The sequence below is a fragment of the Shewanella sp. BC20 genome, from assembly GCF_003129585.1.
Taxonomy (GTDB): Bacteria; Pseudomonadota; Gammaproteobacteria; order Enterobacterales; family Shewanellaceae; genus Shewanella; species Shewanella seohaensis.
In genome coordinates, this window is record NZ_NHRI01000015.1 from 1 (window position 1) to 57,671 (window position 57,671).

Consider the following 57,671-nt stretch of genomic DNA (forward strand, 5'->3'; position numbering starts at 1 on the left):
GTGAATGGCATACTGAAGCAGGAGTTTTTACTGCACCGATGTAGGACATTTGCGGAGCTGAAGATACTTGTTAGAGAATCGATAGCAATATACAACGATATGAGACCGCATCTGAGTTTGAATATGGCAACCCCTAATCAGGTGCACAATAGAAAAGGCCAGCTACTGGAGCTGGCCTAAAAACTGTCAACCTATCTTAGGACGGGACACAAACTCACAGTTTAAGGCGCCATCACCTGCTTAAAGCTGTTGAGCATAGAACGATCGGTGCGGGCCTTTTTCAACTTACGCAGGCTTTCTTTGAGCGACTCATCGGCCAAACGGGTAAATATCCCGTTGTATTCCTTCTCGTTAATCGCTTCGTCCGTATCCGCCTGCTCAGAAATCTCCTGTGCAACACGGCTGAGTTGCAACCAAGCGTTGGCAATATAGAAACCGTGAAACTCAGCCTGCGGCATTAAATTGCGCGCACTGGCGGGTAATGCTTCCCAAGCAGTGGCAAATTTGTCTTCGCGATCGAGTAACAACTCGGCACATAAACCTTGGTAAGCCGCTAACAGGCTCTCTGGCATTTTTGCCATAGGTAGCACTTTATTGGCAACATTGTGGGAAATCCGCTCGGCGGTTTCACGATACTCAACTGATACTTCAGCCATAATAACTCTCTTATCCTAAGCGGCTCAAAATTGGCCACTAATATATAAACCATAGACCCCATTATGGGCCAAAGGTGTCACTGTGATCCCTTTATAGGGCTCAGTAAAATACCAACCCGCCAGTGCGCCAATGGCTGCGCCTGCGAGCACATCTTCTAAATAGTGCTTATCACTCTCGACTCGGGTGTAGCCCACATAAGTTGCGGCAAGATAGGCAGGCAGACCATATTGCCAGCCATAACGCTGCTGAATAAACGTGGCCGCCATAAAGCTGTCCGAGGTGTGCCCTGACGGAAAAGAATCATCACCACTGCCATCGGGTCTATCCTTACTAACCCCCAATTTAAGCCCCTCGACTATGACTCGGCTCGAGACGGCAGCCTTAAGTAATTGCCACGATCCCTCATTCCCATCCTCATAGAATAGGGTCGCGCCCAAAGCCGTCGCTGGCAGGAGTAGATGAACCACATCGCCCGAGGTTTCGATATCATCCGAGTTTGCCCAACTCGCTCCCGTAAACAGCAACAGGACGGCACAGAGTAATTTTTTCAAGGGTTTTCCTTATTGGGCGAGATCCAAGGCGACGTTTATACCTTGATAGTGGAATGAATGCAAAAATTGCAAACTTTACATGTAAACAAGACGTAAAAAGTTTATGCTAAGATAATGATTAGCTATCTGTTTCAGCGCTAACGGGAAACCTCATACTTGCAACATTACCTTCGATATTTAGCCATTTGTCTTATGCTGCTGATAGGCACGCATAGAGTTGCTATTGCCGAGGGACAAGCACAGGTCGATCAGATTTTTGCATTATTCGATAGCGGTGAAGCCATGACCCGTGAATCTATCGAGCAAAACCTATTACTGCTGGAAAAGCTCATTTCGAGTGATGATGTTGAGCGCATCGAAAAACTGAATCTGCTTAAATGCTGGAATCTTCCCTCGGAGACCGAGGCAGACGTATCTCACTCACTCAATCATATTGAGCAAATTAAGATACAACTACCAGCTAACGCATCACCACATTTCATCACCGACTTAACCCTCTGCCATGCTTGGTTTTTACAGCAAAAGGGCGATATTAATGGCGCCATGTCGGGTTATACCAAAAGTATTCAGAGCGCCTATGAACACGAAGATATAAAACTTATTGCCGATGCTCGCAGTCTTCGGGGAGCCTTATATTCCTACATTGGAGATTTTTCTGAGGCGCTGGACGATTTAGTGACCGCGCAGGGGCTGTACGAGTCCTTGAACTTAACGGGCTGGGCAAATATCAATTTAGCGGATATTGCCACCAGCTTTAGGCGTTATGGCGACCCTGAGAGTGCGATTAAATACTACAATAAACTCAAAGAGTTTTACTCCCAAAAAGGCAATAAGGAACAAGTTGCCAACGTCACTTCCGACATCGGGATTGCCTTAGATGAAATGGGCGAACATGAGCGAGCGATTGAAAGCTTTCGTTTTAGCTATCAGTATTTTAAAGAACACAAATATCCTCTTATTGCCGCGATCAACGCGACCAATATTGCCTATAGCCTTATTCAGTTAAATCGCCTCAATGAAGCCGAAACCTATTTAAAGGAAGCGGCGCAGGAAATTACCGACAAAGAACCCAGCGCCTACAGCTTTATGAAGCTGTTTATGGCGAAAATTCGTTATCAACAGGGACGCTATCAAGAAGCGCTGGATGAACTCGCCGCCGCAGAAATTGCATTCCGTGTGATGCACAATGATCGCGGCCTCATCCAACTATTACAGCTTAAGAGTGATATCCATGCAGCTATGGGCGATCTACCTTCGGCCTACCAAGAGCTACAGCAATTTATCGCGTTGACGAAAAAGGTGGATGATAGCTCCTCTGCACACCAAACGACTGAGTTAAAAGTAAAGTTTGATACTAGTTGGATCGAATCTGAAAACAAACGCTTGCTCGATAATCAAAAATTAAAAGAACAAGAGTTAGCACTGCTCGAGAAAAATAAATCACTGCAACTGATTATCCTGCTGCTCACGGGCTGTATTTTGGCGATTGTGTCGCTGTTTGCCTACAAGCAAGTGCACCGTAACCGTCACCTACAGACCATAGCCTTAACCGATTCTCTGACCCAATTACCCAATCGCAGGCACATCTATGCCCAAGCTGAACTGTATTTTCAGCAGGCGATAAAACAAAAAACACCATTCTCTGTGATCATTTTCGATGCGGATCATTTTAAAAAGATTAACGATAATTTCGGTCATGAAATTGGTGACCAAGCCTTGCTGACCATAGCCCAAGCCAGCCAAGCATTAACCGCGGACCGCAATCTCATCGGCCGGATTGGCGGTGAGGAGTTTTTAATCCTCTTACCCAATACCAACGCAGAGCGCGTTTGGGAGCTGGCACACGAGTTACAAACCTTAATCACTCGTTATGGTGCCATTAATTTGCCCGTAGAGTTAAAGCTAACTGTAAGTGCCGGAGTGGCTACTTTAAATACCGAATTAGGCAAACAAGATGATAGCTTTGCGCGCTTGCTTAAGCGTGCGGACAACGCCCTTTACGACGCCAAAAACGCAGGAAGAAACTGCGTTAAAGCCGCTAAAATGGCCGACTAACCTACGGTTTTTCGGTGCCAAAAGATGTGATGCTCGAGGGGCGGCGGCAAGGCGCCAAACCATTTTTGATATAGCCGAGCAAAATCCCCCGATTCTTTGAGCTTTTCTAACTCAGCTTGCCAACGTTGCACAGTATCGGCAGAGGTTCCTTTTGAGAATGCCAGATAAAGATGGATTTCGGCGATGACATACACAGGTTTGATGTCCGACTCTTTAGCACCGATATCTTGTAGTATATGCTTGACCGCCAAATCGGCCTGACACCAGAATCGCACCCGTGAAAACAACAACTGCTTTGCCGATTGCTGCGGAAAACTCGCCACTAATAACGCATCGATACCCTGCTGTTGCAGCAGCTGCGCGCCGATAGACTCCCGATAAACACCGACAATCCCCGCCGCACTCACTTCAGATAATTGATTGATGCTAATAGGATCGTCAGCTCTGGTGTAAAGGGTAATTTTACTGGTCGCTATGGGACCAATAAAATCGAAATGGCTTTCCCGTTCATCACTGATGGAAGTGGCAAACAGCAACACATTCGGCGCAGAGCTCGCAATCGAGTATGCTCGCGCCCAAGGTAGCAGCTCGATTTTCTCCTGCTGTCCAAGGCGGGGCTGCAGCAGATTAACCAGTTCCACCCCAAAGCCTGTCGGCACCCCATCTTGCTCGAAGCTCATGGGAGGCCAAGCTTCTGTCACTAACCGCACCGTCTCGGTTGCAGCTTCTGTCGCCCCAAAGCTAAGCCCTGAATAGCCTAAGCTCATGCACAGTAGCAGGCAATAACAGTGTTTGCTGAGGGTGGACAACATAGGCAAGACCGAAGAGGAAACTTACTATCCATCATAGATCTAATTTACACACGGAAGAAAGCAAATTAAGGATTTGGCTAAATCCCCTTGGAACGGCACTCGTCCCTAGTGGCATAAAACTGCTATCATAGCGCCATCTTATTACGCCCAATGCCGCTTCCATGTCGATCACCACTCCTAGCAATATTCCCGATGCCGTCACCCTATCCCGTCTCGCTTTACAAATTAAGCATTGGGGAAAGGCGCTCGGATTTGCCCAAATAGGGATTTGCGACACCGACTTAACTGCAGAAGAAGCTAAGTTGCAAACCTGGTTAGATAAGGGGTATCACGGGGAAATGGGTTACATGGCTACACACGGTATGATGCGTGCCCGCCCCCACGAGTTGCACCCTGGCACAGTTCGAGTGATTTCGGCTCGGATGGATTATTTGCCGCCAGAGGCGGGGTTTGCCACTAACTTAGCCTCGCCGAATATGGGCTATATCTCGCGTTACGCAGGCGGCAGGGATTACCACAAACTCATCCGTGCCCGCTTAAAAAAGCTGGGCGATCAAATCAGTAGCGAACTTATCTCTCTCGGATTCGATGCCGCCGACTTTAGGCCCTTTGTCGATTCGGCCCCAGTGCTAGAGCGTCCACTCGCCGAAAAAGCCGGCATTGGTTGGACAGGTAAGCACTCACTTATCCTTAATCACGATGCGGGCAGTTGGTTCTTTCTTGGGGAATTGCTGATCAACCTGCCCTTACCCGTAGACATTCCAATCCAAGAAGACTGCAACACCTGCGTGGCCTGCATCACTTCCTGCCCGACAGGCGCCATAGTCGAGCCTTATACCGTGGATGCACGGCGCTGTATTTCTTATCTGACAATCGAATTGCAGGGTGCCATTCCCGAGGAGTTTCGCCCCTTAATGGGAAATCGCATTTACGGTTGTGACGATTGTCAGTTGGTGTGCCCGGTCAATCGCGAGGCGCCGCTGACTCAGGAGAGTGATTTTCACATTCGACCTAAACTCAAGCAGCCTGAACTGCTCACCTTGTTTGCGTGGAGCGAAACCGAGTTTCTTAAACAGACCGAAGGCAGCGCCATTCGCCGTATTGGTCATCAGCGCTGGCTACGCAATATCGCCGTCGCCCTAGGCAATGCGCCGAGTTCGCCACAAATCATCGCCGCCCTTGAGCAACGTAAAGCCCAAGCAGATGTCGATGAAATGGTGAAAGAACATATCGATTGGGCCCTAGCACAGCAACATGCGGGCGGCTCACAAGCCAATAACCGTAAAACGGAGCGACTGGTTCGGGTCATTCAAAAAGGCTTACCACGGGATGCCTAGCATTCTCGCTGCATGCTTTAATTCATACTGGCAACAATCACTTGTGTGGCATCAAAACAGGCAAAACAAGGCTCACCAACCTTGAGCGTTTGGATGTCGGCCAACGGCATTACCGAATAGATAATCTCTTTAGCGCCAATCTCTATCGCTAACTCAGCCTTATCGGCAAGTTCGGTCACACTCAGTAAGTGCCCACTGACGCAGTTTTGCCCCGCGCTCTGGCAAGCATCACAACTGGCCGTCACCGCTGGCGCCTTAAACAACAATAGAATCGATTGGTCCAAGGCTAACTGCAGACGCTCAAAACTAGCATGGGTCACTGAGATTTGGATCTGTTGCCCCCCCGCCAATGTCACCTTCAGGCTGTCATTCAAACCGAGTGGCTCAATGCTGTGGATACGCCCCGTTAATTGGTTGCGGGCACTGGTTTTAAGGGAGAAATGCGCCATCACATCTAACAAACTGTGCATATCGACCGAATCATCCAGCAACGCCGACAGCGCCATTTCCTGCACCTGCGAGGTGATGGAATACACCTTAAGTAAACGCTCACCAAACTCGGTCAGTTTGGCGCCACCACCGCCCTTACCCCCCTTTTCGCTACTGACGACGGGCTCGAGCATAGTGGTATTCATCTCATTTATCGCATCCCAGGCGGCCTTATAGCTGATCCCCGCCAACTTAGCGCCCTGGCTGATAGACCCAGTGTTAGCCACTTGGCGCAGCAAAGCTATCCGCCGAGGATTGGCGAAGGGTTTGTCCCCCAATGACAATGTCAGTAGTGCGTGTAAGTCCATGTTCCTGCGCGCCTTAGCTTAAGTGAATGCTATTGTCCCCGATCAATCTTGAGATACCAATACGTTCGGTCGGAATTCTCCGCCGAGGTATTAGCGTTTTCGCCAATAAACCGAGCCGAGATCACTAATTTACGCATCGGGACTTGAACGATCGATATATAGATTGGTATATAACGATCACTTTTTATCACGGAGGAACACCATGAGCTCGCTCAAAGACTTTATTCGTTTTACCACAGCCTCAGTCGTTGGCTTAGCCCTCAGTTGCAGCATCAGCTTTGCCGCAGACCAAGAACAAGTGACGGTTTTTGCCGCCGCATCCCTCACGAATGCGCTTAATGAGATTGGCCAGCAGTACGAAAAGGAACATCAAACGAAAGTGATTTTCTCCTTCGCCTCCTCCTCAACACTCGCCAAACAAATCGCTAATGGTGCGCCCGCGGATCTGTTTATCTCCGCCAACCAAAAATGGATGGATTACCTCGTTGAGGCCAAGGCGGTCAATGCCGATAGCCGCATTACCCTGTTAAAAAATACCTTAGTGCTGATTGCCGAAAAGAACAGCCCGGTAAACCAAGTCACCCTAAACAGCGATTGGGATATTAAGGCCGCGGTCAATGGCAGCCGTTTAGCGGTGGGCGACCCTGACCATGTTCCAGCCGGACAATATGCCAAGCAAGCGCTTGAAAACCTGAACCTTTGGAAAACCGCCGAGCCACTACTGGCGAGAGCAAACAATGTCCGCGCCGCTTTAGCATTAGTGGAACAGGGCGAAGCCCCGCTCGGTATCGTTTACTCGACCGATGCCAAAGTCGCGCAAAAGATTAAAATTGTGGCGACCTTCCCCGCGACCAGCTATAGCCCGATTGAATATCCCAGCGCCTTAACGAAGCAGGAATCCACCGCCAGCGCTAAAGACTTTAATCAATACCTTCAAGGACCAAGTGCCACAGCAGTATTTGAAAAATACGGCTTTGGAGTGAACTAGTGCTGAGTGATGTTCTAGTAAGTGGCTCGCTGTTTGACGGGCCACTCCTCAGCGAATACGAAACCGCCGCGCTGCTGCTGAGTCTCAAAGTCTCAGCGGTTGCCGTGCTGGCCAGCTTACCCTTAGGCATTTTATGCGCTTGGTTGCTGGCACGCGTGGAGTTTCCCGGTAAGGCTATCTTCGACAGTCTCCTACATCTCCCACTGGTGTTACCGCCGGTGGTGGTGGGTTACCTGCTACTCATCAGTATGGGGCGTCAGGGCGTCATCGGGCAGTGGCTATACAACTGGTTTGGGTTAAGTTTTAGCTTTAGCTGGCGCGGCGCAGCACTCGCCGCCGCAGTGGTCTCCTTTCCTTTAATGGTCAGAGCCATACGTCAATCCTTCGAAACCATCGATATTCGCCTCGAACAGGCGGCGCGCACCTTGGGAAGCAGCCGCTGGCGGGTATTTTTGACCATCACCCTGCCACTCACCTCGCCCGGCATAGTCTCAGGGATGATCATCGCCTTTGCCCGCAGCCTTGGGGAATTTGGCTCGACCATTACCTTCGTCTCCAATATTCCCGGCGAAACTCGCACCATTCCGCTGGCCATGTATTCCTTTATCGAAACACCGGGGGCGGAATATCAGGCAATGCGCCTGTGTATCATCTCGATAGTGATAGCGCTGGCCTCCCTACTCGCCTCCCAATGGCTCACTAAAAAGGCCCTCAAAAGAACGGCAAGTGTATGTTAAACATCAATATTGAAAAACAACTCGGCCAACTAGAACTCAAGGTGAACACCCAATTACCGTTACAGGGCGTCACCGCCGTATTCGGCCGCTCAGGAGCGGGCAAAACCTCCTTAGTGAATTTACTCGGCGGATTAACCACCCCAGACAAAGGCGAAATTAGCCTTGGTGATACGCTGTTGTTTAAACATAAAACCGTTAATCTGCCCCCTGAAAAACGCCGAATTGGCTATGTATTTCAAGAAGCGAGGTTATTTCCTCACTACAGTGTGAAGGGCAATCTCACCTATGGGATGCGCCATAAAGCACCTGAATTGTTCAACAAAGTGGTCTCGCTACTGGGCATAGAAAAACTTTTAAGCCGCTATCCCAGCACGCTCTCCGGCGGCGAAAAACAACGGGTCGCCATTGGCCGTGCCCTACTCACCTCACCACAAATGCTGCTGATGGATGAGCCCTTAGCCTCGCTCGATTTACCTCGAAAACGCGAATTGCTGCCTTACCTACAAACCCTAGCGCAGGAATTAAAGCTACCGATCGTCTATGTGAGCCACAGCTTGGATGAAATCCTACAACTCGCCGATCATATGTTGGTGTTGCATCAAGGAAAAATGATCTCCCAAGGACCGCTAACACAGGTATGGAATAGTGAACAAATGCGCCCCTGGGTGCCATTACAGGAACTGAGTTCTCTGCTGAGCGCCAGAATCGCCGACAGACATCCTGATTATCCAATGACAAGGCTGTTGATGGATGATGGCAATCAGCTCTGGGTCAGTGGCCAACTGCCGCCCACCCATAAGCAGTTAAAGGTGCGCATTCAAGCGAACCATGTATCGGTTTGCACAGAGGAACCTAAAGGCTCGAGTATTCGTAACTTACTCAGAGGAAAAATAAAAGAGCTCTACCCCAGCGATAATGGCGAGCAAATTCAACTTAAAATTGCCTTAGGTAAAGACGAGCTATGGGCCAACATCACCCCATGGGCTCGAGATGAGTTACAACTCATTCCAGGAAAGGCTATCTATGCCCAAATCAAAGGCGTGACGATGACGCAAATGGATATTGCCGAATCCCACTGAGTTGAATATTTGGAGCAAATTTCAGACACAAAAAAACCGACTCTAGGTCGGTTTGAGTCCCTTCGGAAGGGATGGTACCAGAGGACGGACTCGAACCGTCACGCTTTTAAGGGCGGCGGATTTTGAATCCGCTGTGTCTACCGATTTCACCACTCTGGCATTATCAAAATTAGAGCTAACAAAAACAAGCAGCTGGCTCTAATTGCTGGGAATTATACCTTTGCCTTTGACAATGGCAAGCCCTTTTCAAAGGCAGGGTGGCAAATTAGTTTTAACCGCTCAAAAATCCAACTCTGATACACCAAGGCCAGTTATTCGGCGCCATGGGCGAGTAAAAATTGGGTGTATTCCTTATCACTCTTTTGAATATGATTGACGAGCCAGGCTTTTAAAAATGCCATGAGTTCATCGGCCACATCTTCACCTCTAGCTACCCGCTTTTGAAAATCAAGCACTTGACCAACTAACTGGGCATGCTTTTCCTTGTGGGCCACGGTTTGGGGATAGCCAAAACGTGCAAACAATTCTTCTTCATAGGAGAAATGGTTCGCGGTGTAATCCACCAGCCCTTGGACGATACGCTTAATCGCCTCAAGCCCATATGCCTCACTTAACGTCCGGTGTAATTCATTGATTAATGAGACTAAGCGTTGGTGCTGACGGTTAATCTCTGGCATGCCAATATCAAGCTCAGGCCCCCATTTCACGAATAACTTACTTTGGGCTTGGCTCGAATTAAACATTTTGGCATCGACATGGAATCGATGCAGCAGGGAGCCAATTTCCTGCGACATGTTATACACCTTAAGACTGGATAAGTTGGTGTGGTTGGTATGGCGCGCATTTTTTAGGGCAAGATCGGCCATCACGCTGATATTTTTGTTAATTTCTTCGGCAACTGCATGTTGCTCTTCCGAAGCCGTTGCGATTTGGTGGGACATATCGGTAATGCTTTCAACCTGAGTCACTATGTCACCGAGGGCTTGATGGGCTTGCTCCACCATCACGGCGGTTTCGTCGGCGATGGTGACATTCTTAAGCATCACTTCTACGCTCTGCTGCGCGCCCTTTTGCAACGTGGTAATCTGCTGCTGAATTTCGGCGGTAGCCTCTGAGGTACGTTTAGCTAAGTTACGCACTTCATCGGCGACAACCGCAAAGCCACGGCCATGTTCACCGGCGCGCGCACTCTCAATCGCCGCATTGAGTGCCAATAGATTTGTTTGCTCCGCGACTTGGGAAATGGTTTCAATGATACTGCTAATGCTATTGGTATCGGCGGCAAGGTGCTCGATAACGCCTTTAGTTTGGTGAATTTGCGATTTCATATCGCTGATTTTATTAACGATAGTACCAATTAAATCATCACCGTGTTTCGCCGAGCCTTGGGCAATATCCGCCGCACGCGCCGTACTGGCGGCATTTTGTGAGACTTCTTGTACGGTGGAGACCATCTGCGTCATCGCCGTTGCGGCCAACTCGGTTTGACGCTCCTGCTCGAGCACGCCCTGTTTTGCCTGTTCGCTGATCGCTTTAATATCGGTCGCGACTTTCTTCATCCACTCACTCGTATCGACGAGGGAGAGAATAGTGCGACTAACATCTTCGCCCATGCGGTTGATACTGTGGACAACCGTGATAAACACACCCGCATCTTTCTCATCGAGCTGATAACTTAAATCCCCATCCCCTAAGTGATGGGCCGCACGCTCTAAGTGCCGTAAGTTACGGATCAACTTGTTAATATTTAAAAAGAGAATCACTGCAAGGGCAATTAAACACAGCGCCGCAATCCAGTGGGCACTGGTCGCTAAACAATAAAGTGGATATAAGAGTAAGACCATGGGCGCAAAGATAATACCGTAGCCCATGGTGCCTTTTTGGACACTGATGCCAGCCATTCTTGTCTCCTTCAAAAATGCTATTTCACTTGCTTGCGAGAACTAACTCGTTTGTAACCAACAGATCTTTGTATCATTTAATGATTTTTTCGTACTCGATACTCTTAAGACTAGTCCCGAATGAAACAAGAAACAAAGCCCGAAGGAATGACTTTAACAATATTTTACCAATGGCTAAATTTGAGCTAGATCACAGGGTTAATCTGTAGTTACAACATTGTTTTAAGATGTCGATTTTTTATTGATCGAGATCAGTATTTACAGCCGCTAAGGGCGCTAGTGTAAGGGGGACTTCACAGGAAAGAGGATTTCAATCATGGCATTTTGGTTAGATTTAATGTTCGGTAACCCAATTGGTTTACTCTCAATGATCGTTATCTTTAGCACTATAGGGATAATTTCTTATATCACTTGGATGTTCATTGTGAAGTCCGCGCAACAATCGTAGTTTTTGCTTCCAAATTGTTATTCTGTTCATTGTAAAAATTGCACGTTGTTATGGGGGTTAATCTAACCCCCATTTTTTGTGCCTGTGATTTCTGCTTTAGAACACAACCCGCATCACGCGGCATGTTTACGGCTTTGCACTACCCCATTTAAGAACTGCGGACGCGCTTTAATCAAGTGCTGCATTTCTTCCTGACTCGGCTCTCCCGCGGGTAAACGCAGTACTCCACGATTCAGATACATGCGTGCCTTCATCGAAATTTTATAATCCGCCGTAGGACCTTGGATCGCATAATGGCGCTCATTGCCTAAACATTCGAGGATGCAGGCATTCAGTAAGCTTTTTACTGCGGGTTCATTTTGCGGCAATGTCAAAATGGTGGCGCCCTGTAAAAAGAACTCCCGCAAGAGGGCTCGCTCAGCACGGTCCATCAGGTTGACCTTAGCTTCAATCGTTTCCGTCACGCGTTTATCACTTAAATGACGAATCGACTCATCTAAGCCAAGGTTTAATAACTGAGTTAAGAAATAAGCAATTGAAATGATTAGTCCTAGGCCAACGAAATGGGCATGCTCGGGGACGAATTTATCCAGCGCCAACAAGGCGAGCACATTCGATGGGATCGCCAATAACACAGCGCAGCTGACCATTAGCCATAACATGACTCGAAACATCATCTTTTTAGGGCTAAACAATTTCACTGAATCCAGTTTGAGTTTAATCATAATGTTATCCCAGCGACAAAAAATTGAACTTAGACGGCATCAAGCAAGTTTGATGCCACTGTATCAGTCAAAATTGCGGGATATTTCATGGGGATAAAATGCACAATCTAGATGCTTGAGTCTATGCTTATAAGCATCCAACTCGCTATCAGATAAAGACTATTTAGATGCTGACATTCTTTAGTCAATTTATTAAAAGCCCGATAGGCAGGCATCTTACCTTGTCTATCGTGCTGTTCAGCTCTCTGATTACCTTAATGACGACCGCCTACCAACTGATCAGCGACTACCGTGGCGATGTCACTCGCATCGACCGTGTATTCTCCAATATTGAAAAAGCTAACCTCGATGTCCTCGCCGCCAGCATTTGGGTTATCGATGAAAGACTGATTAATACTCAACTAAATGGCCTTATCCAACTACCTGATATCAATTACATTTCAATCAAAGATGACAGTGGTCAGTCGTGGAATTCTGGCGAGCAAAAGCAAAACCACACGCTCAGTAAAACCTTTCCTCTGGTGTATAAGTCGCCCACGGATAATATCAATGTCGGCAGTTTAGAAGTCCAAGTGGATATGGATGCTATCTATCAACGTCTCTACGATAAAGCGATCCTCATTCTGCTCTCCAATGGCATTAAAACCTTCTTAGTGGCGGGATTTATCCTGTTTCTCGTCTGGTACAACATCACTAAACATCTCGACAAACTGAGCAATTACTGCAAACGCATCGACTTAGATACCGACTTTGAACCGCTGCAATTTGAACGTAAAGACAAGGTCGATGAGTTTAAGCAAGTCGCCGATGCCATCAACAGCATGCAGGACCAGCTTCGCAGCTCCTTTGAGGCACTGAAAAGCTCTAAAGCCGAACTGCAAACCGCCTTAGAAGACAGAGAACGGTTGCTGAAACTCGAACGGAGTTATAAGGAAGAGCTCGCAAGACAGGTCAAAGAAAGAACCCAAGAATTAGAACAGTCATTAACGGCACTAAAACGGGCGCAGCAAGTATTAGTCGAGCAGGAAAAAATGGCCGCCTTGGGTGGGCTCGTCTCTGGGGTTGCCCATGAGATCAATACGCCGATCGGCATTTGTTTGACGGCGGCCAGCACTCAACTGAACCATATCGAAGAGCTGATTGACCTCATTCACAGCGAACACGCCACCCTCGACGAAATCAACGCCATTTTAGATGAGTATCAAGAAAGCTGTGAGCTAATCGTCCGTAATATCACCAAAGCCAGCAGCCTGATCCAAAAATTTAAAACGATCGCCATCGATCGTAGCCACGAAGAACATCAATGCATTAATCTGCAAAGCCAGCTTAAGGAGATCCTAGAATCGACCTTAATCATGTATCCCAAGGTCAGCGTACAAACCCAGCTACAGGTTACGCCAACACTCAATATCCAGACCAATGTCAGCCTGCTCAATCAAATTGTCAGTAATATTCTCTCCAACGCCTTCACCCATGCCTTCCAGGATAGACAGAATAACCAAATTCAGATCACAGCGAATTTAGAGCAAGACTATGTCAATATCAGCATTGAAAACAATGGTATCGCCATTCCCCCCGAGGTGGCAGAGCATATGTTTGAGCCCTTCTTTACCACCAACAGGAGTAAAGGTGGCACTGGCTTAGGCTTATCCGCCGCCTTTAATGCCGCCACACTGCTAAAGGGCACCATGAACTACCAAGCAGACTCGGCACTGGGAGGCGCTAAATTCAATATCCGTATTCCCCTTACCCAGTGTGATGCGCCTAAACTGACCACACACCATGACTTTACAATTTGATGGTGCGCTTGATTACGAGCTTAATAGCAAGTGGCACGAGTTGAAGGCGAGTAAAGCAAACACTGGTGCCACTAAACAAAAATCCACAGCAATGGCTGTGGATTTTTGTTGTTAAAGATGAGTATTTATCTTATTGATTCACCGCTTATTCGCTCGCAGTTGGTTCATTTGCAATTTGAGCGAGCCTAGCAAGTACCCGGCTGGCCGCCACAAAGCCAAAAGTCCCAGTCACCATAGTGACGGCGCCAAAGCCAGAGGCACAATCCATACGCATAGAACCATCGGCCGTCGCTTTACTGCTACACACAGAACCATCGGCTTGGGGATAAACTAATTGCTCGCTGGAAAACACTGCATCGACGGCAAAACGGCGCTGCACATTTTTGGAAAAGTTATATTCGCGGCGCAAAATATTACGCACTTTGGCCAGTAAAGGATCTTGGTAGGTTTTAGCCAGATCGGTAAGCTGGATCTGTGTTGGATCGGTTTGACCGCCCGCGCCGCCAACGGTCACAATCTTAATTTTTTGACGTTTACACCAAGCAATCAGCGCCGCCTTTTGCTTAACCGCATCAATACAATCCACTACATAATCAATATTGCCACCCGCCTTGGCCCCAAGCAAATATTCGCCAAGGTTATCGACCGTAATAAAGTCTTCCACTTCATTGACTTGACAATCGGGATTGATCGCACGGATCCGCTGCGCCATCACAGCCACTTTAGACTCGCCAATCGTCGATGACAGAGCATGAATTTGACGGTTGGTGTTTGTTACGCAGATATCATCCAAATCAATCAGGGTAATTTGGCCAATACCACTGCGTGCCAACGCCTCCGCCGCCCATGTGCCAACGCCGCCAATGCCAATCACCACCACATGGGAGGCGGCAAATTTAGCGAGCGCCTTTTGCCCGTACAAGCGGCCAATGCCACCAAAGCGATTCTGATAGGCTTCAGTCATCAATACTTACCTTATATCTAACTAACAATGGCCGCCCTTAGAGGATGTGAAAGACAATCTACAGCAGCGTAACGCAATAAAAATGCGCCGTGGATTTTATACGATTTGGACCAAAAACCGAAATCTATCTCGACCTAGGTTTGCCAAGTTGCACTCAGATACAAAAGTGCGGCAAATGTAGTCATTGGCACTTTCCTGAATCATAGGCTCATATATTAGGTAAACTCAGATTAAAAGTTCGTTTTAACCTTGTAAAACATAGTGTTAAAAACAGAGCTATTTCAACATCAAGTGATCAGGATCACATTTTTAATTCGTTTGCCTGTCACACTGCGCAGCACCAAAGCTCCACACTCCGCAGTAAAAAGAGATAACTCTTGCTGCATAAAATAATGATATAAGTACAGGAAAATGAAGATGAAAAAGAATCTGCTCACTACAGCGATTGCCGCTAGTCTCGCATTTTGCTCATTTAACTCCCTAGCCGATGGCCCAGAATTTTACGGCCATGTTGACCTGAGTATCACCGACTCAGAAAAAGGTTACGCCGCTCAAAATCAGAAAGATGGCACAGTACTCGAAAACAACTTTTCTTGGGTGGGTGTCAAAGGCTCTGAAAGCGTAAGCCCTTACTTTGATATCATCTATCAAATGGAATTTGGCGTAGAAAACTTTGATAACTCGAATAAAACCTTCAATGCACGTAATACCTTCCTCGGGGTGAGAAGCGTAGCGGGTACCGTTTTAGCGGGCCGTAACGATACGGTATTTAAAGCGTCTGAAGGCGGTTTTGATTTGTTCGGCAACACCAACGCCGACATCGACCTGTTATTGGCAGGCCAAACACGCTCAGCCGATGGCATTTCCTATTATTCCCCTAAGATCGCCGATCTTGTCACCCTTAACGCCACCTATCTGATGAGCGACAACTACGATCAACGCGATAGCCAAGGCAACGAAGTTTATAGCCAAGATCAAATGTATGCCTTAAGCGCCACTTTAGGCGACAAGACCTTTAAAACCCATAATTACTATGTTGCGGCGGCCTATAACGATGGCATCGAAAATATCGAAGCCTACCGTGGTGTTGCCCAAGCAAAATTTGGCGATTTCCTCTTTGGTGCCATTTATCAGCACAGCGAGCATATTGACGACAGATTCTCAAATCTCTCGGGTGAGACCTATTTTGTGAATGCTGCTTATCTAATGGATGATTTGAAATTCAAGCTGGTTTACGGTAAAGATGACTCTGGTTTAGGTAAATATGTCAGCCGTTTTGTCGGCAGCCAAGACAGCGGTAACCTCGAACAAGTGAGTGATGTCGACCTTCAACAGCTCACAGTAGGCGCAGATTACCGACTTAGCACTAAGACTATGGTCTATGGTCACTACACTCGCTTCGACGGCGACCTTATGCTAGCAGGTACAAAACAAGACCTAGACGACAATGTGTTTACTGTAGGTTTACGTATTGATTTTTAATAGTATTATTCTAATTCGAAACAGATAATATTTGATAAAAAAGCGGCTTTGGCCGCTTTTTTATTGTATCTCGTACTAAATAGCATTCTCCCGCCCCATTTATGACAAACTTGCGACAACATTAGTATATGCTACAGTTAGCCTCGCCGACTCACTTAAGCTACAGCGCTTTACCTACCTCTTTAGTAGTAAGTGAAAAATACTGTTTTACCACTTTCATTCCAATTTGCGGTTGAGATATAAGGAAATATCCTAAAAAACCCCGAATATGGACAAGGAGAGCCAAAAACATGATCTGCAACACAGCCTGCAAGTCGTAAAACTGTAAAAATCGGCGGCAACTTTGTTACCGATTCCAGTAACAAATGTGTTAAACCACACAAAAACCATGAAAAATGGATAAGAACTTAGGTTCGAGGGAGCACAAAACATGAAAAAGACATTCATCTCTGCATCAGTTGCATCAGTATTAGCGCTGGCTTCATTCGGTGCGCTAGCCGAAGGCCCAAGCTTCTACGGTCGTTTAGAGCTTGCTGTAACTAATACTGAAACAGGTGCAACTCTACAATCTGGCACAAACGGTGTTGATTTAGGTGAAAGCGGCACTTACTTAGAAAACAACTTCTCTTTATTAGGTGTTAAAGGTACTGAGAAGATTGCTGATGGCTATGACGTTGTTTATCAAATGGAATTCCAAGTTGAAAACACTTCTGGCTCAGGTGACGTGTTCAAAGCTCGTAACACTTACTTAGGTTTAAAAACCAATGCAGGTACTGTATTAGTCGGTCGTAACGACACAGTATTCAAGCAAGCTGAAGGCGGCGTAGATATTTTCGGTAACACCAACGCGGATATCGACCGTTTAGTTAGCGCTCAAACTCGTAGCGCTGACGGTGTTTGGTACTACTCTCCAAAAATCGCTAACTTAGTGACGTTAAACGCAACTTACCTGTTCGACGATAACGACACTACAGCTAAAACTAACGAAAGCTTATACGCTCTGAGCGCGACTCTGGGTGATAGCAAGTTCAAAGAACAAAACTACTACGTAGCTGTTGCTTACAACAAAGGTATCGATGCAGTTGATGCATACCGTGGTGTAGCTCAAGTTAAATTAGGTCAGTTCAAACTCGGTGGTTTATTCCAAAACTCTGAAAAAGTAACTGATAGCGCTATCGATGGTAACACTTACTTCGTGAACGTATCTTACGATCTGAACGGTGTGAATCTGAAAGCTGAATACGGCTACGATGAAGCTGGTTTCGGTAAATACTACAAAGCATTAGGTCAAGCTGGCGCCGATGATATCAGCGTACAAAACGTTAACCTTGGTGCTGACTACCGCTTATCTAAATCAACTATGGTGTATGGCCAGTACTCAATGTACAAAGGCGACTACAAAGACACTACTGGTGCTAAGTTTGACTTAGAAGACGACAACGTATTCTCTGTAGGTGTACGTTACGACTTCTAATATCCTTCTTAAAAGATATTAGCGAAAAAAACCTACCGCTTGCGGTAGGTTTTTTTATACCTCAAATTCAGTACAAAGTGCCGAGTGATTGTCATAAAAAAGCCACTCAAGTGACACTTGAGTGGCTTTGATTAACTTGTTACGACTAACTCTTACGCAAGCTCAAATGACCGTTAAATGCTAGGTAAAACCTCTGCACCTTCGCCTAATTCAACGCTATCAACACGTTGTAACCCGCGCGGTAACTTGGCGCCGCGGCGGCCACGTTCACCCCGATAATGCTCTAAATCGCTCGGTTTTAAGGTGAGTTTACGCTTACCTGCCCATAGGGTGACCGAAGTGTCAGCTGGCACAAGTTGTAAGTGGGTCATCAGCTCTTCACGATTCTTAGCGCGCTCACTCGGAATACCGATAATCTTGTTACCCTTACCCTTAGACAACTGTGGCAATGCTTCCAATGAAAACAGTAACATACGCCCTTCATTGGTGATGGCAAGAATCGACATCTCGCGATTGCGGTCAATCGCTCTCGGCGGCAAAGACTTGGCATTCGGCGGTAAGCTTAACAGGGCTTTACCCGCCTTGTTACGTGACACCATATCGTTGTAAGTACAGATAAAACCGTAACCTGCATCGGTGGCGAGCAGGAAACATTGCTCGTCTTCACCCAAAATCACATGCTGCATGGTTTCACCCGGCGCCATATTAAAGCGCGTGGTGATGGGCTCGCCTTGGCTTCTCGCCGATGGCAGGCTGTGACTGTCGGTCGCAAAGGCGCGGCCAGATGAATCAATAAATACCGCCGCCTGATTACTGCGTCCCATCGCACTGCATAGATATTGATCCCCCGCCTTATAGGACAAAGACTCGGCATCGATATCATGGCCCTTAGCGCAACGCACCCAGCCTTTTTCAGATAACACCACAGTCACTGGCTCGCTCGGCGTCAGCTCCTGCTCGGTTAAGGCGCGGGACTCATGGCGCTCAACAATCGGTGAGCGGCGATCGTCGCCATAGGTTTCGCCATCTTGAATTAATTCTTTCTTGATCAAGGTTTTTAAGCGGCGATCAGAGCTTAATAACTGCTCTAATTTGTCACGCTCGGCTTCAAGCTCATTCTGCTCAGCCTTGATTTTAAACTCTTCTAACTTGGCTAAATGACGTAATTTTAACTCGAGGATGGCTTCGGCTTGCCTATCCGTCAGGTTAAAGCGCGCCATTAACTCGGCCTTTGGCTCATCGTGGAAGCGAATGATTTCAATCACTTCATCGATATTGAGGAAAGCTATCATCAAGGCTTCGAGGATATGTAACCTTGCTAAGACTTTATCGAGGCGATACTCGAGACGACGCCTTACGGTATCGACACGGAACTCTAACCATTCGGTTAATAGCTCTTTTAATCCTTTGACGCGTGGACGACCATCTAGGCCTAAGACGTTCAGGTTTACCCTAAAGCTTTTCTCAAGATCGGTGGTCGCAAATAAGTGCGCCATCAGTTGATCGCAATCGACGCGATTTGAACGCGGCACCACCACCAGTCGCACAGGGTTTTCGTGGTCAGACTCATCACGTAAGTCCGCCACCATAGGCAGCTTTTTCGCCTGCATCTGGGCGGCGATTTGCTCTAAAATTTTGCCGCTACTGGCTTGGTGCGGCAGCGCGGTGATCACAATCTCACCGGCATCGACGCTATACACGGCGCGGGCTTTTAAGGAGCCGCGACCCGTTTCATAGACTTTGGCAATGTCGGCAGACGGGGTGATGATCTCAGCTTCAGTCGGATAATCAGGCCCTGGCACGTAGCCCATCAACTGCTCCAGCTCCAGTTTAGGCTCATCAAGCAAGGCCACGCAGGCATTGACTAACTCTCTAGCGTTATGGGGCGGAATATCCGTTGCCATACCGACAGCGATACCCGTGATGCCATTGAGTAAAATATGCGGTAAACGTGCGGGCAGCACTTTAGGTTCTTTCAAGGTGCCATCGAAGTTAGCGCCCCACTCGACCGTACCTTGTCCCAGCTCAGACAATAATACTTCGGAGAACTTAGACAGGCGCGCCTCGGTATAACGCATCGCGGCGAAGGACTTAGGATCGTCTGGCGCACCCCAGTTGCCTTGACCATCGACTAGCGGATAACGGTAAGAAAATGGCTGCGCCATCAGCACCATAGCCTCATAACACGCACTGTCGCCATGGGGATGGTACTTACCGAGTACGTCACCGACGGTACGGGCTGATTTTTTATGTTTTGACTGAGCCGATAACCCTAGCTCACTCATGGCATAAATAATCCGCCGCTGCACCGGCTTAAGCCCGTCACCGATATGGGGCAAGGCTCGGTCCATGATGACGTACATGGAATAGTTCAGATAAGCTTCTTCGGTAAAGCGCCGCAGGGGCATCTGCTCTACGCCATCTAAGCTTAACTTGATCGCGTCACTCATTTTCTTCTAGTTCCTGTGGTTCTTCAGTATTATCGCCATCCTTATAGAACAGCCGATACAGGTTACCTTTCAAATCATCCGAGATGTACATTGCGCCATCTTCCCCCGATAACAAAGCATAGGGACGGGCAACGGGAAACTCGCCATCAAGAAAACTCACGACGGTTTCGCGGCTGACAACTTGCTCATTCTCGAGTTTCAACATGACGATCTGATAACCCACTTTGCTTGAACGGTTCCAAGAACCATTTTCAGCAACAAACAATTGATTATGGTAGATCTCAGGGAATTGCTTACCGCGGTAAAACGCGAGGCCAGTCGGTGCAACATGGGCCGGCAGTTCATACACTGGGACGGTAATTTTTAAATTTTTAGGTTTTTCGTAGGCAGGCTCGACCACGGACGAAGCGTGCAAATACGGGAAACCATAATGGCTGCCAATCACATCGACTCGGTTGATTTCATCGGGTGGTAAATTATCCCCCATCCAATCACGACCTTGGTCGGCAAACCATAACTTGCCATCTTGGGGAGACCAGTCAAATCCGGTCGCATCACGCACACCGAGAGCGATCTGCTCACTTGCTCCAGTATCGACATTAATCGCAATTATGCTGCTGTAGGGCGCACTCGCCTCACACACGTTGCACGGGGCACCGATGGAAACATACAAGCGGCCATCGGGGCCAAAATTCATCGCGCGGGCACTTTTCTTATCAGATTCTGGCAGATCGCTGTAGATCTCTTTTGGACGAGTCGGACGGCGCAGGCGCTGCTCGATATCAATAAAACGTACGATACGGTTTTCGGTTGCAACAAAAAGATCGCCATTATGGAAGGCTATCGCGTCGGGGGATTCGAGCCCTTTCGCAATCACATAACGTTTATCCACACGACCATCTTGGTTGCTATCAACGAGCGCATGGACTGTGCCACTCTTATTGGAACCCACAAATAGCGTGCCATTTGAGCCCATGGCAATCTGTTTTGCATCCCCGAGATCGGAGGCATAAAGGGATAAACCAAATCCCTTCGACACGGTAATCATGATCGACTGAGACCCCGCTATCGCTGTCTGACTTGTTAATAACGCCAGACTCGCCAGTAGGGTCCCGAAGGCAGAGAACACCCTTAAATATTTATAATTATTAGTTTTTATATACAACATGGTAATTTTCTTTATGCCTAAGTTTTATTGTTATCGGCAATAGTGCACAACATTAAAGTACCGCCATGTCACCCTTATCCTCGAGCCAAGTTTTACGATCCGGCGAACGTTTCTTAGCCAGCAACATATCCATCAGTGAATCAGTTTCTTCTACATCATCAATGGTTAACTGAACTAAACGGCGAGTGTTTGGATCCATAGTCGTTTCACGCAATTGCAGCGGGTTCATCTCACCCAGACCTTTAAAGCGTGTAACTTGGACCTTACCCTTTTTATTCTCGGCAGTAATACGGTCGAGAATACCTTCTTTTTCAGCCTCATCTAAGGCGTAGTAAACATCCTTACCTATATCGATACGGAACAGCGGTGGCATAGCGATATATACATGGCCCTGTTCGACCAGCACTCGGTAATGTTTCAGAAACAGAGCGCAGAGTAAAGTTGCAATATGTAGCCCGTCGGAGTCCGCGTCGGCGAGAATACAAATCTTGCCGTATCTTAACTCGGAGATATCGTTGCTGTCGGGATCGCAACCAATCGCCACCGAGATATCATGCACTTCCTGCGAAGCCAACACCTGCGAGGCATCGACCTCCCAAGTGTTTAGGATTTTACCACGCAGCGGCATAATGGCTTGGAACTCACGGTCACGCGCCTGTTTGGCACTGCCGCCCGCAGAATCCCCTTCCACTAAGAAGAGTTCGCCGCGCATTGGATCTTGGCCGCTACAGTCGGTCAATTTACCCGGTAATGCCGGGCCAGAAGTGACTTTTTTACGGGCGACTTTTTTCGCGGCTTTTAAGCGGCGCTGGGCGTTGTTGATACACATTTCCGCCAGCGACTCGGCCAATTCGGTATTCGAGTTTAACCACAATGAAAACGCGTCACGCACAATGCCAGAAACAAAGGCCGAGCTTTGACGGCTCGAGAGTTTCTCTTTGGTTTGGCCAGCAAATTGCGGATCTTGCATCTTCACCGAGAGAATGAAGGCAGCGCGATCCCAAATATCCTCAGGCGACAACTTGATACCGCGGGGGATCAGATTGCGAAACTCGCAAAACTCGCGCATCGATTCCAGCAAACCTTGGCGGAATCCATTCACGTGGGTTCCACCCAATGGCGTTGGGATCAAGTTAACATAGCTTTCGTTAATCGCATCGCCACCTTCAGGCAGCCAAGTAATCGCCCAATCCGCGGCTTCAATTTGTCCTTTAAAGCTGCCGATAAAAGGCTCTTCTGGCAGCATGAGGTTATCGCCAACCGCCGCCTTGAGATAATCCGTTAAACCACTCTCGTAGTACCACTCATGGACTTCGTTGGTGTGTTTATTGGTAAATTTGATCCTCAGGCCCGGGCACAACACTGCCTTAGCGCGCAGCAAATAGATGAGTTTGGAGTTGGAGAAATTTGCCGAATCAAAATAGCTGGCGTCGGGCCAGAAATGTACTCGAGTACCAGTATTGCGACGACCACAAGTACCAGTGACTTTTAACTCTTCAACCTTAAAGCCATTTTCAAAAGCAATATCATACACTTGGCCATCACGGCGTACCGTCACTTCGACGCGACGAGACAGGGCGTTAACCACCGAAATCCCCACACCGTGCAAACCACCGGAGAATTGGTAATTCTTATTCGAAAATTTACCGCCCGCATGCAGTTTAGTGAGGATAAGCTCGACCCCAGGAATGCCTTCTTCAGGGTGAATATCTACCGGCATCCCCCGACCATCGTCGGTGACTTCCAGAGAGTTATCGGTATGGAGCACAACTTCGATTTTAGTGGCGTGGCCCGCTAAAGCCTCGTCCACACTGTTATCTATGACCTCTTGGCCTAAGTGGTTAGGTCGGGTGGTATCGGTATACATACCTGGACGGCGTTTAACTGGGTCGAGTCCGTTAAGAACTTCAATGGCGTCAGAGGTGTATTGATTCGTCATAGTGTACGCTATAAGTTGTTATATCCGGCCATGTTGCGGCTCTGGATGACTATTTGTCAAGGTAAGTGTAAAAATTGGCTTACAGTTTGCAGATATCGCTCATAACCCACAAAACTGTGATCGCCACCGGCTTCGATCCGTAATTGGCAATGGTGATACTTATGCAGTGTTTCACGATAATCCAGCACTTCATCGCCCGTTTGCAATAGTACCAAAAAACGATCGGGATTGCGGATAACAGCCGTATTAAATTCAGCCACTTCCTGCTTATGCTCCGGCAATACCTGATAATGCTCTTCGGTATAAGGGTTAAATTGCGGCCCCATAAACTCATCAAACAGCTCAAAGGGCTTGACGGCCGGATTAACCAACACAGCGCGGCCACCATAGTGTTCTGCCAAGTAACTCGCAAAATATCCCCCCAAGGATGAGCCAATATAGCTCAGTGGCTCGCCCGCTTGCTTGGCAGCCTCAACATATTGCAGTAGCAAGGCCATGGCGGCCTTGGGAGTATTGGGTAATTGCGGTTGATGGAATACTAAGGAAGGGTGATGCTCGGCCATATATTGCGCCGTCATCACCGCTTTATCGGAGAAAGGTGAACTGTTGAATCCGTGAATATAGAGCAGCATAGTTCCTCAAGCTGCGGTCACTCGCGTTAATAACCGCTGGAATCTTTATCGGGGGAAAACAGATTTCCCGGCACGCGATACACATTAGTGCAGATGCTACCATCGGCCTTCAGCTCCAGCAAACGATAACCGGGTTGCAGTCCATCGAGGGCAAAATAAGGCGATTGCGGTTTAAACTGAATACAAGTGGAAGGCGTTGCCATTAATTGCAGCGCGCCATGGGGACCATCGTAATCGGTATCCAACTGTTGATGCACATGTCCCCAGAGTAACCCTTTAACCTGCGGGTATTGGGCGACACGTCTGAGAAACTCAGTGCCATTATCCATGCAATGTTGGTCTAACCACGCGCAATTCACCAAAATAGGGTTGTGGTGCATCACCAGTAAGGTATGGCGGTCTGGATGTGCGGCTATGGCCTGTTCAATGAGTTCGAATTGACTCTCGGCCATATTGCCGCCGGGCTTTCCCCGAACGGTGGAGTCCAGCATCAAGATTTGCCATTTTCCGACCAAGATACGCTGCTGACCGAAAATCCGCTCACCCTGCATATGCAAAAACATAATCCGCGGATCATCATGATTACCCGGAAGATAATGGCAAGGTAAATTGAGTGGCGCCACAGCGGCCACGAATTGACGATAGGATTCGGGGGAATAATCTTGGCTTAAATCGCCCGTGGCTAACATCAGATGCGCTGGATAGTCGACAGCACGAATCGTATTAAGCACAGCAGCAAAACTTTTACTGGTGTTGACCCCTAATAACTGAGCCTCAGGATCGGCAAAAAGGTGCGGATCAGTGACTTGCACTATGCGCACACTTTCTTCTTCAGCTATGGAGTAAGAGACTGCCTCTTTCAGCACATTGAATACCCAATTCTAAGACTGACACACCAAACGTTGTTGGCTGCCAATCTTCAATAACTCCCCCAGGAATGCATTAACCTGGTACTTTTCATCGCTATGATACATGCGTAAATTGGGATAATCATACACTGGGCGCAATTGGTAAATCTGTTGACCAGTTAACACTTCTGCTAATTTAGCATCATGATAAATTCTAACTAACACCTTGGGAGTATTAATAAACTCCATGATTTTAACTGGTCGTGAGATCTCAACTAATTGAGTATATTTGGTATTTTCTAAAATACGGATTACTAATACACCCGCTTCACCTTCAAGTTGCCAAGACTGCCCCACCTCAATATCGAGCGGTAACCACTTCTGCATATAGCCGTAGTTACGCCCGCATAGCGCTAAAAAGTCGCTCACGTTAGGTTGGTAGCGCGGTTTTCGGTGCGATGTTGAAGTAGCCAAACCTTTATCCAACTTTAACCAGTTGCTGATAGTTTAATTGCAACCACTGCAATCCAATTACGGTCGAAGCATTGTCTATTGCCCCGTTGACGACCTCATTATAGGCATCCTCACGGTCTAACACATGCAATCGAATATCTTCGTGTTCGTCAGCTAATCCGTGCAGACCTTGCGCCTGGGATGAATCCACCTCGGCCCAATAGAAATAGAAACGTTCCGTACTGCCACCTGGACTTGCCAAATAACTATTCACAAAATGCATATTGCGAGCGGTTAAGCCTGTTTCTTCGAGCAGTTCGCGGTGTGCGACATCCTGTGGCGTTTCGTCGGGCGCAATCATACCCGCGACCAACTCCATTAGCCAAGGAGATTTAGAGGTCGCTAATGCAGGAAAACGAATTTGTTCAATCAAAACAATCTTGTCACGCGCGACATCATAGGGAAGAACCACCACGGCATGGCCGCGTTCAAACACTTCACGGGTCACAGGTTGGCTCCAACCACCGGCAAAAAGCTTATGCTTGAAAGTAAACTGCTCCAAGGCAAAAAAGCCCTGATACAGCGACTTTTTCTCAAGAATTTCAACATCTGTTTTCGAAAAACCAGCAGGCTTCATATTTCAATCCTTAACTGTTAAATTTTCGCCTATTATCAAGGCAATTTGGCGCATTTTTAAAATAAAATCTGTTACACTTCGCAGTTGACTTGAACGTGTGGGAGTTTTTAGACTCTACGACATTAAGTTTTAGCTGTATCGGGAAGCGTCGGGAAGCGCAAACCGCCTTGGTAAAGGCATTACTTAGTCTAAACGAAGTTACATATTTCTCCTTTTGGAGAATTTGTCTAATAAGGACAGCAAATGAAATTTAAGATCCGTTCTCTATGCGCAGCATTGACTCTCGCGGCTTCCGCTCAAGCGGTTCAAGCAGATGATTTACTGCAAATATATCAACAAGCACTGACGAGCGACCCGCTAGTATTACAAGCACAAGCTCAACGTAATGCCTTGTTTGAAAAGATCGAACAAAACCGTGCACCACTGTTACCGACAATCAGCGCTAACGTAGGTTATGACAAAGCATGGAATGATCCTAAGAGCGATACCAGTGGATTAACCGGTAGCCTAAAGCTGAACCAAGTGATCTATGATCACAGCGCTTGGGTTGGTTTAAGTCTGGCCGAAAAAGCCGCTTCTCAAGCCGATTCAAACTACGCTTCTGCCCTGCAAAATTTAATCACTCGTGTGACTAAAGCCTACTTTGATGTGTTAACGGCGAAAGATAACTACGAGTTCCAAGGCGCAGAGAAACGTGCGATTGAACGTCAACTCGAGCAGACTAAACAACGTTTTGCCGTAGGTTTAACTGCAATTACCGACGTACATGAAGCGCAAGCTCAGTATGACTTAGCCTCGGCTACTGAAATTTTGGCTGAAAACACGTTAGCCAACAGCTACGAAGCCCTGCGTGAAATCACAGGTATCGATCACAAGACCATTAACGTGCTCGACACCAACCGTTTCTCCGCGGTAACACCAGCACCTACCTCATCGAGCGAGTGGCTAAAGATTGCTGAAACCAACAGCGTCGATCTAATGACTCAACGCATCGGTAAAGATATCGCCCAAGAGACCATCAGCCTATACAAAGCGGGCCACATGCCATCTCTTAGCCTAAACGCTGGCTATAACAAAGGGTTAGAGCAAAAAACAGGTGACGTGAATGAGCCTGATTTTGACAATGTGAACGTTGGTGTGAACTTAAGCATTCCTATTTTCGAAGGCTTTAAAGTTACCTCACAGGTCAAAGAAGCACAATTCCAATACGTGGAAGCAAGCGAGAAGTTAGAGCAAACCTACCGTAGTGTGGTGAAAAACGTTCGTAACAACTACAACAACGTAGGCGCTTCTATCAGCTCAATCCGTGCTTATGAGCAGTCAGTGATTTCATCTGAAAGTGCGTTAAAGGCTACACAAGCGGGCTTCGAAGTCGGTACTCGTACTATTGTTGACGTACTGAACCGTACCCGTGACCTGTACGACTCAAAACGTAAATTGTCGGATGCCCGCTATAGCTACATCAACTCAATTATTGCGTTGAAACAAGCTGCAGGCACCTTAAATGAAGACGATGTTATCTCTATCAACAACGGTCTAAAAGCCGAATAAGATAGCGATACATCCCATAAAAAAACCGCCTAAATGGCGGTTTTTTTATGGCTGATTCATTAGCGTTAACGCTTAGAAATCAATTTCTACACCCGCGAAATAACCGTCAAACTTAGTATCGGCGCTGATGCCAGAGAAATTATTCACATCAAAGGCAAACTCACGGTAACCAACGCGCACACGGGTATCCACAGCCACACCGTCAAACTCCCAGCCTAAGCCGATGGCATAGTCATGTACGTTAGACTCGTTTACCCCAAGCATTAAATCCGCAAAACCGAATAAACCTAGGCCAGGCATGCTCACGTGTGTGCTGGCATAACCCATCACAATGCCGCTATCGACATCTTTCTCTTCAGGATGGCCAGCGTCTTGAACGCGCAGAGAGCCGTTCATCAGCTTGTAGGCGGCACCGAGATCCAAAGACAGAATGTCGTTATCCAGCAACTCGTAATACAGCACAAAATCGGTATTGCTCAGATCGGTATAGCTGGTCACATTGCCAGTAAAATCATGACCATTGAAGGTAAAGTCTGCATTCGTGAGACTGCCCTTCTGATCTAAGCTATTTTCACGAATTTTAAGATTCGGGATAAATGGCAGCGGATGCTCAACCGCAACCCAATAGCTACCTTGTGCCGATGAGCTGTAGTCAAAACCTTGTTGTGGTTGACCTTTGTCGGCAAAAGTACCGCTGGTATCGGCGCGCCAGTAATCACCACCAATTTTGAATCCAACCACAGTAGCCGCTTGGGCAGAAGTGGCCATTAAGCATCCTAATACCGCACTGGCGAGGAGTGTTTTTTTCATAATTAACCTTGAGATAGCAAGTTCGTTAAATCAATCACCGCGGCATTCGCACGGGACACATAGTTAGCCATAACCAATGAATGATTAGCGACTAGACCGAAACCACTGCCATTAAGTACCACAGGGCTCCAAACCGTTTGTTGAGTTGCCTCCAGCTCACGAATGATCTGTTTCAGGCTGACCTCAGCATTTTTCTTTTTCAATACGTCAGCAAAGTCGACCTCGACTGCACGCATAAAATTCAGCAGTGCCCACGAGGCACCACGGCTCTCATAGAACACATCATCGATTTTCCACCAGCTGGTTTTCACCTGATGGCTGGCTAAATTCGGAGTCGATTGGCGCGCAGCATTGTCGCCGGCTAAATCGGTATTTAATCGCTCCTGCCCAACACTCGCCGATAAACGTTGAGACATGCTACCTAAACGTTTTTGGACTTCTTTGAGCCACTCGTTGAGGTTGTCGGCACGGGCGTAAAACTGAGCATCCTGATTATTTGGATCCATCATACGCGCGCGATATAGCTTGAGCAGCTTAACGCCATCGCGGTACTCGCTCTCGGCGCTTGGCACTAACCAGCTGGTATGGTCGATGTTCAGCTTAGCCTGCGCTTCACTTAGATCCTTATCCGCAGCAGATTGAGACTGGGAGCGGCTAAACTCTTTACGCATAATCAGTGCTAAATCACGAACTTGCTCTAAAGCGCCGTACTCAAACGCGGGCATGTTATCCATAAAAATTGAAGGGGGCATCACATCGTTTGATAACCAACCACCCTGCTTATCCAGCAATGTTTCAACGGTCAGGATCAACGACGTGGTGGTGGCATAACCCACGACATTCTTCTCTGTGGCCGTCAGCTGTTGTGGAGTCAGGGTATCAGGTTCGATACTCCACCACACACTCACTAGATAACCAATTAAAACAACAAATAAACCAACTCCGGTGACCTTCTTCCATGTTATTTGCATCAAGTGACTCCTTAATGATGGTGATGATGCTCATGTTCAGCAGCATTCTCGGCCTGCTTAGCAACAGGTAATGTAATCGTTAGATTCTCGCCATCGTCAAACGCTAACTGCAGTTTAACTTGCTGATCTAGGGCTAATGGGGCTTTGAGTCCGATGAGCATCACATGCTCTCCAGACGGCGAGAGGGTTAATTTTCCGTGGGAGGGAATATCGAAACCTTCAACATGGCGCATCTTTACCATGCCTTGTTCTTCGATGATGGTATGTAATTGTGCTTCCTTCGCGACCTCAGTCGTCACTCCGGTGAGGCGAACCGTTTTATCGCTATGGTTCTCCAGCGTAAAGTAAGCGGCGGTATTTGGTACTGTATCAGGCATTGCACGGACATGACCTTCGGTCATCACTACGTTCGCGAAAACAGAAAATGAAGCACAGGATAATGCGACAAAATTAAACATCTGTTTGAATATCGGTTTCAATGTCTTAAACTCCATGTCTACCCAATGTCGTCGTAAAGGAAAACAACCCATGAGTCATATACAGGTTCGGGATGATCAGGGCGTTCGTATTATCAGCTTTAATCGCCCAGATAAACGCAATGCACTTGATCTTAATATGTATAAACAACTGACAGAATACCTGATCGAAGGTGAAGCAGACAACGACATTCGTGCCTTTATGCTCCATGGCGAAGATAATTGTTTCACCTCGGGCAATGATGTTGCTGACTTTTTGAAAAATAGTGACTTAGGTCCAAATCATCCTGCAGTGCGCTTCCTATTTTGCCTATTGGAACTCAAAAAACCGCTGGTTGCCGCCGTTTCTGGTGCCGCCGTTGGCATAGGCACAACGGTACTGCTTCACTGTGATTTGGTCTATGCCGACAACACGGCTAAATTTCAACTGCCCTTCGTGAATTTGGCCCTAGTGCCCGAGGCTGGCGCAAGCTTACTCTTACCCGAATTGGTGGGTTATCAAAAGGCGGCGGAGCTCTTGCTGCTCGGCGAAAGTTTTGATGCAAATACTGCACACAGACTGAATATCATTAACGATGTGATCGCCCAAGAAGAGTTACTCGGTTACGCCCTGAGTCAGGCCAAGAAATTGGCGAATCAGCCACCGCAAGCACTGCAAATCACCCGTCAGTTGATGCGACCACATAAAAACCGCGTGCAACACCAGATGCATCAAGAATTAGAACAATTTAGTGCAAGACTCAAAAGCGATGAAGCAAAAGCCAGATTTCAGGCTTTTCTTAAAAAGTGATGCTCACTTAAACAGTGTTCACTATTGGCATGAGGGTCGATGCGCCCTCTTGTTGATAGCATCCCGCTAAAGACTGTGTCCATAAACTTGCATCGGCAATTCCATTCACGTCCCCAAATTGGGGGAGTAAAAACGTGGGTTAAATTGGTCTTTTCCATTGGTTCACAAGTAAGGCCAACACAAAGTAAACCAGCAGGCTCACACCCGGCATAAACAGAATCGCACCGGCCCACACGACACGAGTCCAAAAACAGGACCAACCAAACTGCCACGCCATACCGGAGGCAACACCGCAGACTAAACGTTCTGAATTGTCCATTCGCATTTGCGCTCGTTTCATTTTGAACTCCAATCGATGAATAACTTATTTATCGCTGACACTGTGCCACTGAAACCAGCAGATAATTCCTGAAAACAACGCGAGGCTAATCACTGGTAGCAGTAGCAGAGTCATAAGAGGTGCTACAAACCACATAGGCAGCTCCTTACTTGTTTGCGCTGTATTCGCCTGAGGTGACAGACTCACCTTGGTTATCGGCGCTCAGTGTTAGCTGGCTATTGAAGTCATAGATACTTTCAGCTAATTGTGTTTGCAGTGATAACACCAGTTCACGCTTAGTGTTAACCAACAACTCCTGCGCTTGGGTGCTCAGCGTTTGCTCGATGGCGCCCACTACATCAGATACAGGTGCTGCTTCGGCGTGTACAGAAACACTCGCCATTAATGCACCAAATAACACACTCGCTTGAACTGATTTTTTAACGTTTGAAGTAAACATGATGTCGTCCCTTTCCGATTGATTAACTTGACATAGGGACTATTACAAAGGGCGTGCCAACTTGTTAAATTATACTTAACACACTAATTTAATTAGATTTAAAAATTTATTTTAAGCTAAAACGAGATAAGAGGGATATTTAGGAAAGGTAAAGTGGTGAAAAATACTACAAGCATTAGTCAATCTCACCACTTTTTAAATCGAGTGATTATTGAGCAATTATTTCACTCTGAATACTTTGGTAAGCCTGCTTGACCACCTCAATACCTGCACCATTTTTATGGGCGTTTTCGCTCAAATAACGACGCCACGCACGGGCACCCGGTAAGCCTTGGAATAAGCCAATCATATGGCGAGTGATATGATTTAAGCGCCCGCCCGCCTGCAAGTGAGCCTCGATATAGGGCAACATAGCCTCAATCACAGCTTCACGGCTAATTACCGCCTTCTGACTACCACAGAGCAGTTGGTCAACCTGCGCCAGAATATAGGGATTTTGGTAAGCCTCACGTCCTACCATCACACCATCTAAGTGCTGCAAGTGGTTTTTAGCCTGTTCAAGGCTAGTGATACCACCGTTAATGCTGATATTGAGCGTCGGGTAATCACGCTTAAGCTGATATACTCGGTCGTAGTCTAAGGGCGGGATCTCGCGATTTTCCTTCGGACTTAACCCCTGTAACCACGCCTTACGCGCATGGATAATAAACTCACCACAGCCTTTAGCCATGACAGTATCAATAAAGTGAGTCAAAAACTCATAGCTATCCTGCTCGTCAATGCCGATACGTGTTTTTACCGTCACAGGAATATCAACCACTTGCTTCATAGCATCGACACATTCAGCCACCAGCTCGGGTTCAGCCATCAAACAGGCACCAAAGCGACCGTTTTGCACGCGATCGGAAGGACAGCCCACATTGAGATTCACTTCATCATAACCGCGCTCGGCGGCAAGTTTGGCGCAGCGAGCAAGTTCAGCAGGATTCGAGCCCCCCAATTGTAATGCAAGGGGATGTTCTTGTTGGTTATAGGCAAGATAATCACCACGGCCATGCAAAATCGCCCCTGTCGTCACCATCTCGGTATACAACAAGGCATTTGCCGACATTAAGCGAGCAAAATAACGGTAATGACGATCCGTCCAATCCAACATCGGTGCAATGGAAAAGGTGCGGTCGAGCTGTAGACCATCATTAAGATTATTTTTCAACACGTGACTATCGACTCAAGTAATTAGAATTTGCCAGTAAGTTCCAGCTTTGAGGGATAAAGCGCCTTACTTTAAGCTGCAGAAGAGCCATGCAGCGCCAGCGTAAAAATACAAAAACAGTAAACGAGTTAACGTTTACTGTTTTGTTGCCCCTCAGAGCTGGCGGGATTATACCCTAAACCGCCCGCTTTGGGGAGATGAAGCAGGTAGAGAAGCCTAGCTTAGGATCACTACAACTCACTCCAACGTCTGAGCAAGTTATGGTAAACCCCAGTCAGATTAAACAACTCTTGTTCTGGCGCGGCCTGCGCCGTCAGTGCTTGAATCGATTGATCGAGTTGAAATAGCAAGCGGCGCTGCCCCTCATCGCGCACCATACTCTGCAGCCACATAAAAGCGGCGGTGCGTTCACCCGAGGTAACAGGCGTAACCTGATGCAGACTCGTTGACGGATATAACACCAAAGATCCCGCCGCGAGCTTTATGCTTTGCTGGCCATAGGTATCTTGGATCACCAGCTCACCACCTTGATAAGTGTCTGGTTCACTTAAAAATAAGGTGGCTGACAGGTCGGTGCGTACCATGCCTTCGCTCGTCGAGCGAATCGCGTTATCAATATGATAGCCAAAGGTTTCGCCGCCTTGATAACGATTAAACAAAGGAGGATAAAACTGTAATGGCAGCGCCGCCGACACAAATAAAGGGTGGGCCAACAAGCGTGCCATGATTAACTCGCCGATTTGCAGTGCGACAGGGTCATCTTTGTCTAACTGTTGATTACGTTTGCGGGTACTCGCCATCACGCCCGAGGTCTGATTGCCATCAATCCAAGTGCGGGCATCGAGCTCTTCCCTTAGCTGATTGACTTCTTCTTTAGAAAAAACATTCGGAATTTCAATAAGCATTTCAAAATCCTATTGGAATAGCATAAACATCAAAGGCAGCCCTAGGGCTGCCATTCAGAACTCGATTAATACGGCTTAGAAGTGCATATCCGCACTTAACATCACTAAGCGACCAGGGGCCATATTGGCAAAGTGCGCGGTGTACGCTTTATCGTAATAACGCTCATCCGTTAGATTTTGCACGTTCAGACGTAAGGTCAAGAATTCACTCATTTTATAAGATGAAGTCAAATCAAAACGCCAGTAGGATGGAATTGACAGCGTGTTGGCCGTATTACCATAAACTTTACCCATGTAGTACGCGCCCATACCAACAGTAAAATCCTCAGTTACATCGTAAGTCGTGAATAAACTTAAGCTATTTTTAGCGGTATTAGGGAAGCGGTTACCATTTTGTGCTTGGTTATAACCATTGCTTTCCAAGGTCGCATCCAAATAGGTGTAACCGCCAAAACCGTGCCAATGCTCAGTAAAGTCACCGGAGAAGCCAAGTTCGAAACCTTTCACCTTTTGCTCGCCGACGTTTTCCTGCGGCGAATTACGATCGCCAGAGGTCGCGACCCGAGCGTTGTTTTTCTCAATTTGGAATACCGAACCATTCAGAGATAAACGTCCGGCAAAGAAGTCCCACTTAGTGCCTAACTCATAGCTTTCAGTATCTTCTGGCTCTAGATCGGCGTTGGTACTGCCGAGACGATCCGCGCCATCACCATTTGAGGTCCCCGGAGGGTTAGAAGAAGTGCCCCACGCAGCATAAATACTGCCGTTTTCAGCGGGCTTATAAAGTACCGATAATTGATAGTTAAAGAAGTCAGTATCATTGCTAAATTGAGAAGTCGAGTTCTCAGCACTGGTGCTGTAATCATCCCAACGGATCCCGGCGTTCACCATCCACGCTTCGGTTAACTCAATGGTGTTAAAGGCATAAAGTGAGCGAGTATCGGTTTCTGTAACTGTCGCATCGGTGCCGAGGGTGATAGTACCAACCCAAGGATCGTGCGGATTTGGATTATCCAGCAGCGTACAGTTGTAGTTGTCCAGCATCGCCTGATCACAACCCGCGTTGCGGCCATTACCCGTATCGACGGTGTAACTTAAATTACTAGTACGTTCGTTACTGAGTTCAGTACCGACGGCAAAACGGTTAGTCATCCCCGCGAGTTTTGCTTCACCCGAGAGTTGTAATTGAGTGGCTAGAGTCTTTGTGACCGAATGGCGCGACTTAGTGTTTCGCCAGACATAACCATTAGCCACGTTGCCCGTAGTGTCGTCCGGGTTGGTCACAATATAATAATTGCTGTTACGGCTATAGATGGAGGTCGAAGTGAACTGCATGTCGTTATTAAAATCATGGCTTATCAACACTGACGCCGTATCATCCATAGTGTCGCGAAAATCCCGCGACAACAGACCATAGAAGTTGTCAGGGTCGACACCCGCAGGCTCGCCCGTAGCCTGATCGTAAGGAATACCATAATCAGGAATGTCATGATTTTCAAAGTGATAATATTCGAGCGTCACTTTTGTTGGCGTGGTTAAACCAAAGGTCACCGAAGGCGCTACGCCCCAACGGTTACCCGTGACTTCATCGCGACCAGGGGTATCGGCATCGTGGGCCATCATGTTGATACGGACCGCAGCCTCATCGGCAATCACACGATTAACATCGACGCTGGCGCGTTTAAGGGAATCCGTTCCAACGGCAACGTCGGCATTAATAAAGTCTTCGGATTGCGCTTTTTTAGTCACAATATTGATGCTACCACCAACGGCGCCACGGCCGTTGTATACAGAGCTTGGGCCTTTCAGGACTTCAATTTGTTCAATGTTAAAGGTTTCGCGGCTTTGTGAGCCCACATTACGCATACCATTGATAAAGGTTGAAGATTGGGCATCGTAACCACGGATGAAAGGTCTATCACCGTAGGGGTTGCCACCCTCACCTGTACCTAAGGTAATACCAGGAGTTGCACGTAGCGCATCGGTAAAACTTTGGGCGCCCATGTCTTTGATTAAATCTTGATTGATAACGGTAACGGTTTTAGCGGTATTGAGCAGGTCTTCGGTAAATTTACCCGATTGCACTTTACGGGTGTTGTAACCTAAGTACTCACCGTTTACTTCAATATGCTCGACTTTTTTATCAACGACTTGCGTTTGCCCTTCCGTTGCCATTGCGGGAATTGCCGAAACCGCCATCCCAATCGTTAACGAACCTAAAACATGAGCACCGAGTGTGACTCGGCCATTACGACGTTTTGCAAATTTCATCAAAAACATTCCTGTTGCGGACTAAACCTGTAACAGATGTCCCCCACCTGTTAATCGCCGCTAATATATTCAAAACACAATTTGCAATCAATAATTATTATCATTTACATTACAATTTAATCTTTGTCACATTATCAACAGCGATTGAGTGCTAGGTCTCAATTAGCAAGATATGAGCAAAAACATTTGCACGACTTGAATTTAACAATATGAAAATAATAGAAATTTAGCCTTTAATGGGAAATGCAGCGCTTACAAAGCGCTGAATAATCAAGCTTCTCTCGAAAACTGATGGATAAATCATTTTATAGGCTTGAGAAGCCGAATGGACGACCTTTGCGCGCAACAGATGGATTCAGAAGCGTAAGATTAAAGGACAGTGTCTTGAGCCTCTGCACGGATAAACAACAATAAAATCGTGAAATTAACCTCACATTTCCATTTGTGTCATCTAAGCTGATAGAGTGTGATTAAGATTGCTGTGGTTCAGCCACTTTTCGTCTAACCTTAATGACATGGTGACCATAAGGCTTAAGTTCATAAGAGGAAACACTGAAGCATGAACGTCAATTTTATTAACCCTTTTCTGCAATCCCTGCTCAATGTCATTTCGACGATGGCAAGCATGGATCTCACTCCGGGCAAGCCCCAAATTAAAACCGACAACTTAGCCAAGGGGGATGTGTCGGGGTTAATTGGTATGGTTGGGCCGCAGACTAAGGGATCGTTATCTATTACCTTTGAACAAAAGCTGGCACTGCAGATCATGCAAAACATGCTTGGGGAAAACCCCGGTAAGATAAACGAAGAAGTCACCGATCTCGTGGGTGAAATCACCAACATGGTCACTGGTGGGGCAAAAAATCTTTTAGGACAAAAGGGTTACGAGTTCGAAATGGCAACCCCTATGGTGGTCTCGGGTAAAGGGCATACTATTTCCCATAAAGCAAACGGCACCAAAATTATCATGCCCTTCAGCAGCCCATTCGGTAACGCCTTTATTGAAATCTGCTTCGAGAATTAATTCATATCGTTCATGTCGCTCTGCAAGATTGATTATCGCTTCAAAGACGCAATAACCAAGTGTAGAACGGCTGGCAAAAGGCCACTCAATCTCCCGCTTCTTAGGGCATAAAAAAACGGCGCAAATGCGCCGTTTTTTATTTCTACTCTGATGGCTTATGCAAGACACACAGCCACCCTTGGAGTGAGTTTAGTCACTAACTCATAGGCGATGGTGCCAATATGTTCGGCCACTTCCTCAACGGGCAAGGCGGCGCCCCAAAGCAGGGCTTCATCGCCAACTTGGTCTGTCGCATCGGCGCCTAAATCAACGGTTAACATATCCATAGATACACGACCAACAATCGGCACTCGGCGACCATTAACCCATACAGGCGTACCTTCTGGCGCATTGCGCGGATAACCATCGCCGTAACCAATCGCCACGACGCCAAGGCGAGTATCTTGTTTCGCCGTCCAATAACAACCATAGCCAACGGGTTGTCCCGCCTTGTGATCGCGCACTGCAATCAAACGCGAGACTAAGTTCATCGCCGGGATCAAACCATGATTGGCACCGCAATCCCCCGTTACAGGTGAGACACCATAAAGTGCAATCCCGGGACGGATCCAATCCCCTTGGCTCTTAGGCCAATAGAGGGCACCCGCAGAATTAGCTAAGGTTCTAAATCCAGGCAAATCCGCGGTTAACTGGTTAAAGGTTTGCATTTGCACTTGGGTGTAATGATTTTCAGGCTCATCGGCACAGGCAAAGTGAGTCATCAAATGTATGGGCTTGGCAACATTGTCACAGGCGGTCAAACGCGCATACACCTGCGTAAATTGCTCAGGCGTCACGCCTAACCGATGCATGCCAGAATCCACTTTCAACCATACGGTGACAGGCTTTGATAGCGTCGCCTGTTCTAACATCTCAATTTGCGACTCGTGGTGCACCACAGTATCGATATCGTGGGCCACCAACAGAGGTAAATCAGTGCTGCGAAAGAAGCCCTCAAGCAATAACAAGCGCGCCTTCACGCCACCGGCGCGCAATTCTAAGGCCTCTTCTAAACGGGCCAAACCAAAGCCATCGGCAGTGTGTAAACAGTTGGCGACATTTAATAATCCATGACCATAACCATTGGCTTTCACCACCGCCATCACTTGGCTGCGACTCGCCTGTTGACGCAAGACGGCGAGATTGTTTTGCAGTGCACTACTGCTAATTTCTGCTCGGGGAAAAGGTTTCAAAATTTGCCTTGTCTATTTGGAAAGTCAGGAAATAAAAAAGAATACATAAGCAGTGCTTAGCTTCTAACACCAGAAATTAATCTTCTTCAAACTGTGGGCCAGCGTAGTTATCAAAACGGGAAAACTGGCCTTGGAAGGTCAAGCGCACACGTCCAATGGGGCCGTTACGCTGCTTACCTATGATGATTTCCGCCGTGCCCTTATCGGGAGAATCGTTGTTATACACCTCATCACGGTAAATAAACATGATGAGGTCCGCATCCTGCTCAATAGAACCCGATTCACGTAAGTCCGAGTTCACTGGGCGCTTATCGGCACGTTGTTCGAGCGAGCGGTTAAGCTGGGAAAGTGCAATCACGGGGATCTCTAACTCTTTAGCCAATGCCTTGAGAGAGCGAGAAATTTCGGCGATTTCTAGGGTACGGTTGTCCGATAACGCAGGTACTTGCATCAGCTGCAAGTAGTCGACCATGATCATCGATAAGCCGCCATGTTCACGGGCGATACGGCGGGCACGGCTGCGCACTTCGGTCGGGGTTAAACCTGAACCATCGTCGATATACATCTTGCCCTGCTCGAGCATTATCCCCATGGTCGAGGATACCCGTGCCCAATCCTCATCATCCAGTTGTCCGGTACGGATTTTAGTTTGGTCGACGCGGCCCAAGGAGGCCAACATACGCATCATGATCTGTTCCGAGGGCATCTCGAGACTGAAAATCAGCACAGGCTTGTCTTCATTCATCGCCGCCTGCTCGCAGAGGTTCATCGCGAAGGTGGTTTTACCCATAGAAGGACGCGCTGCGACGATGATCAAGTCGCCGGATTGGAAGCCCGCAGTCATACGGTCGAGATCGCTAAAACCACTCGACACCCCTGTCACACCGTTGTGTGGGTTGTTATATAGCTGCTCAATCTTATCGACGGTTTTTTCGAGAATGGTTTTAATGCCTTCGGGACCTTCGTTGGCATTGGTGCGCTGCTCGGCAATCTTAAAGACTTTACTCTCGGCTAAATCGAGCAAGGCGCTGGAGTCACGTCCCTCGGGATTGTAACCCGCATCGGCAATCTCATGGGCGACACGGATCATCTCCCGCACCACGGCACGCTCGCGCACAATCTCGGCATAGGAAACAATGTTACCCGCGCTCGGAGTGTTTTTGGCAATCTCACCTAAATAGGCAAAGCCGCCCGCTTCTTCGAGTTGATTTTCAAGTTCAAGCTGTTCAGAAACCGTGATTAAGTCGATAGGTTGACCCGTTTCAACTAAACGGTGCATGGCCGCAAAAATCATCCTGTGTGAGCGGGAATAAAAATCCTCTTTCACTACGGTCTCGGCCACTTTATCCCAAGCGTCGGCGTCTAACATTAGGCCACCTAAGACCGATTGTTCAGCCTCAATCGAATGCGGCGGCAGCTTGAGGCTATCGACCTGCAAATCCCTCGGCTTACTCTTAGGCTTAAAAGCACCTTGTTGTGACATTAACACTCCTGATTTCCAACAACTTAACAAAATATGATATAAAACCCGCGTCGAGCAAACAGGCCGTTTACATTCGCCTGTTATCTCATTTCAACGGACACTCTAACTAAAAATAAGGAAAGAACATGCGTATTGCATTGGTTGCAGCCTTAGTACTGACCTCTGGCGTAGCAACAGCCGATGAAGGACAATGGCAACCTTATCAAATGCCTTCAATTGCCGACAAACTCAGCGCGCGTGGAATCGATATTCCCGCTGACAAATTAGCCGATCTCACCAGTTATCCAATGAATGCCGTTGTTGGGCTGGGCTATTGTACCGCCAGTTTTGTCTCGCCCCAAGGGCTAGTTGTGACAAACCATCATTGTGCCTACAAGGCGATACAATATAACACTAAGAAAGAACATAACTATCTCGAACAGGGCTTTTTAGCCACCTCGATGGATAAAGAACCGTCGGCTGGTCCTAACGAGCGTTTATACATCACCGAAGCCGTGACCAATGTCACCAGCGATGTCACCAAAGACTTAAGTCAAGATCCACTTAAACGCTACGAAGACATCGAAAACCACAGCAAAGCCTTAATCAAAAGCTGTGAGGCCGATGATAACTACCGCTGTAACGTGCGCAGCTTCCACAATGGCTTGGAATATTACCTCATCAAGCAATTGATGATCCGCGATGTGCGCCTAGTGTACGCGCCACCAGAAAGCGTTGGCGCTTACGGCGGTGATATTGATAACTACGAGTATCCACGCCACTCGGGCGATTTTGCCTTCCTGCGCGCCTATGTAGGTAAAGATGGCAAGCCTGCGGCCTACAGTGAAGATAACATTCCTTACACGCCAAAGAGTTACCTGAAAGTAAACGCCGATGGTGTGAAAGCGGGCGACGGCGTGTTTGTGGCGGGTTACCCTGGCACCACCAGCCGTTACAATCTCACCAGCGAGCTTAAATTTGCCAGCGATTGGCTGTATCCAACTCAGGCAAAACGCTATCAATTACAGATTGATACTATCGAAGCCATGGGTCAGGAAGATGCCGATATCGCCATTAAATATGCAGGCAATATGGCGTCGATGGCGAACCGGATGAAAAAACTCAACGGTCTGCTGGCTGGTTTTAAAGCCACGGATATCGTCGGCATTAAGCAGCAACGCGAAGATGATTTTCTGGCTTGGTTAATGAAAAATCCTAGCCTTAATCAAAATCTTATCAGCGAGCTAGAAGTTTTATTGGCCGAGCAGCAACTGCAAACCCAAACCAATTATTACTTCACCAACGCGCAATCGAGCACACTGCTCACTGCGGCCAATAGCCTCTATCGCTTAGCCAAGGAAAAGCAAAAGAGCGATGCCGAGCGTGAAATCGGTTACCAAGAGCGTGACCTTGCCATGTTCAGCTCGCGCCTGAAGCGTATCGACTCCAGCTTTGACGTTAAAGTCGATAAAACCCTTTGGTTGCAAGATTTAAATTCCTACTTATCACAACCTAACCGTGTTGCAGCCTTAGACAATATGCTGAATCTAGACGACAAAAACGTCAGCCTAGAATCGAAACTCGACGGCCTGTATTCGCTCACAACGCTGACAGACCAAGCGCAACGTCTGGCGTGGATGGATGCCGATGCGAAGGCCTTTGAAACCAGCAGCGATCCATTTATCCGCCTCGCAGTCGCGTTGTACGACACCAATATGGCACAGGAAAAGGCAGAAAAAATCCTAGCGGGTAAACTGTCTACCGCTCGCCCTGCGTATATGGCCGCCGTTATCGACTACTACAAAGCCAACAACTGGCCTGTGTATCCCGATGCAAACGGTACCCTACGTATCAGCTACGGAATGGTCGATGGTTATCAATCCCGTGATGCTCTGTACAAACAGCCATTTACTCGCCTCGATGGCATCGTAGCTAAACACACTGGTGTTGAACCCTATAACGCTCCGAAAAAACTGCTCGATGCAATCCATGAGCAGCGTTTTGGCGATCACTTAGTGAAATCTGTCTACCAAGATCCACGCGGCTGGATTTGCCGTCTGTTCTCTTGCTTGGACAAGCCTGAAGAATTTAACTCTGTGCCAGTTAACTTTCTGTCGAGTGTCGATACCACCGGTGGTAACTCGGGCTCACCTGTCTTTAACGGCAAAGGCGAACTCGTCGGCCTGAACTTCGATTCCACCTATGAAGCCATTACTAAGGACTGGTTCTTCAACCCCACCATCACCCGCGCCGTGCACGTAGATATTCGATATATCCTGTGGATGATGGATGAAGTAGACCATGCCGATAATTTAATTAAAGAACTCGATTTAGTGAGAAATTAATATTTAATTAATATTCAGCATTAATTGATAATAACATTAGCTGATATTTATTCTATTAGTTTAACCAACATAAATTAAGCGTCTTTTAAAACCGTTCAAAGAATATTCTTTGGACGGTTTTTATTTTAAGAAATTTGCTAATTTGTGATCTATCACATTATCCATTCGCCATAATCATTCATTAGCCACTTTAATTAGCATTATTTAAACCAAGAGTATTTATGGACAATTTGTCCAAACACAAAATCCAAACGAGTGATAACACCCTCATAATGCAATAAATCACACCGCAAGCCTTTAAAATACAACAAACAGTGTTAGGCGACCGATGACGCCACCATAACGCACTGTATATAAATAATAAATTAAATCCAACCTGATAAACCACAAATACAAAAGTCTATTTTTATTTCTAAAAATTTATCAAAAACGTCTAATAAAACCATTAAAAACGCCTGTTTTATCAAAAAGAATAAAACTTGATCGTTCTCAAGTTTTTTCCAGAATCAATTTCCTATTATCCAGCCGTCTAAAACTTACCAATACGCTTTTGCCATAGGCATAAGCTGCCAAATAAATACATTAAATAACACTGAAAATATAATTCAGGTTAAAAATGAGGAACGCGAAATCCTATGACAGCGACAACTTATCAACCGGGAGAAATCCAAGGGCTGATCAAGATAAATGCATCTAAATGCAAAGGATGTGATGCCTGCAAAAAGTTCTGCCCAACCCACGCCATTAATGGCGCCTCGGGTGCAGTGCACTCTATCGATGAAGATAAATGCTTAAGCTGCGGCCAATGTTTAATTAACTGCCCCTTTAGCGCCATTGAAGAAACCCACAGCGCCCTTGAAACCGTCATTAAAAAGCTCGCCGATAAAAATACTACCGTTGTCGGCATTATCGCTCCGGCGGTGCGGGTCGCAATTGGTGAAGAATTCGGTCTAGGCACGGGCGAACTCGTGACGGGTAAGCTCTATGGTGCGATGAATCAGGCAGGTTTTAAGATTTTCGACTGTAACTTTGCCGCCGATCTCACCATCATGGAAGAAGGCAGTGAGTTTATTCATCGCCTCCATGCCAATGTCAAAGGTGAAGAAAATGCAGGGGCGCTGCCGCAGTTCACCTCCTGCTGCCCTGGTTGGGTGCGTTACCTCGAAACCCGCTATCCGGCGCTACTGCCTAACCTGTCTACCGCTAAATCTCCCCAACAAATGGCAGGTACGGTCGCTAAAACCTACGGTGCTAAGGTGTATCAAATGCAGCCAGAGAATATTTTCACTGTCTCTGTGATGCCTTGTACCTCGAAAAAACTCGAAGCCTCACGCCCCGAATTTAACTCGGCTTGGCAATACCATCAGGAACATGGGGCTAACACGCCTTCGTACCAAGATATTGATGCAGTGTTGACCACAAGGGAAATGGCCCAATTGCTCAAACTGCTCGATATCGATCTCGCTAATACCCCCGAATATCAAGGCGATAGTTTGTTCTCTGAATACACTGGCGCGGGCACAATCTTTGGTACCACTGGTGGCGTAATGGAAGCGGCATTACGTACCGCTCACAAGGTGCTCACAGGCACTGAAATGGCTAAGTTGGAATTTGAACCCGTACGCGGGCTAAAAGGCGTCAAATCGGCTTCCGTCAGCCTGTTTGATACACAACTCAACCAGAATGTAACCGTCAATGTCGCTGTAGTACACGACATGGGCAACAACATCGAACCCGTGCTGCGCGATGTAATGGCAGGCACCTCGCCCTATCATTTTATCGAAGTGATGAACTGCGCTGGCGGTTGCGTCAACGGTGGAGGCCAACCTATTGAAGGTAAAGGCTCTTCTTGGCTTGGTAACATTTAACGGGAAACAAAATGAACAAGAAAAAACACCTATTTGCAGAGGACAGTTTCTTTCTGTCACGCCGTAAGTTTATGGCCGTAGGCGCTGCCTTTGTCGCCGCCTTAGCCATTCCGATTGGTTGGTTTAGCAGCAAACTTGAGCGCCGCAATGAGTACATTAAGGCCAGAAGCCAAGGGTTATATAAGGACGACAGCCTAGCGAAAAAGCGTGTTAGCCACGCCAACCCTGCGGTAGAGAAATACTACAAAGAATTCGGTGGCGAGCCATTAGGACATATGTCCCACGAGCTGCTACACACCCACTTTGTCGACCGCACCAAATTAAGCTCTTGATTGGAGATGAAAAATGCATCAAGAACATGATATGAGACCCATTTTAAAACATCCGCTAAACGTCAGGATTTTCCACTATATTCTGCTACTGAGCTTTTTGCCGTTAGCCGCGACGGGGTTGTTATTGTTTTTTAAACCGCTTTCCCAGGAAGGCATGCAGCTAACCTATGATGTACACATCATTGCGGGGATTGTTATGGCCCTCGATGCCGTGGCATTTACCATCATGGCATTCGACCGAGTGGTGCTATTTATCGCCCGAGTGTTCAGCTTCTCCGGACGCGACGTGAAATGGTTTATGGTGTTAGGCGGTTACCCACAGAAATTCTTACTGGGTAAAAAAGTCCCTATCCCTCCGATGAACAAGTATAACTCTGGCCAAAAGCTGTTTGGTGCCTGCGTACTGATTGGCGGCACAGTGCTTATCCTCTCAGGTTTAGTATTGTGGCTTATCCCCCACGCTGCGCCGCGGGATGTAGTGTGGTTTTTAGGTCAAGCCCATTTAGTCTCAGGCCTAGTGTTAACCGCTTTCTTACCCGTGCATTTATTCCTCGCGGTGTACCGCTTCGATGACTTCAAAGCCATGATGATCCACGGCAATGTGCCCTACCATGATGCCGCCGAGTACACCCCACTATGGGTAAAAAATGAAATTGCCCCCGTTGCCACAAACGGCGAACAACTGACCAGCAAATAGCTAGGTCTCCTGCGGCAGTTGCTCAACAACTGCCGCGTTTACGCATTCATATTCAAGGGCATAGAAAACCATGAGCACACACGAGCATCATTCCATTACCGTCTCTGACTATAATCCCAACGTCAGCTTTATTGACGATCAGGCGATTTGGCAGGCCATTGAAGACGCCAGTCATCCGAGTCGCGACCAAATCCAAGCCATTCTCGAAAAGGCGCGCCAATGCGAAGGCTTAAGCATTCGCGAAACCGCTCTCCTGCTACAAAATCAAGATAAAGCCCTGGATGAAGCACTCTTTGCCGTCGCCCGTGAAATTAAAAACACCATCTACGGCAATCGTATAGTGATGTTTGCGCCGCTCTATGTGTCCAACCATTGTGCCAACAGTTGTAGTTACTGCGGCTTTAACGCCGATAACCACGAGCTGAAACGCAAGACCTTAAAACAGGATGAGATCCGCCAAGAGGTCACCATTCTCGAAGAAATGGGCCACAAACGGATCCTAGCCGTTTATGGCGAGCATCCACGCAACAATGTGCAAGCCATTGTTGAAAGTATTCAAACCATGTACAGCGTTAAGCAGGGCAAAGGCGGTGAAATTCGCCGTATCAATGTCAACTGCGCGCCAATGAGTGTGGAAGACTTTAAACAGCTAAAAACGGCGGCGATAGGCACGTATCAATGTTTCCAAGAAACCTATCATCAAGACACTTACAGTAAAGTGCACCTAAAAGGTAAAAAAACCGACTACTTATACCGCCTCTACGCCATGCACAGGGCGATGGAAGCAGGAATCGACGATGTCGGTATCGGTGCGCTCTTTGGCCTGTATGACCATAGATTTGAGCTGCTCGCCATGCTCACCCATGTTCAGCAACTCGAAAAAGACTGTGGCGTTGGCCCGCATACTATCTCCTTCCCGCGGATAGAACCCGCCCATGGATCCGCTATCAGTGAAAAGCCGCCCTATGAGGTCGATGATGACTGCTTTAAGCGCATTGTAGCCATCACTCGCCTCGCCGTACCTTATACAGGCTTGATTATGAGTACACGGGAGAGCGCGGCCCTACGTAAAGAGTTGTTAGAACTCGGCGTATCACAAATCAGTGCAGGCTCACGCACTGCGCCGGGTGGCTATCAAGACAGCAAGCTAAATCAACACGATGCCGAGCAATTTAGCCTTGGCGATCATCGCGCCATGGATGAGGTCATCTATGAATTAGTTACGGATTCGGATGCCATCCCCTCTTTCTGTACAGGCTGTTACCGTAAAGGGCGCACTGGCGATCACTTTATGGGATTAGCCAAACAGCAGTTTATTGGCAAGTTCTGCCAGCCCAATGCCTTGATCACCTTTAGGGAATATCTGAACGACTACGCCAGCGATAAAACCCGCGAGGCAGGTAACGCCCTGATAGAGCGAGAGCTCGCCAAAATGAGTCCATCACGGGAACGTAATGTGCGTGGCTGTTTGCAAAAAACCGATGCGGGTGAACGGGATATCTATCTTTAAATGGCACCTTATTTATTTTCTGAGCCCGGCGTGCAGTTGCATTTTGGCCTTAACACTAGCGCCTTACTGAATGCGATAGAGCGCGCTGATGTAATCGTGTTACACGCGGCGATTTACAGTAATTTTGCCGATAATGCCGTGGGGCAGTTGTTATTAAAGCGGCTACAAAACGCCCGCTTAAGGCAACTCACCCTGATTAAACTTGAGCCCACTCGTCTATGGCGGGATGAGTTTGCCACCATCCTAAGGCCCGAGATGCCGCTGCAGGACGTTGAGCAGCTGTATGATATTTCCCGCCACTGGTGCGCCGAGCTTAAAACGCAGTTTCCTGAGGCCATCAATTTAGTCTCGACCCAAGCGCTGCCACTGCAACCCATATTGCTGATCGGTGATAGGCTTTTTATCGGTCACTACGCCCACAGCAATTACACCTCGGCTCAAGGACTTTGGCTGGAGTTTGATACTATTGCTTTAGGCCTTGCGCCAAACAGCTTAATCGATTGGTTTTATTCCGGCGTCACCGCAGAGCAAGACTCGCCGGAGGCAATAACCCTTGGCCGTTACGTGGAAGAATGTCGCCGCGCCGTAGGCGATCTCTGGTATCAAAGTGTGATTGCGCTGGATAAGGAGCGTCACTGATGCATGCCTGTCATATCCCAATCATTAAACAAACACCTTCCTGCACGCAACCCAGTTTGCTCAAACCTATGGCGCTCAGCTATACGCAAATCCTTGAGCTGCTCCAAGGGCAGGACGATGAATGGCTGTTTAGCCGCGCCCAGCTCGCCACTGAGCTCGAATTTCAGCAACAGGTGTATTTACGCGGCATTGTTGAATTCTCGAATCATTGCCGTAACCACTGCCATTACTGTGGCCTGTGTAGCGAAAATAGGCAGGTAAAGCGTTATCGACTCTCGAACGAAGCAATCCTCAGCGCGGTGCATAGCATAGCCGCACTCGGCCTCGGCACTGTGGTGCTGCAATCGGGGGATGATTTTAGCTACGGTAGCAAGCGCGTCAGCGCCCTTATTAGTGAAATTAAGCAACGCCATAACCTAGCAATCACCCTCTCCCTCGGTGATCGCAAACATCAGGAGTTGGAAAACTGGCGTGAGGCGGGTGCCGATCGCTATTTACTCAAGATGGAAACCTTCGACCGCGCCCTCTTTGCTCGTTGTCGCCCTAAAGCCCATTTCGATGAGCGCATCGCAAGACTTGCGCACCTTAAGTCACTCGGCTTTCAAACAGGTTCTGGCATCATCATCGATTTGCCAGGGATGACAGATGCTATCTTAGCCCGCGATATTCAATGCTTAACTGAACTGCAGCTCGATATGTTGGCCTGCGGCCCCTTTATCGCCCATGCACAAACTCCATTTGCCACATCGCCCAATGGCAGCGCCCTTAAGAGTCATCGTGTGAGCGCTATTTTGCGACTGATGAATCCTGGGGCAAATATCCCTGCGACCAGTTCCCTCGATGCCCTCGAAAAAGGCACTAGGGAACTGGCACTAAAGCGAGGCTGTAATGTGATTATGCCCTCCTTCACCCCAACACAAGTGAGTGCCGATTACAGCATCTATCCGGGAAAAAACCAGCAACAACATCCTGCAGCAGAGCGACTTAAGCAAGTCTGCCAGCAAATTCAAAGCCATGGGCTAATCCCCTCCTTTAGCCGTGGTGATTCCAAAAGGAGCCAATATGTGTCAAGGCATTAATCCACAAGAGCATTCCCAGAGCCAATCAGCACCACGGGGCATGCGTTACCATATTGCCTTAGTCGGTCGACGCAATGCAGGTAAATCTTCTCTGCTCAATATGATCGCAGGACAACAAATCTCCATTGTGTCCGATATTAAGGGCACTACGACAGATGCCGTGGCCAAGGCCTATGAGCTGCAGCCCCTAGGGCCAGTAACCTTTTACGACACGGCCGGTATCGATGATGACGGAGAATTAGGTGCAATGCGGGTAAAGGCGACTCGTAAAGTGTTGTTCCGCTCCGATATGGCACTCTTGGTGGTGGACGAACAAGGGCTTTATCCATCGGATATCGCCTTAGTGAACGAAATAAAGCAGATGCGAATGCCGATACTGGTGGTATTCAATAAAGCCGATATCTGTACACCTAAAGCCGAGGATATCGCCTTCTGCCAACAGCAATCCTTGTCCTTTATCGTGGTCTCTGCCACCACAGGCCTTGCGACCAAAATGCTTAAGCAGCTGATTATCGATTTAGCGCCCGCGGAATATAAGCAAGAACCCCTGCTAGCGGGCGACCTCTATCAAGCAGGGGACGTTATTCTCTGCGTCGTACCTATCGATATGGCGGCCCCTAAAGGGCGCTTGATCCTGCCGCAGGTACAGATCCTTAGGGAAGCATTGGATCGCAGCGCGATCGCAATGGTGGTGAAAGAAACAGAACTCGAAAAGGCATTATCCGTCGTCACCCCCAAACTGGTGATCTCAGATGCTCAGGCGATTAAACAAGTCGCCGCCCTAGTACCAGCATCGATTCCACTCACGACTTTCTCAACCCTATTTGCGCGTTTTAAAGGGGATTTGCCCACCCTTGCCGCAGGCGCTGAGGCGTTAGATAAATTGCAAGATGGCGATAAAGTGCTCATCGCCGAAGCCTGCAGCCACAATGTCCAAGAGGATGATATAGGCCGAGTCAAGCTTCCCCGCTGGATAAATAGCTATACGGGTAAACAACTCGAATTTATCGTGACGTCCGGCCACGACTTTCCCGATGATTTAGAGCAATATGCCCTCGCCATCCACTGCGGTGCCTGTATGTTTAATCGTAATGAAATGCTTCGCCGCATCCACGAATGCCAACGGCGCAATGTGCCTATCACTAACTACGGGGTCGCGATTTCAAAGCTACAGGGCGTACTACCACGGGTGCTTACGCCTTTTAACAACAGTCTTCAGCAATAACATATTGAGCCTTAGTGCCAGGCTTAGCTGCGATGAAGTAGCTAAGCCTGTTTATCCTTGATGCTTGACAAACAACCACTTACACAACAATACGAACTAAATCGCGCCCATAAAAAAACACCGCCGAAGCGGTGTTTTTCATTTAAAGCAGTTGGTAATTAAGCTTCTGCAACAACAGATACTTTAACAACAGCTTTAACTTCAGTGTGTAACTGAACTTCAACTTCGAAGTCGCCAGTAGTACGCAGAGCGCCTAATGGTAAACGAACTTCTGATTTAGCCAGTTCAACGCCAGCAGCAGTTACTGCATCAGCGATGTCACGAGTGCCAACTGAACCAAACAGTTTGCCTTCATCACCCGCTTTAGAAGCGATAACAACAGCTTCCAGAGCAGCGATTTTTTCAGCGCGTTGGTTAGCAGCAGCCAGATCAGCAGCTAATTTAGCTTCTAATTCAGCGCGACGAGCTTCAAATACTTTAACGTTGCTTTCGTTAGCAACAACAGCTTTACCTTGTGGCAGCAGGTAGTTACGAGCGTAACCAGCTTTAACTGCAACTTGGTCACCCAGGTTACCCAGGTTAGCGATTTTATCAAGCAGAATAACGTTCATTATCAAATCCTCTATATTCGATTAGGAATACTGCAATTACTGATGTAAATCAGTGTATGGCAGTAGAGAAAGATAACGAGCACGCTTGATTGCGCGAGCTAGTTGACGCTGATATTTAGCACTAGTACCAGTGATACGGCTTGGAACGATCTTGCCGCTTTCAGTGATGTAGTTCTTTAAAGTAACGATATCTTTGTAATCAATTTCTGCAACACCTTCAGCGGTGAAACGGCAGAACTTGCGACGACGGAAATAACGTGCCATTTGACAGTCTCCTAAGTTTTCAATTCGACATTTTCGGCATGGATGACTAAGCGATTTTGGCCATTTCGCCCCTGTTGAAGCGTCATAAAACCTTGAACTTGTACTTCCACACCTGCTTTCAGATTGTCTGCCACGCTTTCAAAGCGTGGGCCACTCAATATCACTTGTATTTGTACGTAGACGTTGCGGAGCATATCTGCTTCATAACGCTGCGATTTGTGTTCTAGCATTATCACACTGTGTGCGATGCCTGCCGGGCTTTTAAAGCGTCTGGAACGGGTTATGGTTCCTGACAACACCAAGTTATTGGTGGTCACAGATAAACTTACTCAGCGATTTCTTCAGCGTTAGCTTCATCATATGAGCGGTCGCCAGCTGGGCCACGACGTGAATCGCGCTCATCTTTAGCTTTCGCCATTGGAGATGCTTCAGTAACGGCAACTTTAGTACGCATTACCATGTTACGCAGAACTGCGTCGTTGAAACGGAAAGCAGTTTCTAGCTCTTCAATCGTCTCTGCTGGTGCTTCAACGTTCATCAGAACGTAGTGAGCTTTGTGCAGGTCTTGGATTGGGTAAGCCAGTTGACGACGGCCCCAATCTTCTAAACGGTGGATTTTGCCGTTAGCTTCGGTGATTGCACCGGTGTAACGCTCAATCATACCTGGTACTTGTTCACTTTGATCTGGGTGAACCATAAATACGATTTCGTAATGACGCATTTATTGCTCCTTACGGTTATGTAGCCTCGTTATTGGCTCAGTCAGACCAAGTGGAGGCAAGGAACGAAAATAGTGACTGATTCGAGCGCGAGATAGTACAGAAAGCAGACGCGAAACTCAAGCAATAACTTTGCCTCAACCCGCAATACGGGTATGATGACGCCTCACCCCTATTCGGATATCAAACATCAGCCACTCAAGAACCCAGACTAATGTTACGAGCAATGCTAAAAGTTATCGCCCCTTTGAGTTTTTTTTGCCTATCATTTCCGGCACTTGCGCTTGTACCTCCCGATTATCAGGAACCGCCAAGCGATTTTACTGCAGAAGTCGAAGCCGGCTTACAATTGAACACGGGCAATACCGAGTCGAGCAGTTTTAATGGTCGCACCCAGCTGATTTACGATGCCAAGCAAACGAAACAAGAAGCCACGCTAAAAGCGTATTTCGCCTCAGAGAAAAACCAAACCACCTCAGAGAAGTACGAACTCCAATTGCAGAGCAATTATAAACTCACTAAGGGCTATATCTTTGGCCGTGGTGACTTTACTTGGGATCAGTTTGGTAGTTATACCCAAATCTCAACCCTTTCTTCGGGTTATGGTTTTAATGCCATCAGTACCTATAAGACCAAACTCAGCCTCGAAGTCGGTCCGGGTTATCGATACAACCTGCCTGCAGAATCGGTAGCAGAGCCCGATCCCGCCGCCGAAAAGGATGTGATTTTACGTACTGCGGCAAAGTTTTCGCAAAAATTGCAGGAATACACCAGCATCAATGCCGATCTCACCGCCGAGGTGGGCGAGAATAACAATACTCTCACCCTCGACATGAACTACAAGAACTTAGTGTTCCAAGATTGGGCATTTAAAATCGGCATGAACGTCAAGTACACCGAAGTGGTTCCCGAAGGCAGTAAGCAGACTGACACTGTCACCACCTTTAACCTGCTCTACACCTTTAGATAATAGAGGTACTCAGTGGTTTGGCTGAAACCAGGTTCATCCTCTCAGCCAAATCCCATTTCAGTCGAATTGAGTGACCCACACACAAAAATGATAACTCAGTCATTAAATCCCAACATATTGCAACACGGAATAAACACCAACTCCTGATATACTCTCCCTGCAACCATACAAGGAGTAGTTAATGGCAAATCCGCTACGCACTTTCGCCTCTTTATATAGCACGACTCTATTAACTGTGTTGGCAGGCGGTTTACTCACCACCTATTTAGGCCTGCGCCTATCGGTGATGCACGTTCCACAGCTATGGATAGGCGGCATGATGTCGGCCTATTACGTCGGTCTGGTGGCAGGCTCTAAGATAGGTCACCGTTTGATTGCCCAAGTCGGGCATATTCGCGCCTTTGTCGCCAGCGCTGGGATAGTGGCCGCCTCCGCACTCGGCCACGCCTTAGTGGATGAGTTAGCGGTTTGGATCCTTTTAAGACTTATCGTCGGTATGGGCATGATGTGCCAATACATGGTGCTCGAAAGCTGGCTCAATGAGCAGGCCGAAAGCAACCAACGCGGCACAGTGTTTGCCAGCTACATGATAGTCTCGTACTTCGGTTTGATATTGGGGCAAGGTGCCATTAGTCTCTATCCTGAACTTGGTCTAGAGCCGCTGTTACTGATCGCCATCTGTTTTGCCCTGTGTATTGTCCCCATTTCCTTGACCCGCCGTATTCACCCTGCACCACTGGTGCCCGCGCCCTTAAAAATCGCCCACTATTGGCGAAAAGCCCCGCAAGCGCTGACGACTATTGCGATAGGCAGCATGATTGTCGGCTCCTTTTACGGCTTGGCGCCCGCCTATGCGAGTAACTTAGGTTTACCGCCCGAGAAAGTCGCCACCTATATGACGGCCACCATTCTCGCGGGTCTGCTAGCGCAATGGCCGATGGGAAAGCTATCCGACATCATGTCCCGCAGCCGGCTTATCCGCATAAACTGCGTACTGCTTGGGATCTTAGCCTTAGGCATCGCCCTCACGCCTTACCATCCCACACTCTCACTGGTGATGACGTTTCTGTTCGGTATTCTTGGCTTTACCTTCTACCCCTTGGCGACGGCACTGGCCAACTCCCGTGTCGAGCAGAGTGAAAGGGTCGGTCTGTCGGCTACTATATTACTGACCTTCGGTCTTGGCGCCAGTATAGGTCCGCTTATCGCATCCACCCTAATGCAATGGCTTGGCAATAGCATGCTCTATGGTTTTATGTCGGCCTGTACCTTAGTCCTATTTTTACGCCTGCGTTATGTTCATTCACAACAAAAAGCCGAAACCAATGTGACTCAAGACTACATCATGGCAACCGGTGACTTAGTCTCATCCCCGCTCGCGGCAGCGCTCGACCCAAGGGTTGATGTCGAATCGGTGCAGGAGCAAATGACTCCCGCGCCCAGCGACGATGAAGAAGATTTAGGTGCCGATGCCCTCGAAGATGATGACACTGACAACGAACAACAGCTGACATTCGAGTTTGACGTTAATCCAGAGCCGACTTTTGTTGAGGCAGAAAGTCACGACTTAGAAGAGTCTAATCTCGATACGGTGAAAACCGCTTAAGAGGGATTTCAGTAATTCGGGACAATAAAAAAGACGGGCTAGCCCGTCTTTTTTATGGAAAGCTATCGATTAGCTACGGCGTTGACGCACGGCTTCGAATAGGCAGATGCCCGTTGCGACCGATACGTTTAAGCTAGAAACGCTCCCCGCCATCGGAATCGAGACCAAGGTATCGCAACATTCACGACTTAGGCGGCGTAAGCCTTTGCCTTCGGCGCCCATCGCAATCGCCAGTGGCCCTTTAAGATCGGCTTGATATAGCTCGCAATCCGCTTCGCCCGCCGTGCCGACAATCCACACGCCCTTTTCCTGCAAATGACGCATGGTACGCGCAAGATTAGTCACTTGGAATAAGGGCACAGTTTCGGCAGCGCCGCAGGCTACTTTACTCACCACAGCGGTTAAGCCTACGGAATTGTCCTTAGGTACAATAATGCCCTGCACACCCGCAGCATCGGCGTTACGTAAGCAAGCACCTAGGTTATGCGGATCGGTTACACCATCTAAAATCAAAAAGAACGGTAAGTCGGTCTTAGCTAACAACTCATCTAAGTCATGCTCACCAAGGATTTTAGCTGCCTTAACACGGGCAACAATACCTTGGTGCTGAGCACTTTCGGCTTTATCGTCCAACACTTTGCGTGAGGTCACTTGGATGCTAGTGCCAAAGGCTTTAGCCTGGCGGATCAGCGGCGTTAAACGCTCATCTTCACGGCCCTGCAGCAGCCAAAGTTCAATAATGCGCTCTGGGCTGTGTTTTAACAGCGCTTCAACCGCGTGGATCCCAAAAATAATATCTTGTTTCTTCATTTACTTCTTTCTCGTGCTCCGCTTCGCGGCCTTTGGCTTTTTCGCCGAATTTTTTACGCTTTTCTTAGGCTTAGCGCCTGCTTTAGACTTGGACTTACTCGCCCCAGCTTTATCTGAACCGGCTTTCGATTTCGCGCCTGTCGATTTAGCTGCCTTAGCCATTTTGGCGCCTTCACGGTTTACCCGCTCACGCGCTGTCATCGGTTTTTCTCGGCTCGGCGCAGACTTACGGCGACCGCCTTTTCCGCTGTCGCCAAGCATGACTAAGTCAATCTGTCTATCATCCAAGTTTACCGCAGCCACTTTTACCGTGACGGGATCACCCACTTGATAGATTTGACCTGTATGCTCACCAATCAAACGCTGACGCATAGGATCGAACTGATAATAATCGCTGCCTAGGCTAGAAATATGCACTAAGCCATCAATAAATAAGTCATTTAAGCGAACGAATAAACCAAAGTTAGTGACAGAGGCAATCACCGCCTCGAAGGTGTCACCTACATGGTCCTGCATAAATTCACATTTCAACCAGTCGCTTACATCACGGGTCGCTTCATCGGCACGGCGCTCGGTGTTCGAACATTCTTCGCCTAAAAGGTCTAACTCATCGAGTTGATAATGGTAGCCACCATCGGATGTCCACTTCTCATTGGCTTCACCTTTTTCCTTCGCCAATAAATAGCGGATCACGCGGTGAAGCACTAAGTCAGGATAACGACGAATTGGCGAAGTGAAGTGCGCATATTCTTCGAGTGCTAAACCAAAGTGGCCTTCGTTATCAGGTGTATAGATAGCTTGGCGCATTGAGCGCAGTAACATCACTTGGATAAGCTCGGCATCGGGCCTATCGGCGATTTGCAGCATCACATTCTGGTAATCCGCAGGCGTTGGCTCGAGACCGCCGCCCATGCTTAAACCACGTTCGGCCAGAAACTCTTTAAAGTTTGCCAGCTTCTGCTCAGAAGGCGACTCATGCACGCGATAGAGGATTTCACCTTTGTGCTTTTTCACAAACTTAGCGGCCGATACGTTGGCCAAAATCATACATTCTTCAATGATTTTATGAGCTTGATTACGCGCTCTTGGCACAATCTTATCGATCTTGCGCTGGTCGTTAAAAATAAATTGCGTTTCTAGGGTCTCAAAGGCAATCGCCCCACGCTCGGCACGCTGTTCATCAAGCGCTAAATAGAGCGACTGCAAACATTGCAGGTGCGGGAATAGCGCTTCATGCTCAGGCGCAATCGGTCCGCCTTCGAGCATGGCGGCCACTTGGGTGTAAGTGAAACGCGCATGTGAATGCATCACTGCGGGATAAAACTTATAACCCGACAGCTTACCGCGAGCCGAAATCGTCATCTCCGCGACCATACACAAGCGGTCGACATGGGGATTGAGCGAGCACAGGCCGTTAGAGATCTTCTCCGGCAGCATAGGGATCACTTGCGACGGGAAGTACACAGAGTTACCACGGGCACGGGCTTCGGTATCTAAGGCCGAATCGGTACGCACGTAGTAGCTCACATCCGCAATCGCCACCCACAGACGCCATCCGCCACTAGGTTTGACTTCAGCATATACCGCATCGTCAAAGTCGCGGGCATCTTCGCCATCGATGGTAACTAAGGGCAGATCTCGCAGATCGACGCGGCCAACTTTATCGGCTTCGGTCACTTCATCTGGGATCCGGCGCAGCTTTTTCTCAATCACCGCCGACCAAGTGTGGGGTAAATCGTAATTACGCAAGGCAATTTCGATTTCCATCCCCGGCGCCATTTGCTTGCCGAGCACCTCAGTGACTTTACCGGCAGCTTTAACGAATCGACCCGGACGACGGGTCAGTTCAACCACGACCACATCGCCTTGACGTGCGCCATTGCGATCTTCGGTGGCGATTAAGATTTCTTGGGTAATGCGCTTATCATCGGCAATCACAAATGCCATGCCACTGTCGACATGGAATCGCCCCACAATGGCGGCACTGCGAGGTTGGATCAAGCGAACGATACGGGCCTCGCGACGGCCTTTACGATCCATGCCGGCTTTTTGTGCCAGTACTTTATCGCCATGGAAATACATCAGCATGTCGCGATTTGAGATAAATAAATCGTCGCCACCTTCGTCAGGTTTAAAGAAGCCGTAGCCTTCTCTATGCCCAAGAACTGTGCCGGAAATCAGATCCATTTTTTCAGGTAAGCCGTAGCTTTGACCGCGGGTAAATACCAGTTCACCGTCGCGCTCCATCGCCCGTAAACGGCGACGCAGGGCTTCTAACTGTTCTTCATCGTGGATCTGCAGTGCAACAGCGATGCTGTCACGGGTAATAGGTGATTTTTGAGAACGTAAGTACTCGATAATATACTCACGACTTGGGATAGGGTTTTCGTACTTATCCTGTTCACGCTCGAAATGAGGGTCTTTGATCATTCAATATCCAATATTTCTGTCTCAATCAGTAGAGACATCTCAACGGGTTCGCAAGTGCCCTTGCTGGGCCCGCGCCACTGCACTGGCGGGCATTTTAGCGGCTAACACCTGCAGTAATGACAAGGCTTTTTTCTTGGTCGCCTCATCGGTAAATACATTGTTGTATAACCAGTTATAGGCCATTTCATAGTCCCTTGGACTACCATAACCTTCACCGTATAAACGAACCAGCATCATCCGCGCGGCTAAACTGCCGCTCGCCGCCGCTGGCAATAAATAATTGACCGCACGGTCTTTATTACGAATAACAAACTTACCATTTTGATAATATTCGGCAAGTTTCACCATGGCTTCGGGGCTGCCCTGCTCGGCCGCCTCTTGCAATAATCCCATCCCTTTGACCGCATTGGCTTTTACGCAGGTTCCGTGATTGAGCATTTCCCCCCACAAAAACTGATATAAGGGCTGCTTTAAGACTTCTGCACGCGCTTCGATATCTTGCACTAACTGACAGTCATCTTGCTTAACTCTTGCCAGATATTTCTCGCCGCGGATCATTTCAAGTAATTGATCTTGAGAATAAATATCCACCGCCTGTGTTTCAGCAAAGCACATTGAAGATACTAAGGGCAGCAGCGCAACTAATGCAGTACGTAGCATAACGACTCTCAATGACAATAGGGTGAATACTTGCATCGGCAGTATAACCTATTTCTTGAGCTCAAGCCGAATTTCTAACCACAGAAAACAAACAGGAAGGAACAACAAAGGAAGAAAAGGCCGTGTAACACGGCCTCTACGATTTTAGTTAAATGGGCTAACTAAAATCATCGTTTCATTACGGTCTGGACCGGTAGAAATGATGTCGATCGGCGTTTCTAACAACTCTTCAATACGCTTGATGTAGTTGATAGCTGCTTGCGGTAACTGCTCTAAAGAGGTCGCACCGAAAGTTGACTCGCTCCAGCCTGGCATAGTTTCATAAACAGGTGTGACCTGCTCATAACCTTCAGCCGCTAATGGCGTAACCTTAGAGATAGTGCCATCTGGATGTTGGTAGCCCACACAGATCTTCACTTCTTTCAGGCCATCGAGTACGTCTAACTTAGTTAAGCAGAAGCCGCTTACACTGTTGATTTGTACTGCACG

The 57,671-nt window shown here is 47.8% G+C and carries 55 protein-coding genes and 1 tRNA gene (1 of these 56 running past the window's edge); 23 read left to right on the top strand and 33 right to left on the bottom strand.

Going from position 1 to position 57,671, the window contains the following annotated elements; genetic code table 11:
* The coding region (locus tag CBX96_RS15210; protein WP_146194347.1) for an integrase core domain-containing protein at window positions 1–180 on the top strand (180 nt) is incomplete at its 5' end.
* Window positions 181–221: 41 nt separating this feature from the next.
* On the opposite strand, the gene CBX96_RS15215 is transcribed toward CBX96_RS15210, so the two are convergent.
* The gene (locus tag CBX96_RS15215) at window positions 222–656 is read right to left on the bottom strand and encodes a DUF3069 domain-containing protein (protein ID WP_109287274.1); all 435 of its coding nucleotides are present in this window, start codon (window positions 654–656) and stop codon (window positions 222–224) included.
* A 24-nt stretch (window positions 657–680) separates the two neighbouring features.
* A complete protein-coding gene (locus tag CBX96_RS15220) occupies window positions 681–1,208 on the bottom strand; it encodes a phosphatase PAP2 family protein (protein ID WP_086902014.1) in 528 nt (175 codons plus the stop codon).
* Between the two features lie 192 nt (window positions 1,209–1,400).
* Here CBX96_RS15220 and CBX96_RS15225 point away from each other — a divergent pair, with 192 nt between their 5' ends.
* Window positions 1,401–3,263, top strand: a complete 1,863-nt coding sequence (locus tag CBX96_RS15225) for a GGDEF domain-containing protein (RefSeq protein WP_181382220.1) — start codon at window positions 1,401–1,403, stop codon at window positions 3,261–3,263.
* On the opposite strand, the gene CBX96_RS15230 is transcribed toward CBX96_RS15225, so the two are convergent.
* A complete protein-coding gene (locus tag CBX96_RS15230) occupies window positions 3,260–4,075 on the bottom strand; it encodes an ABC transporter substrate-binding protein (RefSeq protein WP_109287276.1) in 816 nt (271 codons plus the stop codon). The two genes, CBX96_RS15225 and CBX96_RS15230, sit on opposite strands and share 4 nt — an antisense overlap.
* A gap of 161 nt (window positions 4,076–4,236) precedes the next feature.
* Here CBX96_RS15230 and queG point away from each other — a divergent pair, with 161 nt between their 5' ends.
* Window positions 4,237–5,412 carry a tRNA epoxyqueuosine(34) reductase QueG gene (gene queG / locus CBX96_RS15235; RefSeq protein ID WP_109287277.1) on the top strand — a complete coding sequence of 392 codons (1,176 nt, stop codon included), beginning with the start codon at window positions 4,237–4,239 and terminating at the stop codon, window positions 5,410–5,412.
* 17 nt (window positions 5,413–5,429) lie between these two features.
* Here queG and CBX96_RS15240 read toward each other — a convergent pair whose 3' ends face one another.
* Entirely contained in the window at window positions 5,430–6,209 is a 780-nt protein-coding gene (locus tag CBX96_RS15240) for a TOBE domain-containing protein (protein WP_109287278.1), read from the bottom strand.
* A gap of 202 nt (window positions 6,210–6,411) precedes the next feature.
* On the opposite strand from CBX96_RS15240, the gene modA reads away from it, so the two are divergent.
* Genes modA through modC form a run of 3 tightly spaced genes read left to right on the top strand, consistent with a single transcriptional unit; the run spans window position 6,412 to window position 9,013 of the window.
* Window positions 6,412–7,197, top strand: a complete 786-nt coding sequence (gene modA / locus CBX96_RS15245) for a molybdate ABC transporter substrate-binding protein (protein WP_109287279.1) — start codon at window positions 6,412–6,414, stop codon at window positions 7,195–7,197.
* A complete protein-coding gene (gene modB / locus CBX96_RS15250) occupies window positions 7,197–7,934 on the top strand; it encodes a molybdate ABC transporter permease subunit (protein ID WP_109287280.1) in 738 nt (245 codons plus the stop codon). The genes modA and modB overlap by 1 nt, the downstream gene beginning before the upstream one ends.
* Window positions 7,928–9,013 (top strand): molybdenum ABC transporter ATP-binding protein ModC, encoded by a 1,086-nt coding sequence (gene modC, locus CBX96_RS15255; RefSeq protein ID WP_109287281.1) that lies wholly within the window; start codon window positions 7,928–7,930, stop codon window positions 9,011–9,013. The genes modB and modC overlap by 7 nt, the downstream gene beginning before the upstream one ends.
* Before the next feature lie 72 nt (window positions 9,014–9,085).
* Here the strand turns inward: modC and CBX96_RS15260 are convergent.
* Window positions 9,086–9,172: transfer RNA gene (locus CBX96_RS15260), tRNA-Leu, on the bottom strand.
* A 152-nt stretch (window positions 9,173–9,324) separates the two neighbouring features.
* A complete protein-coding gene (locus CBX96_RS15265; protein ID WP_086902006.1) occupies window positions 9,325–10,914 on the bottom strand; it encodes a bacteriohemerythrin in 1,590 nt (529 codons plus the stop codon).
* 316 nt (window positions 10,915–11,230) lie between these two features.
* Here CBX96_RS15265 and CBX96_RS15270 point away from each other — a divergent pair, with 316 nt between their 5' ends.
* A complete protein-coding gene (locus CBX96_RS15270; RefSeq protein WP_011715898.1) occupies window positions 11,231–11,362 on the top strand; it encodes a DUF3149 domain-containing protein in 132 nt (43 codons plus the stop codon).
* 113 nt (window positions 11,363–11,475) lie between these two features.
* On the opposite strand, the gene CBX96_RS15275 is transcribed toward CBX96_RS15270, so the two are convergent.
* On the bottom strand, window positions 11,476–12,087 hold the full coding sequence (locus CBX96_RS15275; RefSeq protein ID WP_086902005.1) for a superinfection exclusion B family protein: 612 nt from the start codon (window positions 12,085–12,087) through the stop codon (window positions 11,476–11,478).
* 167 nt (window positions 12,088–12,254) lie between these two features.
* Between CBX96_RS15275 and CBX96_RS15280 the strand changes: the two genes are divergently transcribed.
* Window positions 12,255–13,886 carry an ATP-binding protein gene (locus CBX96_RS15280; RefSeq protein WP_109287282.1) on the top strand — a complete coding sequence of 544 codons (1,632 nt, stop codon included), beginning with the start codon at window positions 12,255–12,257 and terminating at the stop codon, window positions 13,884–13,886.
* A 145-nt stretch (window positions 13,887–14,031) separates the two neighbouring features.
* On the opposite strand, the gene tcdA is transcribed toward CBX96_RS15280, so the two are convergent.
* The gene (gene tcdA / locus CBX96_RS15285; protein WP_109287283.1) at window positions 14,032–14,850 is read right to left on the bottom strand and encodes a tRNA cyclic N6-threonylcarbamoyladenosine(37) synthase TcdA; all 819 of its coding nucleotides are present in this window, start codon (window positions 14,848–14,850) and stop codon (window positions 14,032–14,034) included.
* A 417-nt stretch (window positions 14,851–15,267) separates the two neighbouring features.
* On the opposite strand from tcdA, the gene CBX96_RS15290 reads away from it, so the two are divergent.
* Together CBX96_RS15290 and CBX96_RS15295 are read left to right on the top strand one after the other, a co-directional pair.
* Window positions 15,268–16,332 carry a porin gene (locus CBX96_RS15290; protein ID WP_109287284.1) on the top strand — a complete coding sequence of 355 codons (1,065 nt, stop codon included), beginning with the start codon at window positions 15,268–15,270 and terminating at the stop codon, window positions 16,330–16,332.
* Window positions 16,333–16,762: 430 nt separating this feature from the next.
* Window positions 16,763–17,806 carry a porin gene (locus CBX96_RS15295; protein ID WP_086902001.1) on the top strand — a complete coding sequence of 348 codons (1,044 nt, stop codon included), beginning with the start codon at window positions 16,763–16,765 and terminating at the stop codon, window positions 17,804–17,806.
* 173 nt (window positions 17,807–17,979) lie between these two features.
* Here CBX96_RS15295 and parC read toward each other — a convergent pair whose 3' ends face one another.
* The 7 genes from parC to nudF are packed head-to-tail and all read right to left on the bottom strand — an operon-like array spanning window position 17,980 to window position 25,933.
* Complete coding sequence (gene parC / locus CBX96_RS15300; RefSeq protein WP_109287285.1) at window positions 17,980–20,256, bottom strand: DNA topoisomerase IV subunit A; 2,277 nt, start codon at window positions 20,254–20,256, stop codon at window positions 17,980–17,982.
* Window positions 20,249–21,424 carry a sorbosone dehydrogenase family protein gene (locus tag CBX96_RS15305; RefSeq protein WP_086902000.1) on the bottom strand — a complete coding sequence of 392 codons (1,176 nt, stop codon included), beginning with the start codon at window positions 21,422–21,424 and terminating at the stop codon, window positions 20,249–20,251. Before CBX96_RS15305 ends, parC begins: the two co-directional genes overlap by 8 nt.
* 52 nt (window positions 21,425–21,476) lie before the next feature.
* Window positions 21,477–23,363, bottom strand: a complete 1,887-nt coding sequence (parE, locus tag CBX96_RS15310; protein ID WP_086901999.1) for a DNA topoisomerase IV subunit B — start codon at window positions 23,361–23,363, stop codon at window positions 21,477–21,479.
* 56 nt (window positions 23,364–23,419) lie between these two features.
* Window positions 23,420–23,995 carry a YqiA/YcfP family alpha/beta fold hydrolase gene (locus CBX96_RS15315; RefSeq protein ID WP_109287286.1) on the bottom strand — a complete coding sequence of 192 codons (576 nt, stop codon included), beginning with the start codon at window positions 23,993–23,995 and terminating at the stop codon, window positions 23,420–23,422.
* 26 nt (window positions 23,996–24,021) lie between these two features.
* A complete protein-coding gene (gene cpdA, locus CBX96_RS15320) occupies window positions 24,022–24,861 on the bottom strand; it encodes a 3',5'-cyclic-AMP phosphodiesterase (RefSeq protein ID WP_011623972.1) in 840 nt (279 codons plus the stop codon).
* 15 nt (window positions 24,862–24,876) lie between these two features.
* Window positions 24,877–25,317 carry a DUF1249 domain-containing protein gene (locus CBX96_RS15325; protein WP_181382217.1) on the bottom strand — a complete coding sequence of 147 codons (441 nt, stop codon included), beginning with the start codon at window positions 25,315–25,317 and terminating at the stop codon, window positions 24,877–24,879.
* 4 nt (window positions 25,318–25,321) lie between these two features.
* Window positions 25,322–25,933: an ADP-ribose diphosphatase gene (gene nudF, locus CBX96_RS15330; RefSeq protein WP_109287288.1), complete on the bottom strand. Its 612-nt coding sequence runs from the start codon at window positions 25,931–25,933 to the stop codon at window positions 25,322–25,324.
* A 243-nt stretch (window positions 25,934–26,176) separates the two neighbouring features.
* Between nudF and tolC the strand changes: the two genes are divergently transcribed.
* Window positions 26,177–27,484: an outer membrane channel protein TolC gene (gene tolC / locus CBX96_RS15335; protein WP_011623975.1), complete on the top strand. Its 1,308-nt coding sequence runs from the start codon at window positions 26,177–26,179 to the stop codon at window positions 27,482–27,484.
* A 72-nt stretch (window positions 27,485–27,556) separates the two neighbouring features.
* Here tolC and CBX96_RS15340 read toward each other — a convergent pair whose 3' ends face one another.
* Genes CBX96_RS15340 through CBX96_RS15350 form a run of 3 tightly spaced genes read right to left on the bottom strand, consistent with a single transcriptional unit; the run spans window position 27,557 to window position 29,759 of the window.
* On the bottom strand, window positions 27,557–28,294 hold the full coding sequence (locus tag CBX96_RS15340; RefSeq protein ID WP_041408875.1) for a TIGR04219 family outer membrane beta-barrel protein: 738 nt from the start codon (window positions 28,292–28,294) through the stop codon (window positions 27,557–27,559).
* 2 nt (window positions 28,295–28,296) lie between these two features.
* Window positions 28,297–29,265, bottom strand: coding sequence for a DUF2333 family protein (locus CBX96_RS15345; protein WP_011623977.1), 969 nt, complete (start codon window positions 29,263–29,265; stop codon window positions 28,297–28,299).
* Window positions 29,266–29,276: 11 nt separating this feature from the next.
* Window positions 29,277–29,759: a copper chaperone PCu(A)C gene (locus CBX96_RS15350; protein WP_011623978.1), complete on the bottom strand. Its 483-nt coding sequence runs from the start codon at window positions 29,757–29,759 to the stop codon at window positions 29,277–29,279.
* 34 nt (window positions 29,760–29,793) lie between these two features.
* Here CBX96_RS15350 and CBX96_RS15355 point away from each other — a divergent pair, with 34 nt between their 5' ends.
* On the top strand, window positions 29,794–30,531 hold the full coding sequence (locus CBX96_RS15355) for an enoyl-CoA hydratase-related protein (protein ID WP_011625227.1): 738 nt from the start codon (window positions 29,794–29,796) through the stop codon (window positions 30,529–30,531).
* Window positions 30,532–30,670: 139 nt separating this feature from the next.
* On the opposite strand, the gene CBX96_RS15360 is transcribed toward CBX96_RS15355, so the two are convergent.
* The 5 genes from CBX96_RS15360 to CBX96_RS15385 form a co-directional block, all read right to left on the bottom strand.
* Window positions 30,671–30,871, bottom strand: a complete 201-nt coding sequence (locus CBX96_RS15360; protein WP_088211084.1) for a PspC domain-containing protein — start codon at window positions 30,869–30,871, stop codon at window positions 30,671–30,673.
* A gap of 145 nt (window positions 30,872–31,016) precedes the next feature.
* Complete coding sequence (locus CBX96_RS15370; RefSeq protein WP_011623981.1) at window positions 31,017–31,310, bottom strand: hypothetical protein; 294 nt, start codon at window positions 31,308–31,310, stop codon at window positions 31,017–31,019.
* A gap of 208 nt (window positions 31,311–31,518) precedes the next feature.
* Window positions 31,519–32,526, bottom strand: a complete 1,008-nt coding sequence (gene dusA, locus CBX96_RS15375; protein ID WP_109287289.1) for a tRNA dihydrouridine(20/20a) synthase DusA — start codon at window positions 32,524–32,526, stop codon at window positions 31,519–31,521.
* A 227-nt stretch (window positions 32,527–32,753) separates the two neighbouring features.
* Window positions 32,754–33,428 carry a Fe2+-dependent dioxygenase gene (locus CBX96_RS15380; RefSeq protein ID WP_109287290.1) on the bottom strand — a complete coding sequence of 225 codons (675 nt, stop codon included), beginning with the start codon at window positions 33,426–33,428 and terminating at the stop codon, window positions 32,754–32,756.
* Between the two features lie 75 nt (window positions 33,429–33,503).
* A complete protein-coding gene (locus CBX96_RS15385; protein ID WP_109287291.1) occupies window positions 33,504–35,699 on the bottom strand; it encodes a TonB-dependent siderophore receptor in 2,196 nt (731 codons plus the stop codon).
* A 559-nt stretch (window positions 35,700–36,258) separates the two neighbouring features.
* Here CBX96_RS15385 and CBX96_RS15390 point away from each other — a divergent pair.
* The gene (locus tag CBX96_RS15390) at window positions 36,259–36,723 is read left to right on the top strand and encodes a chemotaxis protein CheX (RefSeq protein WP_086901993.1); all 465 of its coding nucleotides are present in this window, start codon (window positions 36,259–36,261) and stop codon (window positions 36,721–36,723) included.
* A gap of 155 nt (window positions 36,724–36,878) precedes the next feature.
* Here CBX96_RS15390 and alr read toward each other — a convergent pair whose 3' ends face one another.
* Both alr and dnaB read right to left on the bottom strand, forming a co-directional pair.
* Window positions 36,879–37,955: an alanine racemase gene (gene alr / locus CBX96_RS15395; RefSeq protein WP_109287292.1), complete on the bottom strand. Its 1,077-nt coding sequence runs from the start codon at window positions 37,953–37,955 to the stop codon at window positions 36,879–36,881.
* A 76-nt stretch (window positions 37,956–38,031) separates the two neighbouring features.
* Entirely contained in the window at window positions 38,032–39,438 is a 1,407-nt protein-coding gene (dnaB, locus tag CBX96_RS15400) for a replicative DNA helicase (protein WP_011623987.1), read from the bottom strand.
* Between the two features lie 125 nt (window positions 39,439–39,563).
* Here dnaB and CBX96_RS15405 point away from each other — a divergent pair, with 125 nt between their 5' ends.
* The 8 genes from CBX96_RS15405 to hydF all read left to right on the top strand — a co-directional run bounded on the left by CBX96_RS15405 (window position 39,564) and on the right by hydF (window position 49,112).
* A complete protein-coding gene (locus CBX96_RS15405) occupies window positions 39,564–41,762 on the top strand; it encodes a S46 family peptidase (RefSeq protein ID WP_109287293.1) in 2,199 nt (732 codons plus the stop codon).
* 635 nt (window positions 41,763–42,397) lie between these two features.
* Window positions 42,398–43,630, top strand: coding sequence for an iron hydrogenase large subunit HydA (gene hydA / locus CBX96_RS15410; protein ID WP_109287294.1), 1,233 nt, complete (start codon window positions 42,398–42,400; stop codon window positions 43,628–43,630).
* Between the two features lie 11 nt (window positions 43,631–43,641).
* Window positions 43,642–43,962 (top strand): iron hydrogenase small subunit HydB, encoded by a 321-nt coding sequence (hydB, locus tag CBX96_RS15415; RefSeq protein ID WP_011715874.1) that lies wholly within the window; start codon window positions 43,642–43,644, stop codon window positions 43,960–43,962.
* Between the two features lie 31 nt (window positions 43,963–43,993).
* Window positions 43,994–44,659, top strand: coding sequence for a cytochrome b/b6 domain-containing protein (locus tag CBX96_RS15420; RefSeq protein WP_258294741.1), 666 nt, complete (start codon window positions 43,994–43,996; stop codon window positions 44,657–44,659).
* A gap of 70 nt (window positions 44,660–44,729) precedes the next feature.
* Window positions 44,730–46,169 (top strand): [FeFe] hydrogenase H-cluster radical SAM maturase HydG, encoded by a 1,440-nt coding sequence (gene hydG, locus CBX96_RS15425; protein WP_109287296.1) that lies wholly within the window; start codon window positions 44,730–44,732, stop codon window positions 46,167–46,169.
* Window positions 46,170–46,808 carry a hypothetical protein gene (locus CBX96_RS15430; RefSeq protein ID WP_109287297.1) on the top strand — a complete coding sequence of 213 codons (639 nt, stop codon included), beginning with the start codon at window positions 46,170–46,172 and terminating at the stop codon, window positions 46,806–46,808.
* The gene (hydE, locus tag CBX96_RS15435) at window positions 46,808–47,887 is read left to right on the top strand and encodes a [FeFe] hydrogenase H-cluster radical SAM maturase HydE (protein WP_109287298.1); all 1,080 of its coding nucleotides are present in this window, start codon (window positions 46,808–46,810) and stop codon (window positions 47,885–47,887) included. Before CBX96_RS15430 ends, hydE begins: the two co-directional genes overlap by 1 nt.
* A complete protein-coding gene (hydF, locus tag CBX96_RS15440) occupies window positions 47,871–49,112 on the top strand; it encodes a [FeFe] hydrogenase H-cluster maturation GTPase HydF (RefSeq protein WP_181382218.1) in 1,242 nt (413 codons plus the stop codon). The genes hydE and hydF overlap by 17 nt, the downstream gene beginning before the upstream one ends.
* A 158-nt stretch (window positions 49,113–49,270) precedes the next feature.
* Here hydF and rplI read toward each other — a convergent pair whose 3' ends face one another.
* From rplI to rpsF, 4 genes are read right to left on the bottom strand one after another with little or no spacing between them, the layout of a single operon-like run.
* Window positions 49,271–49,723: a 50S ribosomal protein L9 gene (gene rplI / locus CBX96_RS15445; RefSeq protein ID WP_023268570.1), complete on the bottom strand. Its 453-nt coding sequence runs from the start codon at window positions 49,721–49,723 to the stop codon at window positions 49,271–49,273.
* Between the two features lie 36 nt (window positions 49,724–49,759).
* Window positions 49,760–49,987 (bottom strand): 30S ribosomal protein S18, encoded by a 228-nt coding sequence (gene rpsR, locus CBX96_RS15450; RefSeq protein WP_006083042.1) that lies wholly within the window; start codon window positions 49,985–49,987, stop codon window positions 49,760–49,762.
* 11 nt (window positions 49,988–49,998) lie between these two features.
* A complete protein-coding gene (gene priB / locus CBX96_RS15455; protein WP_011073673.1) occupies window positions 49,999–50,304 on the bottom strand; it encodes a primosomal replication protein N in 306 nt (101 codons plus the stop codon).
* Window positions 50,305–50,312: 8 nt separating this feature from the next.
* A complete protein-coding gene (gene rpsF, locus CBX96_RS15460) occupies window positions 50,313–50,708 on the bottom strand; it encodes a 30S ribosomal protein S6 (protein ID WP_011715868.1) in 396 nt (131 codons plus the stop codon).
* 224 nt (window positions 50,709–50,932) lie between these two features.
* Here rpsF and CBX96_RS15465 point away from each other — a divergent pair, with 224 nt between their 5' ends.
* On the top strand, window positions 50,933–51,676 hold the full coding sequence (locus CBX96_RS15465) for a YdiY family protein (RefSeq protein ID WP_109287299.1): 744 nt from the start codon (window positions 50,933–50,935) through the stop codon (window positions 51,674–51,676).
* A 181-nt stretch (window positions 51,677–51,857) separates the two neighbouring features.
* Window positions 51,858–53,282 carry an MFS transporter gene (locus tag CBX96_RS15470; RefSeq protein ID WP_109287300.1) on the top strand — a complete coding sequence of 475 codons (1,425 nt, stop codon included), beginning with the start codon at window positions 51,858–51,860 and terminating at the stop codon, window positions 53,280–53,282.
* Window positions 53,283–53,351: 69 nt separating this feature from the next.
* On the opposite strand, the gene rlmB is transcribed toward CBX96_RS15470, so the two are convergent.
* From rlmB to CBX96_RS15490, 4 genes are all read right to left on the bottom strand, one after another.
* The gene (gene rlmB / locus CBX96_RS15475; protein WP_086901989.1) at window positions 53,352–54,092 is read right to left on the bottom strand and encodes a 23S rRNA (guanosine(2251)-2'-O)-methyltransferase RlmB; all 741 of its coding nucleotides are present in this window, start codon (window positions 54,090–54,092) and stop codon (window positions 53,352–53,354) included.
* Window positions 54,093–56,522 (bottom strand): ribonuclease R, encoded by a 2,430-nt coding sequence (gene rnr, locus CBX96_RS15480; protein WP_011715864.1) that lies wholly within the window; start codon window positions 56,520–56,522, stop codon window positions 54,093–54,095. It lies immediately after the preceding gene.
* A gap of 39 nt (window positions 56,523–56,561) precedes the next feature.
* Window positions 56,562–57,218, bottom strand: a complete 657-nt coding sequence (motX, locus tag CBX96_RS15485) for a flagellar protein MotX (protein WP_109287301.1) — start codon at window positions 57,216–57,218, stop codon at window positions 56,562–56,564.
* A 108-nt stretch (window positions 57,219–57,326) separates the two neighbouring features.
* Window positions 57,327–57,671 carry the end of an adenylosuccinate synthase gene (locus tag CBX96_RS15490; protein WP_086901986.1) on the bottom strand. 951 nt of this gene lie beyond the right edge of the window, so only the last 345 of its 1,296 coding nucleotides appear in the window; its start codon lies off the right edge, out of view; its stop codon occupies window positions 57,327–57,329.

Bases quoted from the DNA above. Each gene is read 5' to 3' on its own strand.
- CBX96_RS15215 (WP_109287274.1), bottom strand. From the start codon at position 656: ATGGCTGAAGTATCAGTTGAGTATCGTGAAACCGCCGAGCGGATTTCC.
- CBX96_RS15225 (WP_181382220.1), top strand. From the start codon at position 1,401: ATGCTGCTGATAGGCACGCATAGAGTTGCTATTGCCGAGGGACAAGCA.
- CBX96_RS15230 (WP_109287276.1), bottom strand. From the start codon at position 4,075: ATGTTGTCCACCCTCAGCAAACACTGTTATTGCCTGCTACTGTGCATG.
- queG (WP_109287277.1), top strand. From the start codon at position 4,237: ATGTCGATCACCACTCCTAGCAATATTCCCGATGCCGTCACCCTATCC.
- CBX96_RS15240 (WP_109287278.1), bottom strand. From the start codon at position 6,209: ATGGACTTACACGCACTACTGACATTGTCATTGGGGGACAAACCCTTC.
- modA (WP_109287279.1), top strand. From the start codon at position 6,412: ATGAGCTCGCTCAAAGACTTTATTCGTTTTACCACAGCCTCAGTCGTT.
- modC (WP_109287281.1), top strand. From the start codon at position 7,928: ATGTTAAACATCAATATTGAAAAACAACTCGGCCAACTAGAACTCAAG.
- CBX96_RS15265 (WP_086902006.1), bottom strand. From the start codon at position 10,914: ATGGCTGGCATCAGTGTCCAAAAAGGCACCATGGGCTACGGTATTATC.
- CBX96_RS15270 (WP_011715898.1), top strand. From the start codon at position 11,231: ATGGCATTTTGGTTAGATTTAATGTTCGGTAACCCAATTGGTTTACTC.
- CBX96_RS15275 (WP_086902005.1), bottom strand. From the start codon at position 12,087: ATGATTAAACTCAAACTGGATTCAGTGAAATTGTTTAGCCCTAAAAAG.
- CBX96_RS15280 (WP_109287282.1), top strand. From the start codon at position 12,255: ATGCTGACATTCTTTAGTCAATTTATTAAAAGCCCGATAGGCAGGCAT.
- tcdA (WP_109287283.1), bottom strand. From the start codon at position 14,850: ATGACTGAAGCCTATCAGAATCGCTTTGGTGGCATTGGCCGCTTGTAC.
- CBX96_RS15290 (WP_109287284.1), top strand. From the start codon at position 15,268: ATGAAAAAGAATCTGCTCACTACAGCGATTGCCGCTAGTCTCGCATTT.
- CBX96_RS15295 (WP_086902001.1), top strand. From the start codon at position 16,763: ATGAAAAAGACATTCATCTCTGCATCAGTTGCATCAGTATTAGCGCTG.
- parC (WP_109287285.1), bottom strand. From the start codon at position 20,256: ATGAGTGACGCGATCAAGTTAAGCTTAGATGGCGTAGAGCAGATGCCC.
- CBX96_RS15305 (WP_086902000.1), bottom strand. From the start codon at position 21,424: ATGTTGTATATAAAAACTAATAATTATAAATATTTAAGGGTGTTCTCT.
- parE (WP_086901999.1), bottom strand. From the start codon at position 23,363: ATGACGAATCAATACACCTCTGACGCCATTGAAGTTCTTAACGGACTC.
- CBX96_RS15315 (WP_109287286.1), bottom strand. From the start codon at position 23,995: ATGCTGCTCTATATTCACGGATTCAACAGTTCACCTTTCTCCGATAAA.
- nudF (WP_109287288.1), bottom strand. From the start codon at position 25,933: ATGAAGCCTGCTGGTTTTTCGAAAACAGATGTTGAAATTCTTGAGAAA.
- tolC (WP_011623975.1), top strand. From the start codon at position 26,177: ATGAAATTTAAGATCCGTTCTCTATGCGCAGCATTGACTCTCGCGGCT.
- CBX96_RS15340 (WP_041408875.1), bottom strand. From the start codon at position 28,294: ATGAAAAAAACACTCCTCGCCAGTGCGGTATTAGGATGCTTAATGGCC.
- CBX96_RS15345 (WP_011623977.1), bottom strand. From the start codon at position 29,265: ATGCAAATAACATGGAAGAAGGTCACCGGAGTTGGTTTATTTGTTGTT.
- CBX96_RS15350 (WP_011623978.1), bottom strand. From the start codon at position 29,759: ATGGAGTTTAAGACATTGAAACCGATATTCAAACAGATGTTTAATTTT.
- CBX96_RS15355 (WP_011625227.1), top strand. From the start codon at position 29,794: ATGAGTCATATACAGGTTCGGGATGATCAGGGCGTTCGTATTATCAGC.
- CBX96_RS15360 (WP_088211084.1), bottom strand. From the start codon at position 30,871: ATGAAACGAGCGCAAATGCGAATGGACAATTCAGAACGTTTAGTCTGC.
- CBX96_RS15370 (WP_011623981.1), bottom strand. From the start codon at position 31,310: ATGTTTACTTCAAACGTTAAAAAATCAGTTCAAGCGAGTGTGTTATTT.
- CBX96_RS15380 (WP_109287290.1), bottom strand. From the start codon at position 33,428: ATGCTTATTGAAATTCCGAATGTTTTTTCTAAAGAAGAAGTCAATCAG.
- CBX96_RS15385 (WP_109287291.1), bottom strand. From the start codon at position 35,699: ATGAAATTTGCAAAACGTCGTAATGGCCGAGTCACACTCGGTGCTCAT.
- CBX96_RS15390 (WP_086901993.1), top strand. From the start codon at position 36,259: ATGAACGTCAATTTTATTAACCCTTTTCTGCAATCCCTGCTCAATGTC.
- dnaB (WP_011623987.1), bottom strand. From the start codon at position 39,438: ATGTCACAACAAGGTGCTTTTAAGCCTAAGAGTAAGCCGAGGGATTTG.
- CBX96_RS15405 (WP_109287293.1), top strand. From the start codon at position 39,564: ATGCGTATTGCATTGGTTGCAGCCTTAGTACTGACCTCTGGCGTAGCA.
- hydA (WP_109287294.1), top strand. From the start codon at position 42,398: ATGACAGCGACAACTTATCAACCGGGAGAAATCCAAGGGCTGATCAAG.
- hydB (WP_011715874.1), top strand. From the start codon at position 43,642: ATGAACAAGAAAAAACACCTATTTGCAGAGGACAGTTTCTTTCTGTCA.
- CBX96_RS15420 (WP_258294741.1), top strand. From the start codon at position 43,994: ATGAGACCCATTTTAAAACATCCGCTAAACGTCAGGATTTTCCACTAT.
- hydG (WP_109287296.1), top strand. From the start codon at position 44,730: ATGAGCACACACGAGCATCATTCCATTACCGTCTCTGACTATAATCCC.
- CBX96_RS15430 (WP_109287297.1), top strand. From the start codon at position 46,170: ATGGCACCTTATTTATTTTCTGAGCCCGGCGTGCAGTTGCATTTTGGC.
- hydE (WP_109287298.1), top strand. From the start codon at position 46,808: ATGCATGCCTGTCATATCCCAATCATTAAACAAACACCTTCCTGCACG.
- hydF (WP_181382218.1), top strand. From the start codon at position 47,871: ATGTGTCAAGGCATTAATCCACAAGAGCATTCCCAGAGCCAATCAGCA.
- rplI (WP_023268570.1), bottom strand. From the start codon at position 49,723: ATGAACGTTATTCTGCTTGATAAAATCGCTAACCTGGGTAACCTGGGT.
- rpsR (WP_006083042.1), bottom strand. From the start codon at position 49,987: ATGGCACGTTATTTCCGTCGTCGCAAGTTCTGCCGTTTCACCGCTGAA.
- rpsF (WP_011715868.1), bottom strand. From the start codon at position 50,708: ATGCGTCATTACGAAATCGTATTTATGGTTCACCCAGATCAAAGTGAA.
- CBX96_RS15465 (WP_109287299.1), top strand. From the start codon at position 50,933: ATGCTAAAAGTTATCGCCCCTTTGAGTTTTTTTTGCCTATCATTTCCG.
- CBX96_RS15470 (WP_109287300.1), top strand. From the start codon at position 51,858: ATGGCAAATCCGCTACGCACTTTCGCCTCTTTATATAGCACGACTCTA.
- rlmB (WP_086901989.1), bottom strand. From the start codon at position 54,092: ATGAAGAAACAAGATATTATTTTTGGGATCCACGCGGTTGAAGCGCTG.
- rnr (WP_011715864.1), bottom strand. From the start codon at position 56,522: ATGATCAAAGACCCTCATTTCGAGCGTGAACAGGATAAGTACGAAAAC.
- motX (WP_109287301.1), bottom strand. From the start codon at position 57,218: ATGCAAGTATTCACCCTATTGTCATTGAGAGTCGTTATGCTACGTACT.